This is a genomic window from Bacteroides sp. HMSC067B03 (assembly GCF_001811315.1).
Taxonomy (GTDB): Bacteria; Bacteroidota; Bacteroidia; order Bacteroidales; family Bacteroidaceae; genus Bacteroides; species Bacteroides faecis.
Window position 1 is genome coordinate 181,435 of record NZ_KV804450.1, and the last position, 53,849, is coordinate 235,283.

42 protein-coding genes (1 of these 42 running past the window's edge) are annotated in these 53,849 nt (G+C 42.5%); 20 read left to right on the forward strand and 22 right to left on the reverse strand.

Going from position 1 to position 53,849, the window contains the following annotated elements; all coding sequences use genetic code 11:
• The 4 genes in view from HMPREF2794_RS22460 to HMPREF2794_RS22475 are tightly spaced (at most 16 nt apart) and all read right to left on the reverse strand, a layout consistent with a single transcriptional unit that may run on beyond the window.
• Nucleotides 1–337, reverse strand: the 5' portion of a protein-coding gene (locus HMPREF2794_RS22460) for a sensor histidine kinase (protein ID WP_055269638.1). It extends 719 nt beyond the left edge of the window; the window shows 337 of its 1,056 coding nt (coding positions 1–337); it begins with the start codon at nucleotides 335–337; the stop codon falls past the left edge of the window.
• 16 nt (nucleotides 338–353) lie between these two features.
• Nucleotides 354–1,658, reverse strand: a complete 1,305-nt coding sequence (locus HMPREF2794_RS22465) for a TolC family protein (protein ID WP_055269636.1) — start codon at nucleotides 1,656–1,658, stop codon at nucleotides 354–356.
• Nucleotides 1,659–1,660: 2 nt separating this feature from the next.
• Nucleotides 1,661–4,693 (reverse strand): efflux RND transporter permease subunit, encoded by a 3,033-nt coding sequence (locus HMPREF2794_RS22470; protein WP_070752745.1) that lies wholly within the window; start codon nucleotides 4,691–4,693, stop codon nucleotides 1,661–1,663.
• 7 nt (nucleotides 4,694–4,700) lie between these two features.
• Nucleotides 4,701–5,771: an efflux RND transporter periplasmic adaptor subunit gene (locus HMPREF2794_RS22475; protein ID WP_070752747.1), complete on the reverse strand. Its 1,071-nt coding sequence runs from the start codon at nucleotides 5,769–5,771 to the stop codon at nucleotides 4,701–4,703.
• Between the two features lie 195 nt (nucleotides 5,772–5,966).
• Here HMPREF2794_RS22475 and HMPREF2794_RS22480 point away from each other — a divergent pair, with 195 nt between their 5' ends.
• From HMPREF2794_RS22480 to HMPREF2794_RS22570, 19 genes are all read left to right on the forward strand, one after another.
• Nucleotides 5,967–7,268 (forward strand): Na+/H+ antiporter NhaC family protein, encoded by a 1,302-nt coding sequence (locus HMPREF2794_RS22480; protein WP_070752749.1) that lies wholly within the window; start codon nucleotides 5,967–5,969, stop codon nucleotides 7,266–7,268.
• A gap of 107 nt (nucleotides 7,269–7,375) precedes the next feature.
• Nucleotides 7,376–7,930: a 30S ribosomal protein S16 gene (locus HMPREF2794_RS22485; RefSeq protein ID WP_055269632.1), complete on the forward strand. Its 555-nt coding sequence runs from the start codon at nucleotides 7,376–7,378 to the stop codon at nucleotides 7,928–7,930.
• A 176-nt stretch (nucleotides 7,931–8,106) separates the two neighbouring features.
• On the forward strand, nucleotides 8,107–9,102 hold the full coding sequence (locus HMPREF2794_RS22490; RefSeq protein ID WP_055269630.1) for a GntR family transcriptional regulator: 996 nt from the start codon (nucleotides 8,107–8,109) through the stop codon (nucleotides 9,100–9,102).
• A gap of 69 nt (nucleotides 9,103–9,171) precedes the next feature.
• The gene (fucI, locus tag HMPREF2794_RS22495; RefSeq protein ID WP_055269628.1) at nucleotides 9,172–10,947 is read left to right on the forward strand and encodes an L-fucose isomerase; all 1,776 of its coding nucleotides are present in this window, start codon (nucleotides 9,172–9,174) and stop codon (nucleotides 10,945–10,947) included.
• Nucleotides 10,948–11,054: 107 nt separating this feature from the next.
• Nucleotides 11,055–11,693 carry a class II aldolase/adducin family protein gene (locus tag HMPREF2794_RS22500; protein WP_055269625.1) on the forward strand — a complete coding sequence of 213 codons (639 nt, stop codon included), beginning with the start codon at nucleotides 11,055–11,057 and terminating at the stop codon, nucleotides 11,691–11,693.
• 15 nt (nucleotides 11,694–11,708) lie between these two features.
• Complete coding sequence (locus HMPREF2794_RS22505; protein ID WP_070752751.1) at nucleotides 11,709–13,139, forward strand: rhamnulokinase; 1,431 nt, start codon at nucleotides 11,709–11,711, stop codon at nucleotides 13,137–13,139.
• 7 nt (nucleotides 13,140–13,146) lie between these two features.
• A complete protein-coding gene (locus tag HMPREF2794_RS22510; protein WP_010538505.1) occupies nucleotides 13,147–13,539 on the forward strand; it encodes an L-rhamnose mutarotase in 393 nt (130 codons plus the stop codon).
• Between the two features lie 16 nt (nucleotides 13,540–13,555).
• Nucleotides 13,556–14,872 (forward strand): L-fucose:H+ symporter permease, encoded by a 1,317-nt coding sequence (fucP, locus tag HMPREF2794_RS22515; RefSeq protein ID WP_010538506.1) that lies wholly within the window; start codon nucleotides 13,556–13,558, stop codon nucleotides 14,870–14,872.
• A 188-nt stretch (nucleotides 14,873–15,060) separates the two neighbouring features.
• Nucleotides 15,061–15,612 (forward strand): RNA polymerase sigma-70 factor, encoded by a 552-nt coding sequence (locus tag HMPREF2794_RS22520; RefSeq protein ID WP_055269621.1) that lies wholly within the window; start codon nucleotides 15,061–15,063, stop codon nucleotides 15,610–15,612.
• A 59-nt stretch (nucleotides 15,613–15,671) separates the two neighbouring features.
• A complete protein-coding gene (locus HMPREF2794_RS22525; protein ID WP_010538508.1) occupies nucleotides 15,672–16,658 on the forward strand; it encodes a FecR family protein in 987 nt (328 codons plus the stop codon).
• 196 nt (nucleotides 16,659–16,854) lie between these two features.
• Nucleotides 16,855–20,196, forward strand: coding sequence for a TonB-dependent receptor (locus HMPREF2794_RS22530; RefSeq protein ID WP_070752753.1), 3,342 nt, complete (start codon nucleotides 16,855–16,857; stop codon nucleotides 20,194–20,196).
• 18 nt (nucleotides 20,197–20,214) lie between these two features.
• Nucleotides 20,215–21,810: a RagB/SusD family nutrient uptake outer membrane protein gene (locus HMPREF2794_RS22535; protein WP_070752755.1), complete on the forward strand. Its 1,596-nt coding sequence runs from the start codon at nucleotides 20,215–20,217 to the stop codon at nucleotides 21,808–21,810.
• A 74-nt stretch (nucleotides 21,811–21,884) separates the two neighbouring features.
• Nucleotides 21,885–22,841: a glycoside hydrolase family 18 gene (locus HMPREF2794_RS22540; protein WP_022301170.1), complete on the forward strand. Its 957-nt coding sequence runs from the start codon at nucleotides 21,885–21,887 to the stop codon at nucleotides 22,839–22,841.
• Between the two features lie 13 nt (nucleotides 22,842–22,854).
• Nucleotides 22,855–24,486: a BT_3987 domain-containing protein gene (locus tag HMPREF2794_RS22545; RefSeq protein ID WP_070752757.1), complete on the forward strand. Its 1,632-nt coding sequence runs from the start codon at nucleotides 22,855–22,857 to the stop codon at nucleotides 24,484–24,486.
• A gap of 195 nt (nucleotides 24,487–24,681) precedes the next feature.
• The gene (locus HMPREF2794_RS22550) at nucleotides 24,682–25,647 is read left to right on the forward strand and encodes a glycosyl hydrolase family 18 protein (protein WP_070752760.1); all 966 of its coding nucleotides are present in this window, start codon (nucleotides 24,682–24,684) and stop codon (nucleotides 25,645–25,647) included.
• A 367-nt stretch (nucleotides 25,648–26,014) separates the two neighbouring features.
• Nucleotides 26,015–27,268 (forward strand): DUF1735 and LamG domain-containing protein, encoded by a 1,254-nt coding sequence (locus HMPREF2794_RS22555; protein WP_070752762.1) that lies wholly within the window; start codon nucleotides 26,015–26,017, stop codon nucleotides 27,266–27,268.
• 1,314 nt (nucleotides 27,269–28,582) lie between these two features.
• A complete protein-coding gene (locus tag HMPREF2794_RS22560) occupies nucleotides 28,583–30,292 on the forward strand; it encodes a hybrid sensor histidine kinase/response regulator transcription factor (protein ID WP_055269609.1) in 1,710 nt (569 codons plus the stop codon).
• 174 nt (nucleotides 30,293–30,466) lie between these two features.
• Nucleotides 30,467–31,120: a DUF4840 domain-containing protein gene (locus tag HMPREF2794_RS22565; RefSeq protein WP_070752763.1), complete on the forward strand. Its 654-nt coding sequence runs from the start codon at nucleotides 30,467–30,469 to the stop codon at nucleotides 31,118–31,120.
• A gap of 104 nt (nucleotides 31,121–31,224) precedes the next feature.
• Nucleotides 31,225–31,920, forward strand: coding sequence for a DNA alkylation repair protein (locus HMPREF2794_RS22570; RefSeq protein WP_010538517.1), 696 nt, complete (start codon nucleotides 31,225–31,227; stop codon nucleotides 31,918–31,920).
• Nucleotides 31,921–32,002: 82 nt separating this feature from the next.
• Here the strand turns inward: HMPREF2794_RS22570 and HMPREF2794_RS22575 are convergent, their stop codons facing one another.
• From HMPREF2794_RS22575 to potA, 4 genes are read right to left on the reverse strand one after another with little or no spacing between them, the layout of a single operon-like run.
• The gene (locus tag HMPREF2794_RS22575) at nucleotides 32,003–33,352 is read right to left on the reverse strand and encodes an ABC transporter substrate-binding protein (RefSeq protein WP_070752779.1); all 1,350 of its coding nucleotides are present in this window, start codon (nucleotides 33,350–33,352) and stop codon (nucleotides 32,003–32,005) included.
• Nucleotides 33,353–33,378: 26 nt separating this feature from the next.
• Nucleotides 33,379–34,173, reverse strand: a complete 795-nt coding sequence (locus tag HMPREF2794_RS22580; protein ID WP_022301177.1) for an ABC transporter permease — start codon at nucleotides 34,171–34,173, stop codon at nucleotides 33,379–33,381.
• The gene (locus HMPREF2794_RS22585; protein WP_070752765.1) at nucleotides 34,167–34,967 is read right to left on the reverse strand and encodes an ABC transporter permease; all 801 of its coding nucleotides are present in this window, start codon (nucleotides 34,965–34,967) and stop codon (nucleotides 34,167–34,169) included. The genes HMPREF2794_RS22580 and HMPREF2794_RS22585 overlap by 7 nt, the downstream gene beginning before the upstream one ends.
• Before the next feature lie 11 nt (nucleotides 34,968–34,978).
• Complete coding sequence (gene potA / locus HMPREF2794_RS22590) at nucleotides 34,979–36,370, reverse strand: polyamine ABC transporter ATP-binding protein (protein WP_083312167.1); 1,392 nt, start codon at nucleotides 36,368–36,370, stop codon at nucleotides 34,979–34,981.
• A gap of 138 nt (nucleotides 36,371–36,508) precedes the next feature.
• Here potA and HMPREF2794_RS22595 point away from each other — a divergent pair, with 138 nt between their 5' ends.
• Complete coding sequence (locus HMPREF2794_RS22595) at nucleotides 36,509–37,609, forward strand: redoxin domain-containing protein (RefSeq protein WP_070752767.1); 1,101 nt, start codon at nucleotides 36,509–36,511, stop codon at nucleotides 37,607–37,609.
• Between the two features lie 335 nt (nucleotides 37,610–37,944).
• Here the strand turns inward: HMPREF2794_RS22595 and HMPREF2794_RS22600 are convergent, their stop codons facing one another.
• From HMPREF2794_RS22600 to HMPREF2794_RS22665, 14 genes are all read right to left on the reverse strand, one after another.
• Nucleotides 37,945–40,509 carry a glycosyltransferase family 1 protein gene (locus tag HMPREF2794_RS22600; RefSeq protein WP_010538523.1) on the reverse strand — a complete coding sequence of 855 codons (2,565 nt, stop codon included), beginning with the start codon at nucleotides 40,507–40,509 and terminating at the stop codon, nucleotides 37,945–37,947.
• Nucleotides 40,510–40,547: 38 nt separating this feature from the next.
• Nucleotides 40,548–42,209: a glycogen/starch synthase gene (locus HMPREF2794_RS22605; RefSeq protein WP_022301180.1), complete on the reverse strand. Its 1,662-nt coding sequence runs from the start codon at nucleotides 42,207–42,209 to the stop codon at nucleotides 40,548–40,550.
• A 205-nt stretch (nucleotides 42,210–42,414) separates the two neighbouring features.
• Nucleotides 42,415–42,876, reverse strand: a complete 462-nt coding sequence (locus HMPREF2794_RS22610) for a V-type ATP synthase subunit K (RefSeq protein WP_005675599.1) — start codon at nucleotides 42,874–42,876, stop codon at nucleotides 42,415–42,417.
• Nucleotides 42,877–42,928: 52 nt separating this feature from the next.
• On the reverse strand, nucleotides 42,929–44,752 hold the full coding sequence (locus HMPREF2794_RS22615) for a V-type ATP synthase subunit I (protein ID WP_010538525.1): 1,824 nt from the start codon (nucleotides 44,750–44,752) through the stop codon (nucleotides 42,929–42,931).
• Nucleotides 44,749–45,354, reverse strand: a complete 606-nt coding sequence (locus tag HMPREF2794_RS22620; protein ID WP_005681263.1) for a V-type ATP synthase subunit D — start codon at nucleotides 45,352–45,354, stop codon at nucleotides 44,749–44,751. Before HMPREF2794_RS22620 ends, HMPREF2794_RS22615 begins: the two co-directional genes overlap by 4 nt.
• A 42-nt stretch (nucleotides 45,355–45,396) precedes the next feature.
• Complete coding sequence (locus HMPREF2794_RS22625) at nucleotides 45,397–46,722, reverse strand: V-type ATP synthase subunit B (RefSeq protein WP_008762991.1); 1,326 nt, start codon at nucleotides 46,720–46,722, stop codon at nucleotides 45,397–45,399.
• A gap of 33 nt (nucleotides 46,723–46,755) precedes the next feature.
• Nucleotides 46,756–48,513: a V-type ATP synthase subunit A gene (locus tag HMPREF2794_RS22630; RefSeq protein WP_010538526.1), complete on the reverse strand. Its 1,758-nt coding sequence runs from the start codon at nucleotides 48,511–48,513 to the stop codon at nucleotides 46,756–46,758.
• 17 nt (nucleotides 48,514–48,530) lie between these two features.
• Entirely contained in the window at nucleotides 48,531–49,373 is an 843-nt protein-coding gene (locus HMPREF2794_RS22635; RefSeq protein WP_010538527.1) for a DUF2764 domain-containing protein, read from the reverse strand.
• An 11-nt stretch (nucleotides 49,374–49,384) separates the two neighbouring features.
• On the reverse strand, nucleotides 49,385–49,975 hold the full coding sequence (locus HMPREF2794_RS22640; RefSeq protein ID WP_010538528.1) for a hypothetical protein: 591 nt from the start codon (nucleotides 49,973–49,975) through the stop codon (nucleotides 49,385–49,387).
• Nucleotides 49,976–50,199: 224 nt separating this feature from the next.
• Complete coding sequence (locus HMPREF2794_RS22645; protein ID WP_070752782.1) at nucleotides 50,200–50,646, reverse strand: hypothetical protein; 447 nt, start codon at nucleotides 50,644–50,646, stop codon at nucleotides 50,200–50,202.
• A gap of 17 nt (nucleotides 50,647–50,663) precedes the next feature.
• Nucleotides 50,664–51,464, reverse strand: coding sequence for a hypothetical protein (locus HMPREF2794_RS22650; RefSeq protein WP_070752769.1), 801 nt, complete (start codon nucleotides 51,462–51,464; stop codon nucleotides 50,664–50,666).
• A gap of 14 nt (nucleotides 51,465–51,478) precedes the next feature.
• Complete coding sequence (locus HMPREF2794_RS22655) at nucleotides 51,479–51,850, reverse strand: GntR family transcriptional regulator (protein WP_010538531.1); 372 nt, start codon at nucleotides 51,848–51,850, stop codon at nucleotides 51,479–51,481.
• A 15-nt stretch (nucleotides 51,851–51,865) separates the two neighbouring features.
• Nucleotides 51,866–52,681: a hypothetical protein gene (locus HMPREF2794_RS22660; RefSeq protein WP_010538532.1), complete on the reverse strand. Its 816-nt coding sequence runs from the start codon at nucleotides 52,679–52,681 to the stop codon at nucleotides 51,866–51,868.
• A 3-nt stretch (nucleotides 52,682–52,684) separates the two neighbouring features.
• Complete coding sequence (locus HMPREF2794_RS22665) at nucleotides 52,685–53,533, reverse strand: ABC transporter ATP-binding protein (protein WP_010538533.1); 849 nt, start codon at nucleotides 53,531–53,533, stop codon at nucleotides 52,685–52,687.
• Between the last annotated feature and the right edge of the window lie 316 nt (nucleotides 53,534–53,849).

The following is a 53,849-nucleotide window of genomic DNA, read 5'->3' on the forward strand; positions in this document are numbered from 1 at the left end:
CTGCCAATAATTTGGCAGTTACCATCAAACCGTAGTTCAGCAAAAAAAACATCCCCATTACGACCATATAGACCGAGACCAGCTTCCAACACCGATGCAGATTCAGCGCATACTGATTGTCGATCCATGAACTTAATCTGATAGTGGTATATCCCAGCACATTAAAAGCCAATATAAAAAATCCCAGTGTACTGACTGAATGTAATATATCAGCAACCCGATCAGAGAAGGTTGCATAATTGATCAGTAACAGGAAAGAGAATATACCCAACCCTGAAAACAGCACTACATATAATAAGGTGTTCAACTTTACATTCATATAGTCGGCTCTTTTCATACAAAGTTAGCGCTTTTTATCGACAATCATATCCGTGAAGAGCTTTTATTAACTCCGAATAGTGTCCTTGTGCCGCAGCTTTGGCCTGCACATAATTCACCTGCGATGTCTGCCGATAGGTTTGCGCATCAATCACCTCCACCACTGAAACCTTTCCTTCATTATAACGTTCTATGGCTTTCGCTTCATTTTCTTCTGCTTTGGCCAATGAACTTTCACTTAAACGGACCCGCTCAATGGCTTGTGACAATGCTTTACGTGCCACGCCTATTTCCAGTTCCACCTGATCCATCACTTTATTCAAATTATCTTCTGCCATACCTATCCGAAAAGAAGAAGCACGTTTCTCACTTTTACGCTTTCCCCACTCGAAAATGGGTACGGAGACTTTAGCATAAACAGCATAATTGGGGTCCAGATCTTTCTTGAAATTATATCCGGGAGAAGAGTAACTTCCGTCTATACCCACATAAAACTGAGGTTTGAACTGCGAATCATTCAACTTCTTTGTACTCTCGGCCATACGAATCCGGTCATAAGCTATTTGGATCTCAGGACGTGTCATGCCGGCAGACAGCCACGTAGAATCTTCGACCACCACCATCGGTATCTGCGAATCCAGCTCCGTATGATGTTCCAGCTGAACGCCAATCATAGAATTCAATGCCATGCGCCCTGTTTCAAAATTACTTTGTGCCTGAAGCAACTGATATTCCGCCTCATTCAACTTTACTTCCGCCATCAGTAAATCTTGCGGATCAACAAGCCCTACCTCCACCCTTTCTTTGATTGTCTGAACCAAAGCTGCTATAGAGTTACGAAAATCTTCGGCAACAGACACAATCTCCTGCCGGGCTACGGCACTCCAATATTGAATATCAGTCTGATAACAAACGGCGTCATTCAAAGCCCTTGCCTGATTGGCAGCCAATGATTGCTGATGCTGTGCCATGCGAATGGATTCCAGCACGCGTCCGCCCGTATAGATCGGTTGCACGATAGACAGAGAGCCACCATAGTTTAGCTGCCTCCCTTCTACAGTTCTCGATAATCCCAAAGAAGGGACGTCCAAAGTCAGTTCCAGCGGATTCTCTGTATACTGAAAATTAGCTGCTCCGGAAAGTTTCGGTTTCAAATCTGCCCGGGCTGATTTTTCCACTTCCACACTGGCGGCTATGTTCTTTTCTGCCGCCTTCAAGTCGTGATTGTAATCCAGTGCCATCGTCCGGTATTTCTCAAGCAAAGGACTCTGTTGGGCAAAAGCAGATAAAGGTCCCAGAGCAAAGCCGCAAAACAACAAGCTATATATTCTTATTTTCATCTTTATTTTCCTTTTACTTTATAAAACATTGAATATAATGCAGGGGTGACAAACAAGGTCAGTCCCGTAGCAAACGTCAGTCCGAAAATAATAGTAGCAGCCATTCCGCCGAAAGCAACATCGAACAATAACGGAACCATACCGAGGATGGTAGTAGTAGCTGCCATCAATACCGGACGAGTTCGGGAAACCGTAGCCTCAACAATAGATGTATACAGATCAATTCCGGTCCGGTGCTGCACATTTATTTCATCAATCAGTACAATCACATTTTTAATTATCATCCCAAGCAACCCCAACCAGCCGGCTATCGGGAAGAACCCAAAATCGAAACCAGTCAAAAGCATCCCCACCGCAATGCCTATCAAAGACAAAGGCAGGACACAAAGAATAATAACCGGGTCACGGAAATTACCGAACAGACAAACTAAAATAACAACCAATGCAAGAAATGCCAGCGGGAAATATTTGGCAATAGCCTGCATCGCCTCCCCCTGATCCTTATACTGGGCATCCCAAAAGAAAGTATATCCTTCGGGAAGTCGGATATTCTCTATTTCTTTCCGGATTTCTCCGTGTACTTCCGCCATCGTATGCCCCGGTTTCACGCCGCACATTGCAGCCATTGACAACTGACGGTTATAGGTTCTCACCTGTGGAAATTCCCATGTCGTCTCTACCCGCTCCGTTACCTGCGAAAGCGGAGCCGACCTTTCTCCATTCCATATGGAGAAGTCTCCTAAAGAATTAGCGTCCATTATATCCACATTACCCGATTTCAAAAGAACGGGAACTTTCTTTTCATTATCCCGATAGACACCGACAGGCAAACCATCATTAATTGACTTCACCGACTCCATCATCGAAGCTTTTGTAATCCCCAATGCTCCGGCTTTCATCGGATCATACACCGGACGAATTATCATCGACATATTTCCCCATTCATTCCGGGCATCCGCAACCTTGGGATTTCGCCTCATCACCTCAACAGCCTGTCCCACCAGCGAATCGAGTACGGCAGGGTCCGGTCCGAGAAAACGGGCTTCAATCACCGCCTCCGTCAATGGACTCAACTCGAATTTATTTACTTTAATCAACGGCTCCGGATACTTCAACGAAATAGAATCCTGCAAACGGGCATGCAACTGACGGGAAAGTTTCGAAGTCTTGCATTTCACCAGAATCTGTGCATAGTTGGATTGAGGCCCAAAGGAGACGTTTGACAGATAATAACGCGGCGGAGTGCGCCCTACATAAGTCGAGACCATTTCCGTTTCTTCCTGTCCACGGATATACGCCGCCATATCCATCACCATCTTATCTGTTTCTTCAATCCGTGTCCCTTCGGGCAGCCACATATCCAATGTAAAATACTGCTTATCCAAAGCAGGGACAAAGACCTTCGGAATAAACTTGAAACTCCATGCCGACAACACCAGCATAACGACCATACATCCAATCGTCGCATACCGGTGACGAATCACCCATCTTAATGCAGAACGGAATTTATCATAATACTTGCCTGCAAAAAGAGCCGCCTTAAGTTCGTCGGGTCTCGGCCGACGGACAAACTCCTGTATAAAGAACGGAGTCTGTGTCAGCGCAAAGACCCAACTGAACATCAGCGAAACGCCGATAACTACAACTAAGGATGACAATAACTCGCCGGTAATATGCGGCGAATAATAAATAGGCAAGAAGGTCAGAATCGCAATCACTGTTGCCGCCAACAGGGGCAATGAGGTCGAAGAACAAGCGCGTAATATAGCTACCCGTTTACGCATCCCCCGCTGCATATTGACCAAGGCCGAATCAGAAACCACAATAGCGTTATCTACCAGCATTCCCATGGCAATGATAATGGCGGCAAGTGACATACGCTGCAATGCAATTCCTTGCGAAAACATCACAATCAACGTAGCAAAAATAGAAAACACCAATCCGCTGCCAATCAGAATGCCATTCTTGAACCCTATGAAGAACAACAGAATAGCTACTACTGTCACAACAGATATGATCAGATTCAGGATAAATCCTTGATTGGCTACCGCCGATTCATAACCCTGGTCATAAATCGTCTGCAACTCAAACCCTTCGGACATTGTTTCTGTAAAACGGTCAATCACCAGTTTCACCGCCTCTGCCATATCGACCACGTTCCCTGTAGGAATGGTAGAAATAGCAATCCCCACAGCAGGCTGACCGTTAATCCGCATTTTATTGCTTGGAGGTGTCTGATAGCTATCCTGAACCTCCGCAATATCAGCCAACCGGAAATGTTCACCTGTACGTGATACGATAGTCATATTCCGAATATCATCCAGAGAATAAAAATTTCCGGTAGACTCAATCCGTATCCTGTTTACACCGGCATCAATTCCCCCGGCATCCACCACTCTATTCTGCGCATCGAAAGCACGCGAAATATCCGCAGTCGTAATTCCGCTCCGTGCCATAACAGAGGGATTAAGAATAACATCAATCGTTGGAGACTGTACACCGTAAATCTCGACTTTTGCCACATCTTTCACTCTGAGCAGCTCATTCTTGATAAGCTTCGCCTGATTTTCCAGTTCCCGGTAAGAATATCCTTCCCCCGTCAGACCATAGAAAACACCCAGCACATCCCCAAAATCATCATTTACCACGGAAGGACCTGCTCCTGCAGGAAGTTTCGACTGCACATCATTGACTTTCCGACGAAGTTTATCCCACAATTGCTGCATCTCGTCTGCCCGGATTTCCTTCTTCACATAAACAGTTATTTTAGATAATCCTGCCCGATTCTCAGTTTTCAGATAGTACAACTCTCCTAATGACTGTATCGATTCCTCCAATACATCTGTCACCTGAGACTGCACTTCGGAAGGAGAAGCCCCCGGATAAGGAGTCATCACCAATGCTTGCTTGATAGTAAACGGGGCATCTTCCAGTTTTCCCATTTTGACATAAGAAAACAATCCTCCTCCCAACACTAATACCAGCAGCAGAATAGTCACCGACTTCTTCTGCAAGAAATATTTCACCAATTTCATCTTCTATTTACTTTTGAGCAGTAACCGGTTTGTTTTCTTTCTGAGAAATGATATCCACAGGCATCCCGTCCGAAAGAAAACGCAATTTACTCACAGCTACCTGATCTCCTGCCTGCAGTCCACCCTTCACTTCCACTCTTCCATTCGGAAGTAATTCACCTAAAACGACTTTTTTCTTCCACACTTTCCCTGTCGCATGATCCACCATCCAGACATAATCTCCTTCAGTAGGACGATGATTAAGAGCCGTTTGCGGAACAGTCACTATGGGGACAGATGACAAAGAAGGAAGATCCAGCAACATTTTCCCTGAGATACCGGCAGGCCATTCCCCTTGTTTATTGGGCAACAGTGCCGTCATAAGGAAAGAAAGGTTATTGCGCGTCGTACTCTTTGAAATCTCTATCACTTTTGCCGGATATACGACTTCGGGACAAACATCAAAACGAATTCCTACTTCCTTGATCTCCTTCGCCTGAAATGCGATTTCCTGAGTCACATACGCTTCTATCTTCAACTGGGTGATATCGATAAAAGAGACGACAGACTGAGTTGCTTTCACATCCTGATATTTTTCAATATATACTTCCCCTATATATCCGTCAAAAGGGGCGATCAGCCGTGTATCTTCGAGTTCATTGACGGCTGTTTCATAAGCCGTTCTGGCAGAAGTATAGTCTGCATGCGCTTTTTCATAGGCACTGGCAGATAAGTTGTCTTTCTCATACAACACTTTGATTCGCTCGAATTCCGCCTTTGCCTGATGATAAATAGCTTCGGCACGTTCCTTACGAATACGAAAATCACGAGAATCAATTTCAGCTATAATATCTCCCCGGTGATAGAAGTTACCTGCATACACTTCAAAACGGTCAATCGGTCCACCCACCCGAAAAGAGAGTTCAGTCTCCTTGAACGGCTTGGAAATGAATGAAAATTCACGCTCTGCAGAAGGAACATGAATTGCCGCTTCCGCCACTTTTACCCGTACAGGCTCGTTCGTTTTCTTCTCTCCTTTACCACACGACGTGAGCAGGCAGAGACAAAAAACACATAATGAAAATTTAGTCGTTGTCATTCTATTCTACATTAGTTACGTTGTCAACGGCACGAAAGTAACGGAAAGAGGAAAAAAGAGAAGGAATTTAATTTCTGAAGCGGAAAAAGAAAGAGCCCAAACGGAAAAAGAAAAGATGAAAAATTGAGCCTTTTATCCTACTTATGTGTTTCCTTACTATCTTTGCAGTTCGAATGTATACCATAATATCAATTTATGACAGAAGAAAAAATACATAAAGAACGTCATGGTAACTGGTGGGCACTGAGTCCGTTACTCGTATTTCTTTGCCTCTACCTGGTTACTTCCATTCTTGTTAATGACTTTTATAAAGTACCTATCACCGTTGCTTTCCTCGTCTCTTCCTGCTACGCAATTGCCATCACACGGGGATTGAAGCTCGAACAGCGAATTTACCAGTTCTCAGTAGGAGCCGCCAACAAGAATATCCTCCTGATGATATGGATTTTCATTCTTGCCGGAGCTTTTGCACAAAGCGCCAAGCAGATGGGAGCCATTGATGCAACCGTCAATCTGACACTGCACATCCTCCCTGACAATTTACTATTGGCGGGTATATTCATAGCCGCCTGTTTCATCTCATTATCCATCGGCACGAGTGTAGGCACGATTGTAGCCCTTACCCCTGTTGCTGTAGGTCTGGCCGAAAAGACTGAAATAGCCCTTCCATTCATGGTAGCAGTCGTTGTCGGAGGTTCTTTCTTCGGAGATAACCTGTCATTTATATCCGACACGACCATCGCCTCTACCAAAACACAGGAATGTGTGATGCGCGATAAGTTTCGGGTCAATTCCATGATTGTGGTTCCGGCAGCAATTATCGTGCTGGGAATCTATATTTTCCAAGGGTTATCCATCACTGCACCCACACAAGTACAAACGATCGAATGGGTCAAAGTGATACCTTATATTATAGTACTGGGAACAGCCATTGCCGGAATGAACGTGATGCTGGTATTAATCATAGGTATCCTGACAAGCGGTATCATCGGTATAGTTACCGGAAATTTTGATGTATTCGATTGGTTTGGAGCAATGGGAACGGGTATCACAGGTATGGGAGAATTGATTATTATCACCTTGCTGGCAGGTGGTATGCTCGAAACGATCCGTTATAATGGCGGTATCGATTTTATCATCAAAAAGCTGACCCGCCACGTCAACGGAAAACGTGGTGCGGAACTGAGCATTGCCGCTCTGGTCAGCATCGCTAATCTATGTACCGCCAACAATACAATTGCCATCATCACAACAGGACCTATTGCCAAGGATATCGCACAGAAATTCCACCTCGACCGTAGAAAGACCGCCAGCATCCTTGATACTTTCTCCTGTCTGATACAAGGTATTATACCCTACGGAGCACAAATGCTGATTGCCGCAGGATTAGCCAACATCTCTCCTATCAGTATCATCGGTAATCTCTATTACCCGTTCACCATGGGAGCCTGTGCCTTGCTCGCCATCCTGTTCCGATATCCGAGGAGGTATTCGTAAGAAAAAAAAGGAAATATTTGTCAATCAAAAGAAAAGCTGTATCTTTGCACCCGCTATTACGAGTTAGTAGCATAATTCAAATCATTAATTAAAAACAATTATTAAAAATGGCAACTAGAATCAGATTGCAGAGACACGGACGTAAAAGTTACGCGTTTTATTCAATTGTAATTGCAGACAGCAGAGCACCACGTGATGGTAAATTTATTGAGAAGATTGGTACTTACAACCCGAACACCAATCCTGCTACAGTAGATTTGAATTTCGACGCTGCATTGGCATGGGTACTGAAAGGTGCACAGCCAAGTGACACTGTACGTAATATCCTTTCTCGTGAAGGTGTTTACATGAAGAAACATCTTTTGGGCGGTGTTGCAAAAGGCGCATTCGGAGAAGCAGAAGCAGAAGCTAAATTCGAAGCTTGGAAGAATAACAAACAGTCAGGTCTGGCTGCTTTGAAAGCTAAACAAGACGAAGAAAAGAAAGCGGAAGCTAAAGCACGTCTGGAAGCAGAAAAGAAGATCAACGAAGTGAAAGCAAAAGCACTCGCTGAAAAGAAAGCTGCTGAAGCTGCTGAAAAAGCTGCTGCTGAAGCACCTGCAGAAGAAGCAACTGAGGCTCCGGCTGAAGAAGCTCCTGCAACAGAAGCTGCTGCTGAATAAATTTCGGCAGGTTCCTAATAAGAAATTTGGAAAAAGCTATAAATCCTCTTCGGTTCGCCGAAGGGGATTTTTTTTATTTCCTGCTATAGAACATATAAAATTAGTTCTCGACTTATGAATTAATTTCCTTTCTTTGCAGCAGCATAGCTCAGCACAGTCATTTATCTTATAACAGTATGAGACGAACTGGTAAAAAGAAAACATTTGGTCAACAGTCCAGTAAGGTTACGCAATTGGCGGACACACTTAGTCAGGCTATTTCCATGAAAGAATTTCGTGAAGGAGATTCTTTGCCTTCCATCAATCAGTTAAGTGCACAATACGGAGTATCCCGTGATACGGTCTTCAAAGCCTTTCTCGATCTTCGCGAACGCGGATTGATCGACTCTACTCCGGGAAAAGGATATTATGTAACCAGTCAGGTAACCAACATCCTGCTCCTGCTTGACCAATATACTCCTTTCAAAGAAGCCCTATACAATAGTTTCGTTAAACATCTGCCTATTAATTACAAGGTAGACTTGCTGTTTCATCAATACAATGAACGGCTTTTCAATACCATTATCCGCGAATCTATAGGAAAATACAATAAATACATAGTGATGAATTTCGATAACGAGAAATTCAGTACAGTTCTCAATAAAATCCATCCTACAAGATTACTGCTCCTTGACTTCGGCAAATTCGAGAAAGAAAAGTACTCTTATATTTGCCAGGACTTTGATGAAGCTTTCTATCAGGCATTACTTATGCTGAAGGAAAGATTGCGGCATTATCCTCAACTTGTTCTGTTATTCTCTAAAAACCTGAAACATCCTCAGAGCAGTAAAGAGTATTTTACCCGTTTCTGCGAGGAACAAGGATTTTTATGTGAAATACAGGAAGATATTGATAACCTGACCGTACGTAAAGGAGTGGCCTATATAGCCATTAAACAACAAGATGTAGTGAAGGTTGTAAAACAAGGAAGACTGGAAGGACTGAAATGCGGAAAAGATTTCGGTCTGCTGGCATACAATGATATTCCTTCTTACGAAGTGATTGACGAAGGAATCACTTCATTGAGCATTGATTGGGAAATGATGGGAAATGAGGCGGCAAATTTTGTTCTGAACAATGTACCGATACAAAAATACCTGCCTACAGAAGTAAGACTCCGAAACTCCCTATGATTTTTTTTGCCACATAACCAGCACAGCTCAGCACAGATATTAACCACTAAATAAAAAAATTAAGAAACCATGAAAAAGTATCCGAAAATCGGGATTCGTCCCACTATCGACGGTCGCCAGGGCGGCGTTCGCGAAAGTCTTGAAGAAAAGACAATGAACCTTGCCAAAGCAGTAGCTGAGTTAATCGGCAATAACCTGAAAAACGGTGACGGCACTCCTGTGGAATGTGTAATTGCCGACAGCACCATCGGTCGTGTAGCCGAAAGCGCTGCTTGTGCGGAAAAGTTTGAAAGAGAAGGTGTAGGGTCTACTATTACTGTCACTTCCTGCTGGTGCTATGGTGCGGAAACAATGGATATGAATCCACATTACCCGAAAGCAGTATGGGGCTTCAACGGAACCGAACGTCCGGGAGCTGTATACCTTGCAGCCGTATTGGCGGGACACGCGCAAAAAGGACTTCCTGCATTCGGTATCTACGGACGTGATGTACAAGACCTCGACGATAACACAATTCCGGAAGACGTAGCAGAAAAAATTCTTCGTTTTGCACGTGCAGCACAGGCAGTAGCCACTATGAGAGGTAAGTCTTACCTTTCAATGGGCAGCGTCTCTATGGGCATCGCCGGCTCTATCGTTAATCCTGATTTCTTCCAGGAATATCTGGGAATGCGCAATGAGTCAATAGACCTGACAGAAATCATCCGCCGCATGGAAGAAGGTATTTATGACCACGAAGAATACGCCAAAGCAATGGCATGGACTGAAAAGTACTGTAAAGTAAACGAAGGTGAGGACTTCAAGAACCGTCCGGAAAAACGTAAAAACCGTGAACAAAAGGATGCAGACTGGGAATTTGTTGTGAAGATGATGATTATCATGCGCGACCTGATGACCGGAAACCCGAAACTGAAAGAAATGGGATTCAAGGAAGAAGCTCTGGGACACAATGCCATCGCTGCCGGCTTCCAGGGACAACGCCAATGGACAGACTTCTATCCTAACGGTGACTATCCGGAAGCATTGCTCAACACCTCTTTCGACTGGAACGGCATCCGCGAAGCATTTGTAGTAGCTACCGAAAACGATGCCTGCAACGGTGTGGCCATGCTATTCGGACATTTACTGACCAACCGTGCACAAATATTCTCCGATGTACGTACTTATTGGAGTCCTGAAGCCGTAAAACGTGTAACCGGTAAAGAGTTGACCGGCTTAGCTGCAAACGGTATCATCCACTTGATCAACTCGGGAGCAACAACCCTCGACGGTTCCGGCCAGTCATTAGACGCAGAAGGAAATCCTGTCATGAAAGAACCATGGAACCTGACAGATGCAGATGTAGAAAACTGCCTCAAAGCAACGACATGGTATCCGGCGGACCGCGACTACTTCCGTGGCGGCGGCTTCTCATCCAACTTCCTTTCAAAAGGTGGAATGCCTGTCACTATGATGCGCCTGAACCTGATTAAAGGCTTAGGTCCTGTCCTGCAAATCGCAGAAGGATGGACCGTTGAAATCGATCCGGAAATCCACCAGAAGCTGAATATGCGTACTGACCCGACATGGCCTACTACCTGGTTCGTTCCCCGTCTGTGCGACAAAGCTGCTTTCAAAGATGTATATTCTGTAATGAACAACTGGGGAGCTAATCATGGCGCTATCAGCTACGGTCACATCGGACAAGACCTGATTACCCTTGCCTCTATGCTTCGCATCCCTGTTTGCATGCACAATGTAGATGAGAACGAAATTTTCCGCCCGGCTGCATGGAACGCATTCGGCATGGATAAAGAAGGAGCAGACTACAGAGCCTGCACAACTTACGGACCTATCTACAAATAAACAAGAAACCTTCGTCCTATATAAATTAAAAATTTAACTTTGCCGCATAGAAGTGGAAGCTGCCTGAAAAACAAGCTTCCACCCTATACGGCTTAAATAAAAACACTATGATAACTAACGAACACATCGAACAGTTTCTTGCACAGGCACACCGCTACGGAGATGCAAAATTAATGCTCTGCAGCAGCGGAAATCTTTCCTGGAGAATCGGAGAAGAAGCACTGATTTCGGGTACAGGTTCATGGGTCCCTACCCTTGCCAAAGAAAAAGTATCTATCTGCAATATTGCCAGCGGTATGCCTGCTAATGGTGTAAAGCCGTCTATGGAAAGTACTTTTCACCTCGGCGTCCTTCGCGAACGACCGGATGTAAATGTAGTACTCCATTTTCAGTCGGAATATGCTACTGCCATTTCCTGCATGAAAAACAAACCGACGAATTTTAATGTAACAGCAGAGATCCCCTGTCATGTAGGCTCTGAAATCCCTGTAATTCCTTACTATCGACCAGGGTCTCCTGAATTGGCGAAAGCGGTAGTAGAGGCTATGCTGAATCATAATTCCGTCCTGCTGACCAATCATGGACAAGTAGTATGCGGAAAAGACTTTGACCAAGTGTACGAACGGGCTACTTTCTTTGAAATGGCCTGTCGCATCATAGTTCAGTCCGGCGGCGATTACTCCGTACTGACACCGGAAGAAATAGAAGACCTGGAAATATACGTATTAGGAAAGAAAACCAAATAAGTATCCGGGAATACCATGGAAGATACCACAAGAAACACATATTTAGCAGTAGACTTTGGAGGAGGCAGCGGACGTGTTATCGCCGGCTCCCTTCTTCAGGGAAAACTGGAATTAGAAGAAGTCCACCGCTTTACCAACCGGCAAGTCAAACTCGGAAATCATGTTTACTGGGATTTTCCGGCCTTGTTCGAGGATATGAAAACCGGATTGAAACTCGCTGCACAGAAAGGATACCGTGTCAAAGGAATCGGTATCGATACTTGGGGAGTAGACTTCGGCCTGATTGACAAAAAAGGAAATTTGCTGGGCAACCCTGTCTGCTATCGGGATGCCCGGACAGACGGAATGCCCGCTAAAGCATTCCAAATACTGGATATACAAAAGCACTACGCCTGCACAGGAATACAAGTAATGCCCATCAATACGCTATTCCAACTCTACAGCATGCAACAGAGTCAAGATGTACAATTGGAAGTTGCCCACCAACTGCTGTTCATGCCTGATCTTTTCAGTTATTACCTGACAGGAGTGGCTAATAATGAATATTGCATAGCCTCCACCTCCGAATTGCTCGACGCACGCCAACGAAACTGGTCGATGGACACTATTCGTGCTTTGGGACTCCCCGAACATTTATTCGGAGAAATTATTCTACCGGGAACCATCAGAGGAACACTAAAAGAAGATATAGCCCGTGAAACCGGATTAGGCTCCGCCGATATTATTGCAGTTGGCTCACATGACACTGCCAGTGCCGTTGCTGCCGTCCCTGCAATGGAAGGACAAGTAGCCTTTCTTAGCTCCGGCACATGGTCATTGCTGGGAGTCGAAGTGGATGAACCCATATTAACGGAAGAAGCAAGACTCGCTCAGTTTACCAATGAAGGAGGGGTAGGCGGACACATCCGATTCCTGCAAAACATTACCGGGCTATGGATTCTGCAACGTCTGATGAGCGAATGGAAAATGTGTGGAGAAGAACAAAATTATGATACGATTCTTCCGCAAGCCGCCGAAGCAGAAATCGACACCATTATTCCTGTAGACGATGCAGCCTTCATGAACCCTGAAAATATGGAAACAGCTCTTTTGAATTACTGTCGGGCTCATTCCCTGGAAGTTCCCCAAAACAAGGCAGAAACGGTAAAATGTGTACTCCAGTCACTAGCCTTCAAATATCGGGAAGCAGTAGAACAACTTAACCGTTGTCTCCCCTCCCCGATTCACCGGCTAAACATCATCGGAGGAGGATCACAAAATAAACTGCTCAACCAACTCACAGCCAACGCACTCGGTATCCCTGTTTATGCAGGACCTATAGAAGCTACTGCTATGGGCAACATTCTGACTCAGGCAATGGCCAAAGGAGAAATATCCAGTCTCCGGGAAATCAGAGAAATTGTAAGCCGCAGCGTTACACCGCAAGTATATTACCCTGAAAAATAAGAAATATATGGAAACACCTCAAACTGGTTATCAAGTAAAAACCTACAACGTCCCTGTCAAGCGATATTGCCAGACTCTTGATTTACGGGATTCTCCGGAACTAATTGCCGAGTACCGGAAAAGACATAGTCAGGCAGAAGCATGGCCCGAAATCCTTGCGGGAATCCGCGAAGTAGGTATCCTTGAGATGGAAATCTACATTCTGGGCACCCGTCTGTTTATGATCGTCGAAACTCCTGCAGACTTTGATTGGGACACAGCTATGACACGCCTGAACACCCTCCCCCGACAACAGGAATGGGAAGAATACATGTCTATCTTCCAGCAGGCTGCTCCGGGAATGAGTTCGGCTGAGAAATGGAAACCAATGGAGAGAATGTTCCATCTATATAATACCTAAAATAACAAAAATAACCATGAAACACACCAAGCAGTCTATCATCTCAAAAGACGGCGTCAGCTATCTTATTCCATTTATACTTATTACATCCTGCTTTGCACTATGGGGATTTGCGAATGACATTACCAATCCGATGGTAAAAGCATTCTCCAAAATTTTCAGGATGAGTGCAACCGATGGAGCACTGGTTCAGGTAGCTTTCTACGGCGGATACTTTGCCATGGCTTTTCCTGCTGCCATGTTCATCCGTAAATATTCTTATAAAGCCGGCGTATTACTGGGACTTGGGCTATATGCTTTCGGAGCCTTCTTGTTCTTTCCCGCCAAAATGACGGGAGAATATTATCCGTTTCTGATCGCTTACTTTATTCTGACCTGTGGACTTTCCTTTCTGGAAACCAGTTGCAATCCATACATTCTTTCTATGGGAACGGAAGAAACTGCCACAAGGCGTCTGAATCTGGCCCAGTCTTTCAACCCAATGGGATCATTACTCGGTATGTTTGTAGCCATGCAATTTATTCAGGCAAAACTCCACCCGATGGGAACCGACGAACGTGCCTTACTCAATGAAAGCGAATTTCAGGCTATCAAAGAAAGTGACCTTGCCGTCTTGATTGCTCCCTATCTCACTATCGGAATAGTTATTCTGGCCATGTTGCTACTGATACGATTCGTCAAAATGCCAAAGAACGGAGATCAGAATCACAAAATAGACTTTTTCCCGACACTAAAACGTATCTTTACCCTGACACGTTATCGCGAAGGAGTGATTGCTCAGTTCTTCTATGTAGGTGTACAGATTATGTGCTGGACATTCATCATTCAATACGGAACCCGCCTGTTTATGTCACCGGAATATGGTATGGACGAAAAAAGTGCAGAAGTACTGTCACAGCAGTACAACATCATAGCAATGGTTATCTTCTGTATCAGCCGATTTATCTGTACCTTTATCCTGCGTTATCTTAATGCCGGAAAATTACTGATGATCCTTGCCATCTTCGGAGGTATCTTTACATTGGGAACTATCTTCCTGCAGAATATCTTCGGACTGTACTGTCTGGTAGCCGTTTCCGCATGCATGTCACTGATGTTCCCCACTATATACGGAATTGCCCTGAAAGGTATGGGAGACGATGCCAAATTTGGAGCGGCAGGTCTTATTATGGCAATCCTGGGAGGCTCGGTACTACCTCCGTTACAGGCAAGTATCATTGATATGAAAGAAATTGGCTCTATGCCGGCTGTCAATGTTTCATTCATTTTGCCGTTCATTTGTTTCCTTGTAATCATCGGTTATGGCTATCGAACCGTGAAAAGAAACTGGTAGAAAAAGGACTTTAAGATGGTGACACTATCCTGCTACGATGGTGTCACCATCCCACTCATATAGTGACACCATCCCGACCGGATAGTGTCACTATCTTTTTTCTTTTTTTATAAACTATTCCTTTTTTCTTCGTATCTTAATTTAATTTGTTTACATTTGTCTTTCGATTTTAATAATCTGTTAACCCGATGACCCCAGACCAAGACGAAAGACTTTTAGCGCAACAATTCGAAACAATATTCACGAAGTATTATTCAGTAGTGAAATATTTCGCCCTAATGCTGCTTAAATCCGAAGAAGACGCGAAGGATATTACCCAAGATGTTTTCACCAAACTATGGACTAAGCCTGAATTATGGGCAGAAGTTCCTAATCCGACTCCTTATATCTATACTCTTACTAAAAGTACAACTCTCAATTTTATCAAACACAAAAAAGTAGAATTGGCTTATCAGGAGAAAATTATAGAAAAAACTCTCATCGACGAACTTTTCCAATCAGAAGATACACTCAACCCCATCTATTATAAAGAGGCTCAACTAATCATCAAATTAGTTCTCGAACGTCTCCCGGAACAACGCAGAATGATTTTCGAAATGAGTCGTTTCAAGCATATGAGCAATCTTGAAATAGCCGAGAAACTAAATATTTCGAAACGAACAGTGGAACATCACATCTATTTAACCCTGCTTGAAATAAAAAAAATCATCTTTTTTGCATTTTTTCTGCTACTCCCTTAAGTAAGCTGCCTTAGTTAATTGAAGTATTAATATAACAGTTACAACATTAATACCTCAATATGAAGAATTACTTTCAGAAAATAATAACATTATTCACCGGAAACGACTATCCGGAATCTACTCAGCAAGATTTCTACAAGTGGCTGGTAGACGAAGAGCATACCGTTGAAAAAGATGAAGCACTGCAAAAATTGTGGGATGATGCTCATAAGCGAGGAACCGCAGCCGATATGCAAGAGTCCTATGAACTTTTGAAAAAGAACGCTGGAATTCCTTCCGTACCACGAAAAAGAACAATCCGACCGATTCATATATGGCAGGCTGTTGCGGCAGTTTTATTTATAGTAGCGGCTTCTTCCGTTTACCTTTCTACCATCGGTAAAGATACAGAAGCGAACCTTATTCAACAATATATTCCTACTGCTGAAATAAGGACTCTCACTCTACCCGATGGAACTCAGGTACAGCTGAACTCACAAAGTACACTTTTATATCCGCAAAACTTTACCGGGAAAGACCGTAGTGTATTTTTAATCGGTGAAGCTAACTTTAAAGTCAAACCGGATAAAAGACATCCGTTCATCGTCAAATCCAATGATTTTCAGGTGACAGCATTGGGTACGGAGTTCAATGTTTCAGCCTATCCGGAAAATCCGGTGTTGGCAGCCACATTGATTTCAGGAAGTGTATTGGTAGAGTACAATGATTTAAAATCGCAGGTGATTCTAAAACCGAATGAGCAGCTGGCTTACAATAAAGACACCCGTCGCCATTGCCTGGACAATCCCGACATGAAGGAGGTTACAGCCTGGCAACGCGGAGAACTTGTATTCAGAGAAATGTCCGTCAAAGATATAATTACAGTACTCGAACGTAAATATCCTTATACATTCGAATATCAGCTCAAGAATCTGAAAGAAGACAAGTATAGTTTCCGATTCAAAGACCGGGCACCACTCTCTGAGGTAATGGATATAATAGTGAGTGTAGTAGGTCAAATGGACTATAAGATAAAAGGAGATCACTGTTACTTAATCTCTAAGTAATAAGTATCCCCGGAAAAACGAAATAGTAAAAAACAATATTCAATAACCTTTTTAACCTTTTAAAAGCCCATGTAAAAAAGTATCCGGAACGGAGCCCTAACTCTATCCCGGATATGAAATCAAAATTCTCAATACTAGAGTCTTACTCTACTCAATTACCGTGAAATAATTTAGTTAATAACCTAATACTAAGAAAATGCTACAAATTTATGAATTTATAGTAGATCAAACCGCAAAGGGAAGAAGTTTTTTACTTTTTTTCTGTTTGTTGATGATGCAAGCACCCTCCTTTGCACAAAATAGTGCCAAGATCACGATTCAGAAGAAAAATATATCTATCATCGAGGCACTTAAGGAAGTAGAAAAACAATCCGATTATTCTGTCGGATACAATGATTCGCAACTAAGAAACAAGCCTGTTTTAAATCTTGACCTGAAAGCTGTGGCATTGGAGAATGCCCTTGCACAAATTCTCCGGGGAAGTGGATTTACTTATCAGTTCAAAGATAAGTATATCATGATTATTCCTGACAACAAGCCTAAAGGAATTCCTGCAAAGAAAGTTAGTGGAATAGTAATCGACGAAAATAATGAGCCACTGATCGGAGTGAACATTAAAGTAGAAGGAAGCTCCATAGGCGCAATCACCGATATCGATGGTAATTTCAATATAATGGCTCCTCAAGGCAGCACATTAAGCTTCACTTACGTGGGATATACACCTCAAAGTGTGAAAATAACAGATAAAAATATCTACGAAATAAGATTAGTAAGTGACACTAAACAACTGAGCGAAGTAGTAGTCACCGCTCTCGGTATCAAACGCGAACAAAAGGCACTGAGCTACAATGTGCAGCAGGTGAAGGCTGATGCAATTTCTGGTATCAAGGATGCTAATTTCATCAACAGTCTGAACGGAAAAGTAGCCGGTGTCAATATCAATAGTAGTTCCTCCGGTGTGGGTGGAGCAAGTAAAGTCGTGATGCGCGGTACAAAGTCTATCGAACAGAGCAGCAATGCACTATACGTTATCGATGGTATTCCTATGTTCAATTTTGGCGGTGGAGGTGGAACGGAATTTGATTCTCGTGGTAAGTCCGAAAGCATTGCAGACCTGAACCCGGATGATATAGAAAGCATATCCGTACTGACAGGTGCCGCTGCAGCCGCTCTCTATGGTAGCAATGCAGCCAATGGCGCCATCGTTATCACTACAAAACGAGGACAAGTGGGAAAACTACAAGTATCTGTCAACAGTAATACTGAGTTCTCCAAACCATTCGTACTTCCTCAGTTCCAGAATCGCTATGGGACAGGCAGCCGAGGCAAGACAGGTGGTACCACCACTTTAAGCTGGGGACCATTGTTGAACGAGGCTTCACGTACCGGATTCGAGCCTAAGGATTTCTTCGACACCGGATTGATATTCACTAACTCTGTTACTCTTTCTACCGGAACGGAGAAAAATCAGACTTTCTTTTCGGCTGCATCCGTAAATTCTCAAGGTATAGTCCCCAATAACCGTTACAATCGTTTTAACTTTACATTCCGCAATACGACAAGTTTCCTGAATGACCGGATGAAACTTGATGTAGGCGCCAGCTATATTATTCAAAACGATCGTAACATGACCAACCAGGGCGTATATTCCAACCCAATTGTACCCGTCTACCTGTTTCCACGTAGTGACGATTTCAGTCTTATCAAAGTATTTGAACGTTGGGATCCGGCACGTAAAATCAATACGATGTTTTGGCCGCAAGGTGAAGGGGATCTTCGTATGCAAAACCCATACTGGATTGCATATCGCAATTTACGCCTCAACCAAAAAAAACGTTATATGCTCTCCGCACAGTTAAGTTATGATATCACCGACTGGTTAAACATTGCAGGTCGTGTGCGTATAGACAATTCTCACACTAAGTATGAACAGAAACTGTATGCCAGTTCAAATGCGACCATAACCGAAGAGAGCACACAGGGACATTATACCATTGCCAAACCTGATGAAACTCAAACATACGCCGATGTACTTGCCAATATCAACAAGCGTTTCGGTGACTACTCATTAGTAGCAAACGTGGGAGCCAGTATTGTAAACAATAAATTTGAAGAATTAAGTTATCGTGGTCCGATACGTGAAAAGGGAATCCCTAACGTATTCAACGTCTTCGACCTTGACAATGCCAAGAAGAAAGCACGTCAGGACGAATGGCAGGAACAAACGCAATCCATCTTTGCCAGTGTAGAAGTCGGTTGGAAAAGCATGCTCTATCTGACTCTGACCGGACGTAACGACTGGGCATCGCAACTCGCCAATTCATCCACTTCTTCGTTCTTCTACCCCTCGGTAGGACTTTCGGGCGTTATCTCCGAAATGATACAGATGCCAAGTTTCATTGACTACATGAAAGTACGTGGTTCGTTCAGTTCCGTCGGTATGCCTTATCCGCGCAACCTAACTTCTCCAACTTATGAATATAATGAAGCCACCCAAAGTTGGAAGCCCAAGACTCACTATCCTATCGGTGATCTGAAACCGGAACGTACCGATTCATGGGAAGTCGGTTTGGACATGAAACTTTTCAAGGACTTTAATCTCGGCCTGTCATGGTACCTGGCCAATACATTCAACCAAACGTTCGACCCTCAAATTTCCGTATCATCCGGTTACACTACCATTTATCTTCAGACAGGTTATGTACGTAACACAGGACTGGAACTTTCATTGGGTTACGGACATACCTGGAATAACAACTTCCGTTGGGACAGTAACTTCACCCTTAGCCATAACAAAAATAAAATTAAAGAACTAGTAAGAGATTACGTACATCCCGAGACAGGTGAACTTATAAACAAAGACCGACTGGATGTAGGCGGACTTGGAAAGGCACGCTTTATTCTGAAGGAAGGCGGCACATTGGGCGACCTCTATACTCAGTCCGATCTGAAACGTGATGATAATGGTATGGTGGATATCGACCCCACCGGCATAGTAGCTATAGAAAATAATCTGCCGGACATCAAGTTGGGTAGTGTATTTCCAAAAGCCAATTTGGCATGGAGCAATCACTTCTCATGGAAAGGTATAAGCTTAAGCGCTCTCTTTACGGCACGTATCGGTGGCATTGTCTACTCTGCCACAGAAGCAGCCATGGACCAGTACGGTGTATCTGAACGTTCGGCTTTGGCACGCGATAATGGCGGTGTACTGGTAAATAACCGCACACTTGTCGATGCGCAAAACTATTATACAACGATTGGCAGTGAAAGCGGACTGCCTCAATACTACACCTACAACGCCACCAACGTGCGTCTGCAAGAAGCAAGCATCGGATACCTTATCCCGCGCAAGTGGCTGGGAAACGTGTGTGATATCCAAGTATCTGTAATAGGTCGTAATTTATGGATGATTTACAATAAAGCTCCTTTCGATCCCGAATCAGTAGCCACAACGGACAACTATTATCAGGGAATCGACTACTTCATGTTGCCAAGTACCCGTAACATTGGTTTCAATGTAAAAATTAACTTTTAACGAACTAAATCAACTATTATGAAACAAGTGACATCTATCCTGAAGATGTTCTTCTTTGCTCTACTACTTATTGGCGGAACGGCCTGTACAAATAACTTTGCCGACATCAACCGCAAAGATTACGAAGTGGACAAGAATGAACTGGGACGTGAAAACTATAATTTAGGGGCTACGCTAAGAGGTCTACAGGGGCTTGTTGTTCCCGTCAAAGAGCATCTTTATCAATTTATTGAAGCGCTGGCTGCCGGTCCGTATGCCGGATACTTCGGAGCCACTAACCCGTGGACAACCAAATTTGAAACATATAATCCGTCTGTGGATTGGCAGGACAAAACATTTTCCGACGTTTTCACCGAAACTTATCCGCTCTACCGTGACCTGCGCGACCAAAGCGATGATCCTGTCGCATTGGCATTATCCAAATTACTGCGCGTAGCTATTATGCACCGTATGACAGATATGTATGGACCTATCCCCTATAGCAAGATAGTAGACGAACAAGGCGGAATATCACTCTCTGTGCCATATGACTCCCAAGCAGACGTTTATAAACAAATGTTGAAAGAACTGGACGAAGTGGATGTTGTATTGAAAGAGAATCTAAACCTGGGGACTGAAGCTTTCCGTAAATTCGATGATGTTTATTACGGTGATATGAATAAATGGCACAAATATACCAACTCCCTGAAACTGCGCATGGCTATCCGCATGTCTTACGTTGATCCTGCCACTGCCCAACAAGTTGCCGAAGCTGCTGTATCCGCAGGTGTCATTACCTCGAACGCAGATAACGCCTGGCTGACAGTAGAAGAGAATCGTGCTTCTATGATTTTCAATGGTTGGAATGACCACCGTGTGGGTGCCGATATTATTTCTTATATGAATGGTTACAACGACCCTCGCCGGCCAAAGATGTTCACCACCGTAAAATTGGACGAAAGGGTAGGCGGCCAAAATGTAAAAGTTGACGGTTATGCAGGTATCCGCATCGGTATCGACGTAGCCAATAAGGACGAAGTGAAAGACCGTTATAGCAAACCCGTCATCGCTACCGAAAGTCCCTATTTATGGATGAACGCCGCCGAAATCACTTTCCTGCGTGCAGAAGGTGCCTTACGGGGATGGAATATGGGTGGAGATGCCAAGTCTTTGTACGAACAGGCCATTACACTTTCCTTCGACCAATACGGACTAACCGGCGCCGATGCTTATGTTGCCGACTCTCAAAACAAACCGCAAGCGTATACCGATCCTATGCGTACCTATTCTGTCGCAGCTCCAGCCAGCACCATTACTATTGCCTGGCAAGATGGCGACGATAAGTTTGAAGCCAATTTGGAACGTATAATCACTCAAAAGTGGATTGCAATGTTCCCCTGCACAGTAGAAGCATGGAGCGAATACCGCCGTACGGGTTACCCCAAACTGCTACCGGTAGTTGTAAATAACAGTGGCGGTGTCATCAACGACAAAGTTATTAAGATTCGCCGTTTGTGGTATCCACCGCGTGAGTATTCCAACAACCAGTATATCACAGAAGCTGTAAAGATGTTGGGTGGAGACGATAACGGAGCTACTCCCTTATGGTGGGATAAAAAACCGCGTACTCCGTAACCGTCCACATTCAGAAGGACAATTGCCCGACTATAATAATGAAGAAAGAACTAAAAATATATACATCAAACGATATGAAAATAAAAATATCAATCACCAGGTTATACACCGGATTATTCCTGTTGCTGGCTCTCCTGTCAATTGCCTCATGTAACGACTGGAAAGATATAGAATCCGTAGATATTGCCCCTCAAAACGCCAAAGATCAGAATCCCGAACTTTGGGCGCGTTATATGGAATCGCTGCGTGTCTACAAGCAAGAACGTCCGCATTACATCACATACAGCAGTTTCGATAATGGTGCCGAAGAGTCTAAGAATGAAGGTGCGTATCTTCGTTCATTGCCTGATTCACTGGATATAGTCACGTTAGCTAATTCAGAAAACATCAGCACTTATGACCGCGAAGACATCCCCTTATTACAGGAGAAAAGTACAAAAGTACTTTACCGTGTAGACTACGCTTCACAAGCGGCTATTCTTTCCGATGCAGCTAAACTGGGGGCTTTTCTCGACAAAGCTATCGCTACAGCGACCGAACTGAATCTGAATGGTTTTGCCTTTACGGGCATGCCACTCTATAGTGGTACGGAAGCGGAACTGGCCGCACGCAAAGAAGCTGCAAAGTTGATTGTTTCCAGACTCTCTGCAGCAGCTAGTGGTGACAAATTACTGGTATTGGATGGCGACCCCGCATTTGTGGAAACTTCCGATATCGAAAAACTAGACTATATAGTACTGAACACTGTTGATATAACTAATGTCACCACCTTGAAACTACTGGTCACAGGACTGCTTGACAACCAATCATTACCTAAAGAGAAGCTGCTATTGGCTGCAAAAATCAATAACCAAATAATCGACGAAACCAATGTGAAACAAGATGCCGTAACCGTTATGACTGAACGCGTAGTTTCACTAGGCCCTCTTGGAGGACTAGCCATTTTTGCCACAGGTGACGATTATTATCAAACAAAAATGCATTATGCAATCACCAGGACAGCTATACAATTGATGAATCCGTCAAACTAAAAAATATACTGTTATGAAAAAATATACAATCAAACATCTCCTGTTCCTGTTGCTACTAGTAGCAATGGCGGGATGTACCGAAGATCCTATTTCAATGGCAGCAGGCAAGTTGCCCGATGAAGTGGCGATGAGTAAGATAGGGGGAATATTGTACAGTGAAAAATCATTGACCAATAAACTGGCTATCAGACTATCCAAAGACGAAACTTCCGCTACCGACGCCATTTACTACACCCTGACACAACCGGCTGCAAGCGCAGTCACAGTAACCGCGATAGCCGATGAAAAGCTTGTGGACATTTATAATGAAACGAATCTGACCAGTCTGAAAGCATTACCTGCAGCCAATGTACAATTCGAAAAGGGAGGTACACTTACTATTGCTGCCGGAAAACAAGTATCAGAAAAAATAAAGGTTACAATCTTGACACAGGGATTAGAAGCCGAAACAACATATCTACTTCCACTCACCATAGTGCAAGCACCAACAGATGTACAGGCTCAAAACGAAAAACAGGTGCTCTATTATGGAGTAAGTATCAGAGAGAAGCTTACGACTATTTATCCGTACAATCCCCAAATGCCAATAGCAATGCCGCCGATGCTACCCGATTTATTTGCTGTATTTTATGTTAATACGGAAAACTACCAACCATTGATAGCCGATGTATATGGAATCAATAAAACAAATACAGAAGATTGGTCTGAAACATTATATACGATTGGCGACATCGTCAATCTAAGAATTGTAACTGTAGATTACGATTCTGCAACCAAACGTGCGCTACTCAACCTAAGCAGCGATATACGCTACGTACTTGAAAATGCAGACAAATATATCCGCCGACTCCAAGAACACGGTCGCAAAGTCTGCATCTGTATCGAAGGAGGTGGAAAAGGATTGGGATTCTGTAATATGAGTGACGCACAGATAGCTGATTTCAGTAACCAAGTAAAAGATGTGATAGAGCTTTATCAACTAGACGGAGTGAATCTTTGGGATAGAGACAGCGGTTATGGCAAAGAAGGCATGCCTGCAATAAATACTACTTCCTACCCCAAGTTGATTAAAGCACTACATGAAGTCCTGCCTGATGACAAGTTACTCACTTTGGTAGACAAAGACAAACCTACCGAATACTTCTACGATGTCAATGCATGTGGCGGAATCAAAGTAGGCGAATACATTGATTACGCATGGCACGGATATGTGAGCGAAGAAGAAGAAGTACAAATCATCGAACCATGGGAATCCGAACAGTCTTACAGCAAATATACCCGTAGACCTATTGCAGGATTAGCACCCGAATATTATGGAAAGGTAAATATTCCCCGTTATTATACCGGAACAGCCCAACTTGGAAATGACTCTTCCAAGAAACTTGTGATGTGGAAAAAAGAAAAAGAGAGAGACAATAACATACTTGTATTTGGAAATGACCTCATCGCCAATGAACAAAACCAATATGAAGGTGCTATGCTTGGCACAATTTTCCAAATAGGTTTTTTTATGAATGACGGTAAAATATGGGGAACATTGCCATGGGGACCTGAGGGATTTGTAAATGGAGATTATATGTATGATAGTCAGTATTTATACTATATGCTCAATCAAACATATAATGTATACGCCAAAGACTGGTAAAAACAAAAAATAAAAATGTCAAGAGAACATCGGAAAATAAATGAGAACCAAGAGTATGTGTTGATGTCTGAGTGTTAAAAAAGACAGTAAGAAAGGAGGTAAAATAGTACATCTCCGAAATCTACAGTTATTTTCTATATCAATGTTATTTGACTGTTTCCTGAATTTAATATGAACATCTAAAATTTTAAAAAGATGAAAACATTAAATCGTATTTTCTTAATGATTGTAGCTATGGCTGCAAGCTTCGTTGTTGCAAGTTGCAGCAATGATAACACCGTAAATGAAGCACAGGATGCTTCTCAAGGTATTACCACACGCGCTGTAGGCACAAAGACACCTAAATTCACCGCTTATATCGAAACAAACGATATAAACCCGTTGAATGCAGGTGAGTACTACTTCACCGGCACGAATCCTCACGAAGAGGTGATTGATCATGTGATTCTGTTCGCTTCCAATATACGTGGAACCGCATCATCAGTGCAACTGTATCACAACCCTAACCAAACTTATATTCTGAACAATATCAACACATTAGTGAAGCCGTTACAGAATAAAGGAATTAAGGTGTTACTCGGATTGCTCGGCGACCACACGGGAGTCGGATTTGCTAATCTTACTAATAAAAATATAGCTGCGGGAGATTCACTACTCAATGATTTCGCATATCAAGTAGCCAACTGTGTCACAACCTATGGTTTGGACGGTGTGGATTTCGATGATGAATATGCCGAATATGGAAAGATATCCGGTACTCCCACACCAAGTACCAACAACTTTGGTCTGCTCATTCAGAAAGTGCGTGAGTTGTTACCGGACAAATTAATTACAGCATTTGATTACGGTGGTTATACAGGTTTTAACCAGACTACCATGAATGCTATCAGTTACATGTGGCCGAACTTCGGTTGCAGTTCTAATCCGCCTTCAGGACTTCCAAAGAGCAAATGGGCAAAACTGTCATTGCACTATACCAGTGGTTGGCCAACTTGTGATCAAATCCAGAATTGTGCAAGCAGCTATAACGGATATGGTGCCGTTATGTCGTTCAATCTCCGCAATTATGATTGTTCAGGAACTATGAATTGTTTCGCTCCGTATGTATGGGGAGGAAGGACAGTAAGCTATACCGGTACTTCATATTCGAAGAACTACTAATTAAGGTGTAATACAATCTGGCGCAATGCCTCTTTAAAAGTATGCTAAAGCAGGCATTGCGTCGGATAAAGAAAAAGAACTGGGAGTGTTGCATAAGAAACAACACTCTTACAGGAACACTCCCAGTCTTTTCTTCATATTATATAAGCAATCAAAAGAATATTTTGCCATAAAGATAAAAAGCGTAACACCTGTTTTTATATCAAAAAGCATAAACTTAGATAATAAATATACCGGCCAATGACCCAAACTATAAAATCTAAAGTCTCATAAAAGTCCAAGGACTATAAAAAAAGAATCAATAAAGAACGAAATTAATATCACCATATATAAAGAATTAATCTAATTACTAAAAAACAAGAATCGCATGAAAACAAAAAGAATCTTTCGAAACGCTTTGTCGACTGCCTCTTTTGCAGGCATCACCTTAGCCACGTTGCTATCGGCAGTGAGTTGCGACAACAAAGACTACAACAATGCCTCTCCCTTCGACAATGTTGTCTACATTGACGCTGCCGAATTGCAAGATGTCAGCAACTTCACTTTCAACCGGACAATTGCGGACGGAAAGAAAGAAATCTCGGCTGTACTCGCATTTCCCACAGATGCAGATATCAATGTTAGTTTCAAAGCAGAGCCGTCACTTGCTGACACTTACAATGCCCGTCTCGGAACCAAGTTCACTGTACTGGACTCCAAACATTACAAATTCTCGGCACAACAAGCCGTTATCCCCAAAGGTGAAATCACCTCAAAGCCCGTCACAATTGATTTCTCTTCCCTCACCGACCTGGAAATTGACGCAGGTTATTTATTACCTGTCACCATCGACCAAGCTTCAAATGGAATGAGTATTCTAGGAGGCTCCAGAACAATCTGTTACGTGATACGCCGTTCCAGTGCCATAACTACCGCTGCCAGCTTAAAAGATAACTACTTCGAAGTGCCCGGTTTTGATTTCGGAAGCCCTACTGCTTCAGTTGTGAACAATATGGCACAATTGACATTTGAAGCCATCATCCGTGTGAACAAGTTTGAAAGAGATATTTCCACTATCATGGGTATAGAACAATACTGTTTGTTCCGCATCGGAGATGCCGGTTTCCCACGTCAACAATTACAATTCTCAAGTCCCGGTGATGTAAAATTCCCCAATCCAAGTAACAACAAACTGCTGCAGGCAAATGAGTGGTATCATGTAGCTGTGACCTACGATACAGAACATAAAACTGCTATTATGTATGTAGATGGCAAGGAACAGAGTCGCATCGAAGATTATGGTAACGGTACACCGATCAATCTGGGTAAACAAGAACGTGAGAAACAGGCCTACATGTTCAAGATAGGTCACTCTTATGATGAACCTGATGTATTTCTCCGCCAACTTGATGGTGAAATTTGCGAGGCACGTATTTGGAACGTAGCCCGTACACAAGAAGAAATCTATCAGAATATGTACAGTGTAGAGCCTACCACACCCGGTCTGTGTGCTTATTGGAAATTTAATGAAGGAGAAGGCGATAAAGCGATAGATCAGACAGGCAATGGTAATGATGCAATAGCCCATTCTAAAGTTATGTGGCCGGACGGTATCGAAGTAACACAGAAAAACAAAGAATAAACAATTCTGAGAAATTCGTGTACCATTCTCTAATAAAATAATATACGGACTTTATTTAATTGATCATCCTCCGGAAGCTATTTACTCTTCCAACGCTCATATAATTAACTGGTGGGAAAGTAATGGGCTAAAAAAAGAGAAGTAGCAACCGAGGATTATCAGATGAATGCTGTGACATTTTTGTATCTAATCTAATTATTATAAGGGGAGAAACAAAAATGTCACAGCACTACTAATCAATACCTTAACCCTCAAAAAGCATTCTTTTTTCTATAAGTTTACAAAAAACGTCTATATACTTTTCACCTTTTATCCAACCCAAACTGCACTTTTTCTTCGCATCCCCTATCCAATCATAAAGAGACTATGAAGTTACAGTTGAGCAACCGGGCAGACAGACTTGTGCTACAACCCGGTTACTGTTGTGCATCCCAATAGATATACAACTGTAACAGGACAAAACATAAACACTAGACCATTAATAGATAACCAAAACTCTTTAATTCATACAGTAGAATACTTCAAATGAACCTGATAAATATAGGAAAACATGCACAGCATTATACCTATTTATCAAGTATACTTTTTAGAACGACCTCACTAAAATCTACTTTATCGGCACTCATCGCCAATTTGCAAACAAAGGGTTCAATAGTAGCTTCGGTCCTACTGCCTTCTATTTTAACACTATTTTAATTACAGGTATACCATTCATTACGATTACCCATATTTTTCATAGAACAATAAATATAACATTGTATTAAAAATATACAAGTTTTTCATCCCTTTTATCGCAGATATAACACCAAAAGTGATAAGTATTCATTTTTAATCAAATATTATATCAATTTTTTATAACTAAGCCGTATCTTTACCTCCTTAGAGCAAGCAATACCTTATTATAAAAAAATACGTATATATTATCCTAACCTACAAATGAGAAAATCTAAATTGGTACTTAATGGAAAATATTCCAAAAGTACCCAACACAAGACAAGACCACCTCCTATCCTGCCATATTTTGAATAAACTATTTAACATATATAATCAATAAAAAACAATCAAATAATTATTGTTACTTGGAGGAAAATCAGCATTCCTTTAGAAAGAGTTCAAACATTAGAATTAAAACTCTACATATATACTACACATTCCCATTATCAACCTTCAAAGAACAACTAATTCTGAGATCATGTTATTTGAACTTATTGATATACAATCATAAGACTATAATACTGTGCATTTTTCGTTTTAAACTCAGACAGGAGGAATAGACCGGTTTCACCAAGTGACGTTACTATAAAACAAATAAATATGAAATATTTAATTATAACGTCATTATCCGCTTCCATATTCACAACTATAACTACTCAAAATGAATTATTCTCAATTTTATTTTCGGTAGCAGGAGTGTTTTTATTGTATTGGTTCGTATTCCACACGTCTACCATGAAGAAAGAAATCGCTTTCTTAAAAGAAGAAAATCAATACTTTATAGATTCTTTCCAGAATATCCGTACTCCGGTCACGTCACTTCATACTCCGCTGAAGTCAGCCTGCAACAATGATTGTCCTGACAGTATCAAAAAGGATCTGTCATTGGCCATCCGCAACATAGATTGCCTCAACGAACATTTAGCCAGGCTAATGGATATGAAACAACTATTCATCTATTCCAAAAGAATGAATTTTGCAGAATATGAACTAGGAAATTTCCTTAATAGCAGAATTTCTTCTCTGCAAGATCATGCGACAAGTAAACAAGTAAAATTAGAGATTCGGACGGAGTTTAAATATGCCAGCGTATGGATAGATAAAAGTAAAATTTCTCCCGTTATTGAGAAGTTTATCAAGAATGTAATAGATCATTCTGAGCCATCAAAAAACATTACTTTAAGTGCATCTTTATGCAACAAATATTGGGAAATCAGCACTACTCATACCGAAAGCAGCAATCTGATGAAGTGTTACAAATGTTCTACAAAGCATCTTCTTAAACAGAAAACGGAATCCAGATATCATTTCGCCAAAAGCACTCTATGTAAAAGGCTGATTGAGCTATGTAACGGAGAAATACTGGTTAACCATTCATGCCAGACTATCGCATTACGCTTTCCTGTGAAATGTTTATGTGAGAACGCATCCGGGCACACTTTTGTTCACATCGAAAAGAATGTGGAAGAGGAAAAGACCGATGCTTTATTCCACAAAGGTACGCAGAAAAGAAGTTCGTCCCGACCGGTCGTAGTTTTGGCGGATAGTAATGACGATTTCAGGTTCTATCTGGAAACATGTCTGTCGGAGAAATATATAGTAAGAAGCTTTAATAATGGACAGGAAGCATTGGCGTGTATAAAAAAAGAACATCCGGACCTGCTGATATGTGACACAGTGCTGCATGGAATGGGTGGTGATGAACTTTCTTCAAGATTGAAGACTTCTAAAGAGACATCGATCATACCGGTTATTCTTTACGGATCGCATATCGATGTGGATCAACGCAACAAAAGGGAAGCTTCATTAGCAGATACATTTATGCACACCCCCTTTCACGTGGAAGATTTAAAGATAGAGATTTCCGTTCTTATCAGAAACAGCCGCCTTTTGAGAAAAGCATTCCTCCACAAAGTGTTCGGAGAACAATTCTTGAAGGTACAGTCTGCCGAGACCGGCATGGAGACTCTTGAAGATGTCAGGAAGTCACTGATTGATGAAGCAAAAGATTATGTTCTGGAGCGCATAGAGAAGGAAGACCTGACAATAGATGAAATAGCTTCACACCTGGGAATGAGCAGAACCAAATTCTATAACAAATGGAAGTCACTGACCGGTGAAGCTCCCAACGTCTTCATCGAAGCCATTCGCATGGAGAAAGCACACGAGTTATTGGAAAGCGGAAAGTATCCGGTCAGCATAATACCGGAAATGATTGGGCTGAAAGATCTGAAAAACTTCCGCAACAGGTATAAAGAATACTTCGGAATTACTCCAAGAGAGTCAATCAGAAAAAAATATTCTGAATAAAACAGACATTTAAAAACAGGTCTGAAGGTACTCCGGCACGATTTAGACGGAGAAACCGGCGGGAGTACCTTTTTCTTTTTTATTTTCATGATGCAGTATTCCGTGATTCCCGGTATTTACTCTATGTACGTACACCTTAATTTTGAGAATTAATAATCTAATTTGTTTAACAGTATGAAAACTTTAACTGAAATGAAAAAAGTATGTTGTCTTGGTCGTTTTGTTTTATTGGTAATGGCGTTGGGGCTGGCAAGCACCTTTAGTTCCTGTAGCAGTGATGATGACGAAAGTATTCCGGTATATTCCATCAAAGATGTAGAAGGAACCTACTCCGGTAAAATGCAGACAACATCTGTTGCTCCCCTGGAAAGTACAGGAAATGAAACGGAGGAAGGAGTCGCCGTAAATGCCGAATTGAAAGATAACCATATTTTAATCAGCAAATTTCCGGTAGATGGTCTGATCAAAAGCATTATCACAGATCCGGAGGCTGCCGAAGCCATCATTAAAGCTGTGGGAGATATAGAATACAAAATCCCTTATCAGGCAGCTTTCAACGACAACAAAGATAACATCTTGCTTCAACTTTCACCTGAACCTTTAGTATTGGAAATCGCAATGGAGCAGCCGTCAGTAAAAGCAGAAGGAGAAGAAGAGACTCCCAAACTCACCGTGAAAGTAACAATCAAAGCAGACGAGAAAGGCAAATACGCTTACGAAGGACAGAAACTAACGTTTGCTATTCAGGCAACGGAAGTTACGGTAAACGAAGGAGCATTTGATACATTTCCGGCTACCACATTTTCTTTTGATATGACTAAGAAATAGGGTGACTGCTTCATTATTTATAGAATAAAAGACAAAAGAGAGTGTGGCTGCATAAAGAAACCACACTCTTTTTTTATATTTGCATAAATAATAAATCTACTCTAATGACAACAACAGAAAACGTCCGAAACGAGCTGAAAACGCTGGAAGACCCTACATACAGGGAATTTCATTCTTCTTTAATTCCCGGTGCCGATAATATTCTCGGCGTACGTATCCCGCAACTCAGAACAATGGCTAAAGAAATAGCCAAGAAAGAAGACTGGCGCACGTTCGTCGAAGCAACCGATACACTGTATTACGAAGAGACAATGCTACAGGGAATGGTGATCGGACGTGCCAAGATGGAACCGGAAGAACGAATCAAATACATTCGCCTCTTCGTCCCGCGAATCAATAACTGGGCTGTATGCGACATTTTCTCCGGCGAACTGAAGACAGCGGCACGGAAAGGAAAAGAAACGATATGGCAGTTTGTCCAGCCTTATCTGGAATCAAAAGAAGAGTATCAGCTCCGGTTCGGAATCGTGATGCTGTTTCATTATGTAGATGAGGAGCATATCGATTCATTGCTGGCATATGCCGACCGATTTACACACGGGGCCTACTATGCACGTATGGCAATGGCATGGATGATATCCATCTGCTTCATTAAATTTCCGGATAAAACAATGAAGTATCTCCAACAGAGCAGGCTGGATAACTGGACCTACAATAAATCATTGCAGAAAATCATTGAATCTCTGCGTGTAGACAAAGAGACGAAAGACATCATCCGTTCCATGAAAAGAGCAGGATAAAAAAACGGTGGATGACAAACGATGCCCGGTTCCAACCGTATCATCCGTTTATCATCCACCGCTTACTACCGGGTGTTTTAGCTTACCGCTTCACATTCTTTTTTCTCTTTCTTCTGCTTCTGCGGTTCTGTTGTTTCCGACGATTGTAACGCTGCCATCTCTTATAAATCATCCACCCGCTCATCAAGGCTACCACTACAAAAATCAGAATAGTAATACCTACCCCCAGATTGTCGCCTTTTATGCGCGACCAGATATCCAGCACTTCTTTGGTTTTATCTCCGAAGTCACGAATCATAGCGCAACGTTCCACTACTTTACGGTCGGGATATTGAATCTTGTCAATCTGTATGCTGTCGGCATCCGGGCCAAAGAAATAACTCAAATCGGCGTAATAATCCAAAGTCGTATCTACTTTCTCCTCCAGAATCTCCGGAGTAGCGATAGAACTCACATATCCGCAGAAGTCCATATTCCGTAACGCAATGTCCGGACGGCACATAAAGTTGATAAAGTAGCTGGCAGCCACCGGATTCTTCGCATATTTAGGAATCACCCAGCCATCATACCAGATATTACTTCCTTCTTTCGGAACTACATAATCAAGATCTACTCCCACTGCATTCGCCTCTTCAATTGCCCAGATCGCATCACCGCTCCAAGTCATGTTCAGCCATGCTTTGTTCTTCGTCATCATCTCTTTGCCGAAGTCCGCTTCCCATCCGGCAATATTCGGCTTCATCGCTTTCAGATACTTCTCGGCCACCTCCATAGCACGCGGCGAATAGTCGTTCATCAAGTCCTCCACCGTCATGGCTCCCTCTTCCAGCTCTTTGGCATGGGCATAGATAACGGCTGTTCCGTAGGCATCCCGGTAACTGTCTTTCATCAGAATCTTGCCTGCATATTTCTTGTCCCAGAGGCATTCCCAAGAGGAAGCATCGGAATCGGGAACAAACGCCCGATTATACAGGATTCCCGCCGTTCCCCACATATAGCAGACCGCATAGCGGCTCGCTTCTTCACCCGGCTGACTCAGCTTATTAATCTGTTCACGGATAAACGGCGCCACATTGTTCATGTAGTTGGGAGAATGGGCAAAAGTGGTGTCAATGGGCAGCAGCAGATGCTTTTTCAGCATTCGCTCAATGATATATTCCGACGGACAAACCACATCAAAATCCTCATGCCCCTTTTCGATCTTCGTCAACATGATCTCGTTGATATCAAATGTCTGATAAACGATGCGGATATTTTCGCCTGTCTGTTCTTTATAGTATGCCTGAAAGTCTTCGAGTACCCCCTCGCCTATATAATCTGCCCAGTTATAGATTTTAAGGACTTTCTCGCGTGGCTCACCGGAATTGTAACAACTGCTCAGAGAACCAGCCAGGACCAGTAAAAACAGGATAACAGAAACTATTCTTTTCATTTTATTTACGTAGCAGCACATGTTCATTAATCTTTCTTCTTCGTTTTTCCGGCACGGTAATTAATCACTATGAGCAATGCCAGCACCACCACAAAAATAATAGCGGACAGCGGACGGAGCTCCGGAGTCAGACCTCCTTTGCGGGCATCGGCATAAATATAGGTGGAAAGTGTTTCCAGCCCTTGATTGCCGATCGTAAATACAGTGACGGCAAAATCATCGATTGACAGCGTCAGAGCAAGCATAAAACCGCTGATCATTCCCGGACGAATCTCCGGAATGATCACTTTCCGCAATGCCTGCATAGGAGTGGCTCCCAAGTCGAGGGCAGCTTCATAAATGTTCGGATTCATCTGTTTCAGACGTGGCAGCACGCTTAATACGACGTAGGGAGTACAAAAGGTGATGTGCGCCAGTACTACCGTCGTATATCCTTGCGTGATTCCCAAAGATACGAATAAAAGGAAAAGCGATATACCGGTTATAATATCACCGTTCAGAATAGGAATACTGTTCACAAAGCCAATCGCCTTGCGCGAACGTGCCTTTAAATTAAAGATGCCGATAGCGGCAATGCTACCCAGCAAGGTAGATACAGTGGCAGCCAGCAACGCGATGGTAATGGTATTGATCAGGGCGTTCATCAGAGAGTGATGGGCACCTGTATTAAAAAGCGATGAATAAAGTCTGGTGGAAAATCCGGTCCAGTTGCCTAATACTTTGGCTTCGGTAAAGGAATAGATCACAATAATCACAATAGGGGAATACAGCAACAACAGCAATATCCACAAGTAAGTCTGCGCGAATATCTTCTTTACCATAAGCCTCCTCCTTCGTTAGTATTGTCCTTATCATCGGTGCTGAACAGCGAAGTAGCAGCTATCAGCAACAACATGATCAGCGAAAGCGCCGCTCCATAGTTCCACATACTGTTATTGATATTTTCCTGAATAGTAGTACCAAACAACTTGATGTTGTTCATCGTCAACAGCTCGGCAATGGCGAATGTCGAAATGGTCGGCATAAACACCATCATGATACCGCTCATCACTCCCGGCATGGAAAGCGGAAGAACTGCCTTGAAAAAGACTTGTACCGGATTGGCTCCCAAATCCTGTGCCGCCTCAATATAGCTATGATCCATCTTCTGCAAAGTATTATAAATGGGATAGATCATAAAAGGAATAAAGTTGTAGACCATACCGAATATCAACGCCCCTTCTCCCAGCGGAACGCTGAAGAAATCGAACAAGGCGACAGTGGCAAGGGTACGCACCAGTATATTCACCCACATAGACAGAATAAACAGTACAACCATCGTTTTGGAACGGTTCAACTTGCTGTTGCTTAATATCCAGGCTGCGGGATATCCCAGCAGGATACAGATAAGAGTAGTAATAATGGCAATACCTATGGAATAGACGAAGGTATTGATGGCTTCGGGATGTTCGAAGAACTTTTGAAAATTGGCGAGTGTCAGATGGCCGTTATCATCGGTAAACGCATACACGACAATCAGAAGCAACGGTATGACCACAAAGATCGCCGAGAAAATAATGTAAGGAAGAGTCCAGCTCTTACGTGATGACAAAAATACTATAAACTTCTTATTCACTTCCTTTCCTGTTAATCGGTTATTTTAATTACACGAATCGCATCCGGAGGGATAGTAATACCCACACGGTCTCCGTCATCCCAGACATCATTCGTGTCTACAAACACATTCTCGTCCCAGTCAGACCATACGGTCAGATGGTAGTGGTCTCCTTTATAAAGGATGAACTTCACTTCTCCCGTCAACGTACCGTCTTCTTCGTTATCCTGAAGGATCACTTTATCAAAGTCCACTTCTACCTTGACATCTGCTCCGGATTCCGGACCTTCCACAGAAGCACATTCGAACGTACAGCCCAGAAACTCTACATGAGTAGCATCCTGCAACTTACCTTCAAACGTATTGCATACACGTTCTTTCTTCATGATATGAATATCGAACGGTTTCACCAGCAGACCGACCTCTGCACCGACTTCGAAATGATGATAATCCTGAACCAGAAATTCATATCCACCGCAAAGCACGGTCATTTCGTAGTGCACTCCTTTGAAGATCGAAGTCTGTACCACACCGGTCAGCTGTGCCATATCCGAAACCGGAAAGATATAAAGGTCTTCCGGTCGGATCACTACGTCCACCGGAGTATTTTCGCCAAAGCCTTCGTCCACACATTCAAATTCCGTACCGCAGAAGCGTACCAGTTTATCATGAATCATCGTTCCGTTGAGAATATTACTCTCTCCGATAAAATCAGCCACAAATGAATTGATCGGCTCATTGTAGATATCAATCGGCGTACCGATCTGCTGAATCTTTCCTTCACTCATCACAACGATTGTATCACTCAACGTCAGTGCCTCCTCCTGATCATGAGTCACGTACACGAATGTAATGCCCAGAGATTTATGCATTTCTTTCAGTTCCATCTGCATATCCTTGCGCATTTTGAGGTCGAGCGCAGCCAATGGTTCGTCGAGCAGTAACACTTCCGGCTCATTGACAATCGCCCGGGCAATAGCTACACGCTGCTGCTGGCCACCGGAAAGAGAATCGACATCCCGATACTCGTAATCTGTCATACCAACCATCTTCAAAGCGGCTTTCACCTTCTTGCCGATCGTCTGTTTCGGCGTCTTTTTCAGCTTCAGCCCAAAAGCAATATTGTCGTATACATTCAAATGCGGGAACAGAGCATATTTCTGGAATACCGTGTTCACCGGACGTTTGTGGGGAGGAGTCTGTGTGATTTCCTTACCCGAAATTCGGATTTCGCCTTCCGAAGCTGTCTGAAAACCGGCTATGAGACGCAACAATGTCGTTTTTCCGCAACCGGAAGGACCGAGAATCGTTACAAACTCGCCCTTTTTCACGTTCAGAGTTACATCATCCAATGCTGTCTTGTCGCCAAAAAACTTCGAGACATGGCTAACCTCAATGATGGATTTGTCTTCTTGCATATTCATACTAAAGTTTGGGCTGCAAAGGTACACATTTCTACGATTTCCACCTACGTGTTAATCTAATATAACAGTGTTTTTCGATGGCAGACAGAAAAAAAATCTATCTTTGCATAAATATTTATTCACTAATTTTACAAAAGCATGAAAAAGTTAACTTATTTAGTTATTGCGGCGGCAGCGTTGGGCATGGTAGCTTGTACCGGAAACAAAGCCGGATACGTTATCACAGGTACAGTAGAAGGCGCTACCGACGGCGACACTGTTTACCTTCAGGAAGCAACAGGCAGAAATCTTACTAAACTAGATACCGCAGTCATCTCTAAAGGTACTTTTACCTTTGAAGGCACGCAGGATTCTGTAGTAAACCGTTATGTCACTTGCGAAGTAAACGGAGAACCGCTTATGATTGATTTCTTCCTCGAAAACGGTAAAATAAACATTGCTCTGACAAAGGATAATGATTCTGCAACCGGTACTTCAAACAATGATGCTTACCAGGCTATCAGAACTCAAATCAATGATATCAGCAAAAAAATGAACGCCATCTACGAAGCGATGGGCGACTCTTCTTTAAGTGACGAGCAGAAAGAAGCCAAACAAAAAGAAGGTGCACAGCTGGAAGAAGAATACGATAAAGTAATCAAAGAAGGAGTACAGAAAAACATCACCAACCCGGTAGGTGTATTCTTGTTCAAACAGACTTTCTACAATAACTCTACTGAAGAGAATGCTGCTTTGTTGGAACAAATCCCGGCTAATTTCCAAAATGACGAAACAATCGTAAAAGTAAAAGAGCAGACTGAAAAACAAAAGAAGACTGCCGTAGGTACTAAGTTCATTGACTTCGAAATGCAGACTCCGGAAGGTAAAACTGTGAAACTGTCTGATTACGCAGGCAAAGGCAAAGTGGTACTGGTTGACTTCTGGGCTAGCTGGTGTGGTCCTTGCCGTCGTGAAATGCCTAATCTTGTAGAAGCTTACGCTCAATACAAAGGCAAAAACTTCGAAATCGTTGGCGTATCGCTCGACCAGGACGGTGCCGCATGGAAAGAATCGATCAAAAAACTGAATATGACTTGGCCGCAAATGTCCGACCTGAAATTCTGGCAAAGCGAAGGTGCACAGCTTTATGCAGTAAACAGTATTCCTCACACTGTGCTGATTGACGGCGACGGCACTATCATTGCCCGTGGTCTTCACGGAGAAGGTCTGCAAGCTAAGTTAGCGGAAGTAATCAAATAAATGAAGCTGATAAGAGACTTCACCTGATGAAGTAACAATTGTGCCATACCGTTGTCACACTTGTGCCACCGTGTTGGCACAGTTATGCCACGCCGTTGGCACAGTTGTGCCAATAGGATGGCACAACATCCGACAAGGTATCTTATTCTTGTTAACGCAGTAGGTTAATCTGATTCAAGTACAGGCACTTTTGCCGAAGATACTGATCTTATCCACGCCGTTACATTGAGATATAAAAAGATAGCCCCTGCAATTTCGACCGCTCGAATTGCAGGGGCTTCTTTTATATAGGGACGCCAAGCAGGGAAGCATCACTTCCCTGCTCCGTCAAGCTATCAGATAAACCAGCGCACGTAACAGAAGTCTTGACGGTGCGGAAGTTCCGGATTCTTCGGGAACATACGGTAAGACACCTTGAAGCTACCGGCATTTGACAGGCTATGTTTAACCTGGAATGTGTACAGGTTGCCTTCTTTCTTGATCACACTAAACGGTTCTACAGAGTAAACGTGCTGTTTGCCATCCGCAGTGGTATAAGTAGTTACCAATTCAAGTCCTATAGCATCATTCAAGCCTTTCTCGTCGATCACGTAAGTAATAGTATATTCTTTTCCGCTTTCGATATCACCAGCTTTCAATTCTTCTACCTTGTCGCAAGATACGATTTCGATAGAATCCCATTTAGAGACTACTTCTTCTTTCCATGCAGCAATTTCTTTTGCCTTTGCATTGTCATCGGCAGACAACATCTGGAAGCGTTTTGACAACTTGTTGTAGAATTTATTATAGTAGTCATCCAACTGACGTTTCATTGTATAGTGAGGAGCAATCTGAGCGATGGAATTCTTCACTACCTTGATCCATCCTTCCGAGTAGCCCTTCTTGTTACGAGCATAGTACAACGGCAGGATTTCTGTTTCAAGAATACTGTAGATAGTAGCAGCATCCAACTGATCCTGATGTTCCTGATTCTGATAAGTACGTTTTTCAGTCAACGCCCATCCTGCACCTTCACGGTAGCCTTCCAGCCACCATCCGTCTAATACAGAGAAGTTGACAACACCGTTCATCAAAGCCTTTTCACCTGATGTACCGGATGCTTCCAACGGACGTGTCGGAGTGTTCAACCAGATATCAACGCCTGAAACCAGACGACGCGCCAACTGCATATCGTAGTTTTCGAGGAAGATAATCTTACCCAGGAATTCCGGACGACGGGAGATTTCGATAATACGTTTGATCAGACCCTGTCCTGCTCCATCATGCGGATGAGCCTTACCTGTAAACAGGAACTGTACCGGATAGTCGGGGTTGTTCACAATCTTAGAAAGACGTTCCAAGTCAGTAAACAACAGGTGCGCACGTTTGTAAGTAGCGAAACGACGACCGAAACCAATCAGCAACGCATTCGGGTTAATCTTGTCCATCAATGAAACGATGCGCGAAGGATCTCCCTGGTTTTTCAACCATGTATCACGGAATGATTTGCGGATATAATCCACCAACTTATTCTTCATCGTCATACGAGTCTTCCAGATCTCTTCATCGGGTACATTATAGATGGCTTCCCAAATCTTAGGATTCGACTGGTCGAACCAGAAGTTTTCGTTGAAATATTTAAAGTACAGTTCTTTCCATTCGGTAGCACTCCATGTGGGGAAGTGAACACCATTAGTCACATAACCTACATGTATTTCTTCGGGGAAGTAACCTTTCCAGATAGTAGAGAACATCTCCTGAGAAACTTTTCCGTGCAGCCAGCTTACACCGTTTACTTCCTGAGAAGTGTTGCAGGCAAATACCGACATACAGAAACGTTCGCCCTTGTCACCCGGATTGTTACGTCCAAGATCCATCAGGTCGTCCCAGCTGATACCCATTCTAGCAGGATAACCACCCATGTACTTACCGAACAAACCTTCGTCGAAGTAGTCGTGACCGGCAGGAACCGGAGTATGAACTGTATAAAGAGAAGAAGCGCGAACCAGCTCGATAGACTGATCGAATGTCAGTCCGGTAGCTACATAGTCGCAGATACGCTGCACATTGATCAATGCAGCATGTCCTTCGTTACAATGATAAACATCTTTTTTGATACCCAATGCTTTCAGTGTCAGGATACCACCGATACCCAACAGGATTTCCTGTTTCAGACGGTTTTCCCAGTCGCCACCATAAAGCTGATGAGTAATAGGACGGTCGAACTCGCTGTTCATTTCATTATCTGTATCCAGCAGATACAAAGAAATACGTCCTACATTTACACGCCATACGTTAGCATGTACATAATAATCCAGATAAGGAACATCCACCACCAACGGCTGACCATTCGCATCCATCACACGGTCGATAGGAAGCTGGCCGAAGTTCTGCGCTTCGTAGTTGGCAATCTGCTGTCCATCCATAGACAACGTCTGAGTAAAGTAACCGTAACGATACAGGAAACCTACCGCACAAAGATCTACATTGCTGTCAGAAGCTTCTTTCAAGTAGTCACCGGCCAATACACCCAGACCACCGGAATATATTTTCAGGACGCTGCTCAAACCATATTCCATGCTGAAATAAGCTACAGACGGACGGTTTTCATCCGGCTTCACATCCATGTAATCTCTGAATTTTGTATAAACATCATTCATTCTCCTCAGAATCACCTTGTCTTTTGCCAACGCTTCCAGCTTCTCATAGCTCATACGTTCCAGCAACAACACAGGGTTCTGGCCACATTCTTTCCAAAGTTCCGGATCTAGATCTCTAAATAGTTCTGTCGCTTCAAAATTCCATGCCCACCAGATGTTGCGTGAAATCTCGGACAATTTCTCCAACTCAGCCGGGATACGTGACTTCACTGTAACCTCTTTCCAGTTCGGAGTATTCACATTACTAACTTTAATTTTCATAATGTTTTTTGTTTACTTATTGATAATAAAATATTTCTTTAGCCTAACTGACGCTTCATGGCATTGCGCAAGGCAATATCATAAGCCTCGTAATAATATTGAATGAAGTGTTTCCACAATGCCTGCTCTGCAACATCTGCCGCATGCTTACGGATCTCCTTCACTTCTTTTTCCGACTTATCTGCAAACAGCGTAATCGTATCTTTGATGCCATCCGCCACTTCCGAATCATTATAGTCCGAACGATGCAGCACTTCCACTCCATCATTGATACCATGCTGATTCTTCAGGCTGTTCACCCAAAGACCAAAACCTGCCAGATCAGTAGTAATGGTAGGCACACGGAACGCTACACTTTCCAGCGGAGTATATCCCCACGGTTCGTAATAGGAAGCATATACGCTCAAATCCTGTCCCAGCAATATATCATAATACTCTTTATTCAGAATACCATCACGCCCGTCCAGATAGCAAGGCACAAAAATCACCTTTACTTTATCTTCGGGACGATTGCCCATTCCCAGATATTTCAGCATATCCAGCACCTGGTCATGCGTCATATTGTGCAACCAATGAGTGATGAAAGGAACTTCAAGCGGTGTATCAAATTTTTCTTTGCTTTTCAGACGTTCCTGCAAGTCTTCACGGGGATCTCCTACCCAACCGGGGACATTGATAAACGCCAATACGTTCTTATGGAGCTTTTTATCCCTGTTCAGACGGTTCAATGACTCCAGGAATACGTCAATACCCTTGTTCTTGAATTCATATCGACCACTGGTACCGATAATTAACGTATCGTCATCCAGATTTGTTCCCAACAATTTATTGGCTACGTTCAACATCAATGAGCGGGCACGTTTACGTTTTCCGGTAAATGTACTGCCTTTAGGTACGAAATCGTCCTCAAAACCATTCATCAGTACTACATCTGCCGGTTTATCGAGCAATTCCTTGCACTCATTATTCGTAATTTCACTTACTGTCGTAAAACAGTCTACATAATGCGCCGTCTGCTTCTCAATAGAGTGCTTTGACTGCATATTCAGTTCCTGCGCCATTTGGTCGCCGTTATAAGCAAACAGATAGTCATACAGCGGCTTATGATTGCCGGCTATCGAACGTCCGATGGAAGTAGCGTGGGTTGTAAAAATAGTAGCCACTTCGGGGACAGCTTCCTGTACATAAAGTGCTCCCATTCCGGTCATCCATTCATGTGCCTGATATACCACCTTATCCGTTTCTGTCAGGTTGTAGCGGTAGAAACTCTCTACTACTTTTCCGGCAGCGTACGAAAACATAGAAGCCTCGTCGTAATCGCCATAAGCGTGCAACGAGTCTACTTGAAAACGATTCCACATTTCTGTGTATATATCGTTCTTCTTTTCAAAAAAAGGTTGGAAATCAACAAGAATGACAATAGGTTCACCGGGTATATTCCATCGTCCTACACGGACGGAAAGATGATCGTTTTTGAATGCGTGCTTTTTCCAGTCAGCGCACAGATTATCCGACTCGATGAATAGAGGGTTCTCTTTTCCTTGCCACACATCAGGACCTATGAAAAAAATTCTGTCGCGGAATTTTTCCTGCAATGTATTCGCCCGTGTCGACAATACGGTGTATATCCCTCCCACTTTATTACATACTTCCCAGCTGGACTCGAAGATATAATCGGGGGTTAATAAATCTTTTACCATATAATATATTAAAACTCTTTTTAGTATGCGAGTGCAAAAGTACGCATTATTCTTTGAAAAATAATACTTTATGCGAAAAATATGAGTTAATAAGAGGAAAGAAAGGTTAGCCCGCCATGAAAAAAGAATATCCCCTTGCAAACGCAAAGCTGCATTCACAAGGGGATTGAAAGATCTTTATTAAAAAATATCGTTGCGGAAAAATTTACGCGAGTGCACTACCGATCAAGAAGGTAGCAGCCAAAGCAACGATAGCGTAAAGTTCCGGGAATACGGCAAGAATCAATGTATTACTAAACACGTTGTGTCCCTGGCCGATAGCTGCGATACCGTTTGCACAAACTTGTCCCTGACGGATAGCCGAGAACAATGCAACCAATCCCAAAGCAATACCTGCACCCAAAACTGCTGATGCCTGGATCGCAGTGATTTCCGGAGTCAGAATACCGAAGATAGTCTGAAACATAAAGTAACCGGCAAAACCGTACAGACCCTGTGTACCCGGAAGTGCTGTCAATACAAGGAAGTTACCGAATGCACTATCATTCTTTTTCAATGCGCCGATAGCAGCGTTACCTGCAATAGTTACTCCGTAAGCACTACCAATGCCTGACAAACCAACCATAACCGCGATGCCAATGTAGGCAATAAACAAATTCATTTCCATAATCTTATTCTATTTTTATTGTTTAATTCTTAACTTGTTATTTCTCAATATTCTATTCTAAATTTCTAAAAGGCTTGTATTCCTTGCCGCCTCCTTCATAACCGGAGTTCTTGAAGAACTCCACGAATGTCAGACGCATCGGGTGAACCATTGCACCGAGCACATTCATGAAGATATTGATGGCATGACCGATCACAAAGATCAGCACCATTACAATAGGACCTGCTATCACGTTATCCGGACTCATACCTACTGCCAGGCTGTTGAATACTCCCGCCAGAATGCCTCCGGAAAGTCCGAGGGCAAACAGACGAACGTAGGACAAGACATCCCCCAGCAGACCGGTAGCCATGTTATATGAATCCCATAACCCAAGTCCGATATTCATAAAGATGTTCTTTCCCGGACTATTATAGAGGAATATCATCGCACCGGAGATACCCAGAATAACCAGATGCACTGTACCTCCCATCGGCAGCACGTTCGGCAACAAAGCCGAAACAGCCATTGAAACCAACAGGATAATCCATCCGATTGTCGCTACTGCATACTTGAAACCAAACTGAATTGTCTGATTCACCGCTTTGAGTACCATACCGAACAGAATCTGAATAGCACCCAAAATCAGTGACAACTGGAACATATCGTTGTTGTCCATCAGAACCGCATGTTTCAGACGTTGCACGATAGGCCAGTCCAGATCATAAATGTTCGCTCCGAAGAATGTACCTGTCAGCAAACCGCAGAAGAAGGTTGAAACAGCCAGCACCTGTATCAGCGACAGGATGGACTTCATGGATGGAGTCACTTTCTTTGCCATCAACCGGTATGCCGTAGCTCCGAGAAACAGGAAAAGTCCATATCCGGAATCTCCCAGACAGAGCCCGAAGAAAACCATAAAGAACGGGGCAAAGAACGGTGTCAAGTCCAGTTCGTTATACTTCGGAAGCATATACAGTTTACAGATCGGTTCAAACCAGGCAAAGAATCCCTTGTTATTCAGCCGAATAGGAACATTATCACCCGGCATCGGATCGGTAATCTCATAATATACATGTACATCGTTCAGATAAGCCTCTATCTCTACTTTACTGTAGGCAGGAGCCCATCCTTCAACCAGCATCAGTTTATCACCGGCTGCCTGTTCTGAACTCAATACTACTTTAGAGAATTCAATCTGCCCCTGCAATTCCTTCAGAGCTGCCTTCAGGGAAGGTACATCTGTTTCAGAAAGTGCGACCAGCTTCTTTTCGTTCTCTTCAATAGCTTGTTCCGTTGTATCATACAACGTTTCAAGATGTGCCAGCGAATAAGCGGGAAGTTTGGCCTGTTCTACATCCAGATCTACTTCCTGACCGGTTTTAGTGACGGTCACAAAGAACACTTTTGAAGAAATACGGTTAATGATCATCGCATTGTATTCCGTCTCCCATTCTTCTTTATAGTTTCCTTCCGAACAGCTATAGAAACCGATCACATAGCCGGCATCTTTCAACTTCCGGACACCTGCCGGATCGAAGTTGCCCCATGCCTGCAATGCTTCCTTTTCTTTAGCGTAGCCCTGCAATTGCTGAGACAATTTGCCATGCTCAATCTGCAAAGCATCCACTTCGTCCAATACCTGCAAACCACGAGCGGCAGTTCCTCCTTCCGTTGCGATCACAGCATCTTTCTCATGCTTCTGATTCTGAAGCAGTTTCAGAGTAGCTGTCAGACGGTTGGAAAGACGGATATTCTCTTGCAGTTCAGTATTGTCGGCAGCACCTTGCTGTTTCTCCACGATGTGGACTACACCAAGTTCGCGCAGGCTGTTCAGGAATTCTTCGTATTCCTTATGATAAACCAGGAATGTAAGTTTCTTCATTTTTGTAATCATGCCTCTACCTCCTTCCTTTTTTCCTGATGGGACTTCATGATCTTTTGCGATGATTTCGACAGGTTCTCTTCATCTTCCATAAACCGCTTGATCTTTCGCAATGCATCCTGATAGCCCGGTATCTGTACCTTCTCAAAAAGGTTCACCTTCTGAGTGGTCTTTTTCCTCGCATGTTCTAGCAGGTTCAGCTTGGCGAGCATAAACTCACGTTCAATTGCCGTATGAGCAAGTTCCTCCAGCAAATGGATACCGTCGGCATACCATTTGGGAGCATTAAACATACTGTACGGACGTATCTCGAAATCGATATTTTCGAGTAGCGGTACACGTACACCCGCAATCTTTTTCACGCCAAGATGAACATCATTCACCTTTATCAATGAAGCGTCAAACTCATTCCAAAGGGCGAACATGGCTTCATAGGCTTGAATTTGTTGTTCGAGCCTATCCTCCAGATCGGCAGCTTCCGTTTTACAGCGTTTCACTTCCATGCGGAGGGCGCTTTCCTTATTCTTAATGATAGGAAGCGTACGCACCCGCACTTTCAGTTGCTTTTCGAGCTGCTGAAGAGAGGTCTTGTTATATTGAAACTTTATAGCCACGTTGTTTTTGCTAATTATTAGTTATAAATTACTAGTTGCTAATTATTCACCTTTCGGCCAGTATTGGTCAACAAGTTCCTTCTTGATATTCACTTCTTCCGGACGGAAATATTCACCGAACAAGCCCCAAGCCACATCCAGCATTTCAGTAGTATCAAGGTTGACATCAATGGCCAGCAACTGGTTAGAATAGTCCTTCGCAAAAGCCAACGTACGTTCGTCGTAATTGGTCAGGTCAAAACCGTTTTCCATCTTAGTCTTTGCATTTGCAGCATCGGCATACAGACGTACAGCGGCATTCATCACCTGTGGATGGTCTTTACGTGTCTTTTTACCGGTTACCAGCTGTTTCAGACGAGACAATGAACGGAACGGGTCAACAATGACCTTACCGATATCACTGTCACGACGCAAGAACAACTGTCCTTCCGTAATATAACCCGTATTATCAGGCACAGCGTGCGTGATATCGCCACCGGACAATGTCGTCACCGCAATAATCGTAATAGAACCACCGGAAGGGAACTGTACCGCCTTTTCGTAAATCTTCGCCAAGTCCGAATAGAGCGAACCCGGCATAGAGTCTTTAGACGGAATCTGGTCCATACGGTTAGATACGATTGCCAACGCATCAGCGTAGCTGGTCATATCAGTTAGCAGTACCAGTACTTTCTCATTGTTGTTTACAGCGAAATATTCAGCCGCGGTCAATGCCATATCCGGAATCAACAAACGTTCTACCGGAGGATTTTCCGTTGTATTCATGAAACTCACAATACGGTCGAGAGCACCGGCATTAGAGAATACGTTCTTAAAGTACAGGTAGTCATCGTTGGTCATACCCATACCGCCCAGAATAATCTTATCTGTTTCAGCACGCAATGCCACGTTTGCCATCACCTGATTAAAAGGCTGGTCAGGGTCGGCAAAGAACGGAATCTTCTGGCCGGATACCAGTGTATTATTCAAGTCGATGCCGGCAATACCCGTTGCAATCAACTCCGACGGTTGTTTACGACGCACCGGATTCACTGACGGACCACCGATTTCCACTTCCTGTCCTTCAATTTCCGGACCTCCGTCAATCGGATCACCGAAAGCATTGAAGAAACGTCCTGCCAACTGCTCACTCACCTTCAACGTAGGCGATTTGCCGAGGAACACTACTTCAGCGTTGGTAGGAATACCTTCCGTACCTTCAAATACCTGCAGAGTGACATCGTCACCGGCAATCTTAACCACCTGTGCCAGTTTACCGTTCACAGTGGCAAGCTCGTCATACCCTACTCCTGTCGCTTTCAGCGAACAAGTAGCCTTGGTAATCTGAGTAATCTTGGTATATATCTTTTGAAAAGCTTTTGTTGCCATCTATATATTTACAATTTAGCTATTTACAATTTACTATTTAACGCTTCTTTCGGCAATCAGTTCTTTTAATTGCTGCTGGAACCCTTCGTACTGCTCTGATTTGAACTTCGAGTAGTTCATCTGCTTACAGACATTGATCATTTTCTTGAAGTAATCCATTACCTCATTGAAGTTTTCAAATTCAAATTCTGTATGACAGATATCTATGATCATATTCAGAATAGCTTCCTGACGTTCCATCGGAGTTACCGAGTCCACCTCATCAAAGGCATCCTGCTGCAGGATTACGAAGTCGATCAGTTCAGATTTCCAGAAGATAACATGGTATTCTACAGGTACACCGTCATCACCCAGAATGTTGATTTGTTCGGCAATTTCTTTACCACGCTGCAAACGGGTTTTAAGCTCATTCACTTTACCGATCCATTCATCATTGATATGATCTTTGATATATTCTTCAAATTCCGGATATTCGATATATTTGGAATATGAGTCAATCGGATTCACAGCCGGATAACGTTTCTTGTCGGCACGGTCCTGTTCCAGTGCGTAGAAACAACGGGCTACCTTCTTTGTGTTTTCTGTTACAGGCTCCTTCAAGTTACCTCCGGCAGGTGACACCGTACCGATAAAAGTAATTGAGCCGGTCTCGTCGTTATTCAGTTTTACATAACCTGCACGGCCATAGAAGTTAGAAATAATAGCAGAAATATCCATTGGGAACGCATCCGGTCCGGGCAATTCTTCCATACGGTTGGACATTTCACGCAATGCCTGTGCCCAACGGGAAGTAGAGTCAGCCATCAGCAATACTTTCAATCCCATCGAACGATAATATTCAGCCAATGACATAGCTGTATATACAGACGCTTCACGGGCTGCTACCGGCATGTTAGAAGTATTCGCGATAATGATTGTACGTTCCATCAGCTTACGCCCCGTATGCGGGTCAACCAGTTCCGGGAATTCCGTAAAGATTTCCACAACCTCGTTTGCACGTTCACCACAAGCCGCGATAATTACGATATCCGCTTCTGCCTGTTTGGAAATAGCATGCTGAAGCACTGTCTTGCCTGTACCGAACGGACCGGGGATAAATCCCGTACCACCTTCTACAATCGGGTTCAGCGTATCAATAACACGTACACCGGTCTCCAGCAATTTGAAAGGACGCGGTTTTTCTTTATAATTCGTCATAGCCCGTTTCACCGGCCATTTCTGAATCATAGTCACCGGAATGTCATTTCCTTCCTCGTCTGTCAGAATAGCAATTGTATCTTCTATTTTATAATCCCCTTCGGGCATAATCGTTTTGACGGTAGCCGTTCCATTCATAGTAAACGGAGCCATAATTTTCAGCGGCTGGAAGTTTTCATCCACTTGTCCCAGCCATGCGGAAGCCACCACTTTATCACCGGCGCTCACCATCGGAACAAAATGCCATATACGTTCTTTATCCAACGGATATGTATATTGTCCTCTTTTCAGGAAAACACCGTCCATCTTGTCAAGGTCGTTTTGCAGACCGTCATAGTTTTTCGATAACATACCCGGACCCAAGGTCACTTCAAGCATGTGTCCTGTAAATTCGGCTTCGGCGCCCACCTTCAGTCCACGTGTGCTTTCGAACACCTGAACATACACATGCGAACCTACAACCTTAATCACCTCCGCCATCAATCTATCGCCACCGGTAGAGATATAACAAATCTCATTCTGAGCTACCGGGCCGTCAACGACGAGGGTCACCATGTTGGCAATAACGCCACTAACAGTTCCTTTTGTTGCCATATATTTTTTTTAATTTATTATCTGAATTCTGCGGGAATCTGTACCTCATTCTTCAGCGATTCAATAATGCTTCGGAACAATTGATTTCCTCTTTCCTTATCCAATGAAATCCAACGCTCAATCATTTCCAGCTTCAGTAAGAAAGCGAAAATACGTTCTACAGTGAAATAATCGAAGAAGATAGCATCTTCCATCCAGTTCCACCGCAGAGCATCCAATTTCTTTTCACGTTCCACCAGTTCCGTAATCTCACTGATCTTCACCAACGATTCAAAAACATCCACTTCACCGGACAAACCAAAATCGCGGGCACTGGATGTACGCAAAGCTTCGCACACTTCCGTATTTCCTACAATATAGGAAACAATATCCCATTTGAATTTACGGGCTGTAAATGCAACAAGAATATTATTAATGTTCAGATTGAATTCAAACCAGGAAGAGACGAACTTATTTCCGCATTTCATAGCATGTTCATAATACAGAGCAGCCAGATGGTCTTCCTGCAACACCATGCTTTCAGCCGGAGTATTCAGATAGTCGGAAATAAAAGTAGATAAATAGGAAGGGAATTCTTTAGGACTGATCTCACCGCCTTCTTTCAGAATAGAAATATACTCGGTGAGTTCCGCAGCAGAATAGTTTCCCCGTTTGTCTATTTCCGCCTCTTTGTCTTTGAGGAGTTTCAACACGTTGGCATTATCAAACTTCAGATAGAACAGGTCAATCAACTTCTGGTCTGAAGCAGACAATCCACTGTAGATTTCGGTTTTAAAATCGGCTACTGTATAGCTCAGTTTACTGTCCTCCAGAGTGAGCTCCGGCAAACCGGCTACCAAGTAATAGTATTTACTACTCATAGTCGCTTCTTTTAAAATAGCATTTCTACCAATTGAGGACGCAAGAACGCTTTGAAGTAATTCATGAATTCTTCTTCTCCGAAGTTCACCTTATATGAACCGTCCGCCGGAGAAACCGTGAATAAAGTTTTGATACCGTTCACTTGTTCGATAGTCACACCTTTATCCAGCAGAGCTTTTGCATGAGCTGCGAAATACTTTTTCAGTGATTCAGCGTCAGCCGTTGAGATGACAATAGGTTCATCTACACTCCATTTGGATGCCAGCGCAACGATAAACGCATTCAGATAATCCTTATCCTGAGCGAAATCCTTCACAGAAGCGGTTATCAACTTGTCAGTGACCATCGTTGCAATCTCGGATTTGAGTGCATTGACAGCCTGACCGGAAAATAGTTTTAACTCTGATTTTGTATTATCTGCCAGTTCATCAGCAGATTTACGAGAGGCAGCAACAATTGAGTCAGCTTCTTTACGAGCATCTTCAATAATCTTCTTTGCTTCTTCCTGAGCATTCGCGATAAGTCTCTGCGCTTCCTCGTTTCCCTTTTCCACGCCTTCACGATAAATCTTATCGGTCAACTCTTGAATTTTGTTTTCCATATTAACAGGAGTATTTAGTATTATTACTATATTAACTGTGTGTCTCTGTAAGATTCTCGCCAAATTTACAAAAATCAATTTGATAAAAAAGAGAAAGACGCAAAGAAAACGCCTCTCTTCTTATAAAATCACACTTTTACACCAATTTTATTCCGGTTATATCCTAGTAATATTACTAAATGACACCTGCTTTAAAATATTATAATGAATAAAATACTCAAAAACTACTTTTGTCTCGATTTGATATATTTTTCTTCTTCTCCTGTTATCATATCAAGCCCGATACCTTTAATTACTGTTTTTCTTCGTTGATAAATACCCAAATACTTAGATTCAACTTCATAAGTAATCTGGGGATAAAAAACAAAGTCCCACAGTCTCTCCCTATATATCGGCTTTATCGTATCGGGCATACTCAGAGCCTCCTTCCATTCTTTCAACTGAGCCGGAGAGCTTTCTGACGAACTACCCGCTGTACTCAATACCGGACACCCCAATAAATAAGTTTTCTCTATCGTTTCTTTATAATTACTCAATCTGCCTTCCGGCATCGTATCCAGCATATTATTACTAATATCTACCTTCCGAAATCCGTCTAAATCAGGTTTGGAAGTACAAGCAAACAAACAAGCTGACAGACTTAAAACTGCAATAGACTTTATGACTTTCATTTCCTTTTCATTTATGTTCAACGATTCAATATGATCTCACTCTTCTGATTCAAGGTCAGCTCAAGTTCTGCATCTCTGACCTGAGGACTCCAGAAGATACGATTACAATTCATACCTGGCCGATACTTATGCGAATCTTTTCCTGATAAATACAGATTCTCAACCATAAACTGAGTAGTCTCACGACTTCTAAAAGTCCCTAACTCTTCATAATAGTTTGTTGCCTCTACCCGCTCAGCTTTCAATTGCAACTTCTCTCCTTTTATATCCAACGAACGAAAGCGACAAGAAGTCAATGAGATATTCTGCCATTCGTCATTAAAGAGATATAAAGAGTCCAAACACAATTTCCTTACATTAATATCCAGCCTAGCCGCACGATTCTCAATAGATAACAATGTTGAATCCGTTTTCAATTCCAGATTCAAACCATCTAAAACCAATCTGCATCCATTTTCTACCTGTCTAATTACCTGATAGATATCTTCATTATCCAGATTAATTTCAATCAATAAGCAATCCCCTTCTTGTGTCACATGCAAATATTGACTTTTCGGATACACAAATATACTCTTACCTGAAGAGTGAGAGGTCTCCACATCCAACTTACCTAATACGCCTATATGATCTTTATCTATCTTCCCTAACTTTTCAACAACCTTCACATGACGGATTCCCGTCATTTCTATTTCAGTCCGCTCACCTTCCATTGATAAACGATTATCGGTTTTCTCACCGCCAGGTGTCTGCAGAAGGATAGGTATAAAGAATAAGCCCAATACAAAAAGTCCTATTATTATATATGTTGTGCGTTTCATATCTTATCTGTTTATTATTGATTTTGTCTTTGTATAAACTCATAATACATCTTCTCTATTTCTTTGATAGAAATACCAAGTGTATAAAGTTGCCTGAAAAAGCTGCCGACTTCTTCTTTTAAGAATTGCTCTTTTCGCAATGAATGAATCAGCATCTTTGCCCCGGACGCTACAAAAAAGCCAATCCCTCTTTTATTGTAAATCACCTCCTGAGACTGAAGATACTCATACGAACGCATTACTGTATTTGCATTCACTTCTACAATAGACGCATATTCCCTGACAGAAGGGATACGTCCTTCTTCCTCGTATTGTCCCAACAAGATATCATCACAAATACGGTCGGCTATCTGTAAATATATTGCTCTGCTTTCTTTAAAATTCATACATACCCTCCTTTTCTATATTCGATGGATTACTTCCGACTCTTTCAAGCGGAAATAAGTCAATGTCCAATTTATAATAGTCAATATTGGGAATAAAATATATCCCCACTTAAAGAAAAACAAAATCAAGGTTGAAAGAGTACTATTCTCTGAAAAACGAGTGAAAGCTACTACTCCCCAATTATAAAGAAAGGCAACAAGCACAATACTAATAAGTGTTTTTATAAAAGAGTTCTTAGGCCAAACAATACTCCCCAGTAAAAACAATGATTGAATATATACATTAAGTAATATTAGCAAAGAACCATCTTTCCAACTATGGCATAGTGAATACCCTCCATCTCCCTGACCAACAAAGTGTTTGAAGTCAGTAACTTCAATAAAAGGTATTTCTGAATATATTGCAGAATAAAAAAGTACACGTGTATAATCCGCCAGCCAAATAGATAGAAAAATAAGTAAAGGAAGAATAAGCACATATACCAGCCATCGAAAGAAAAACTTCTCAAAGACAGTAGCAGGAATCATCAACATTGTAATACGACCTGTTTTACATTTCATGGTTTTAAATGCAAAAGAAGTTCCCAAGCACATAAATGCCCACCAAGACCACATCCAAAAGACCAACGTAAATATATGAACATTTAAATCATTTGTTTTAGTAAGTATATTAAAACTACTATAATCAGTATAGCTATACCAAATCAATATAATTGCCATTATTAAATACATTACCAACAACTGAAGCACATACAACTTCCAATTCTCTAAAATCTCTTTACGGCATAATTTTCCAAAGCGAGAAAAACTAAAAAATGTATCCTTTATCATAATCTATTCTTCTTGAGCGTGAAACAAATTAGCAATCTTTTGTGGTTGTGCCAGTATTGCATTAAATAGCAGTTCTATGTTGATATCTGAATCTTCGTTGTGTTCATTCAGTAAAAGCAAACTATTCCCATGCAAAGAAGGAACGGCAAAAAGCGCTTTATCAATCAGACTACGGTCATCACTTTCCTTAAAGCACAATTTCTCGCATATATGCACTGTCGATTCATTCAATAATACCCGGCTTTCATCCATGATCATAACAGAATCCAGCATTTTGTCTATATCACGTATCTGATGAGTTGAAATCACAATTGTTTTATTATCTGTCATCCCCGATGCCATAAATTTGCGAAACTGGCTCTTTCCCGGAATATCCAATCCATTTGTCGGTTCATCCATCAATAAAAGAGAAGTATTGGTAGCTAAAGCAAAACTCATAAATACTTTCTTTTTTTGCCCCATAGAAAGTGCTCCTAAATTCACATCCATATCCATTTCAAAACAATGAAGATACTTATACATATCCTCTTTGCTAAAGTTTGGATAAAAAGGAGCATTCAAGTCAATATACTTTTTCAATGATATAGAAGGTAATTCAAATTCTTCCGGAACCAAGAACATATCCTGCAATGTCATTGGCAGACGAGAACGAACATTTATATCATGGTACATTATTTTCCCTTTTTTCGGAGTCAATAATCCAGTCATCAAATAAAGGAGAGTTGATTTCCCTGCCCCATTACGTCCCAACAGTCCATAAACCCGACCTGCCTCTAAAGAAAAAGAAAAGTCGTGTAATACCATGTGCTTTGATTTGGGATAAGTAAAAGATAAATTCTCAACTTTAATCATAATATTATTTTTTTAGCTGTTAGAGCTAATATATGGCTCTAAGTGTATTAGTTCAATAGTACACTACAAAAGTATGCATTTGTTCTGAGAAAACAAAAGAAAAGGAAAATAAATTAGATCAAACTACAGAAAATCAACAGGAGAGAATATGATTTCGATAGAATAAGACGTTTTAAAAGCAGGAATCATTCGAATCCGATTGAACTAAAATGAAGCTAATATATGGCTTTATAAAGATAAAAGATAGAATATAGCAAAGATGATGGATGGGTATAAATACAGAAATCCCCGCCAGTCAATAAAGACCGGCGGGGAC

Bases quoted from the DNA above. Each gene is read 5' to 3' on its own strand.
- HMPREF2794_RS22540 (WP_022301170.1), top strand. From the start codon at position 21,885: ATGAAAATAAAAATATCAATCACCAGGTTATACACCGGATTATTCCTG.
- HMPREF2794_RS22580 (WP_022301177.1), bottom strand. From the start codon at position 34,173: ATGGTAAAGAAGATATTCGCGCAGACTTACTTGTGGATATTGCTGTTG.
- fucP (WP_010538506.1), top strand. From the start codon at position 13,556: ATGAAACACACCAAGCAGTCTATCATCTCAAAAGACGGCGTCAGCTAT.
- HMPREF2794_RS22535 (WP_070752755.1), top strand. From the start codon at position 20,215: ATGAAACAAGTGACATCTATCCTGAAGATGTTCTTCTTTGCTCTACTA.
- HMPREF2794_RS22630 (WP_010538526.1), bottom strand. From the start codon at position 48,513: ATGGCAACAAAAGGAACTGTTAGTGGCGTTATTGCCAACATGGTGACC.
- HMPREF2794_RS22510 (WP_010538505.1), top strand. From the start codon at position 13,147: ATGGAAACACCTCAAACTGGTTATCAAGTAAAAACCTACAACGTCCCT.
- HMPREF2794_RS22635 (WP_010538527.1), bottom strand. From the start codon at position 49,373: ATGAGTAGTAAATACTATTACTTGGTAGCCGGTTTGCCGGAGCTCACT.
- HMPREF2794_RS22560 (WP_055269609.1), top strand. From the start codon at position 28,583: ATGAAATATTTAATTATAACGTCATTATCCGCTTCCATATTCACAACT.
- HMPREF2794_RS22605 (WP_022301180.1), bottom strand. From the start codon at position 42,209: ATGGTAAAAGATTTATTAACCCCCGATTATATCTTCGAGTCCAGCTGG.
- HMPREF2794_RS22570 (WP_010538517.1), top strand. From the start codon at position 31,225: ATGACAACAACAGAAAACGTCCGAAACGAGCTGAAAACGCTGGAAGAC.
- HMPREF2794_RS22665 (WP_010538533.1), bottom strand. From the start codon at position 53,533: ATGATTAAAGTTGAGAATTTATCTTTTACTTATCCCAAATCAAAGCAC.
- HMPREF2794_RS22645 (WP_070752782.1), bottom strand. From the start codon at position 50,646: ATGAAAGTCATAAAGTCTATTGCAGTTTTAAGTCTGTCAGCTTGTTTG.
- HMPREF2794_RS22655 (WP_010538531.1), bottom strand. From the start codon at position 51,850: ATGAATTTTAAAGAAAGCAGAGCAATATATTTACAGATAGCCGACCGT.
- HMPREF2794_RS22595 (WP_070752767.1), top strand. From the start codon at position 36,509: ATGAAAAAGTTAACTTATTTAGTTATTGCGGCGGCAGCGTTGGGCATG.
- HMPREF2794_RS22525 (WP_010538508.1), top strand. From the start codon at position 15,672: ATGAAGAATTACTTTCAGAAAATAATAACATTATTCACCGGAAACGAC.
- HMPREF2794_RS22550 (WP_070752760.1), top strand. From the start codon at position 24,682: ATGAAAACATTAAATCGTATTTTCTTAATGATTGTAGCTATGGCTGCA.
- fucI (WP_055269628.1), top strand. From the start codon at position 9,172: ATGAAAAAGTATCCGAAAATCGGGATTCGTCCCACTATCGACGGTCGC.
- HMPREF2794_RS22615 (WP_010538525.1), bottom strand. From the start codon at position 44,752: ATGATTACAAAAATGAAGAAACTTACATTCCTGGTTTATCATAAGGAA.
- HMPREF2794_RS22625 (WP_008762991.1), bottom strand. From the start codon at position 46,722: ATGGCAACAAAAGCTTTTCAAAAGATATATACCAAGATTACTCAGATT.
- HMPREF2794_RS22505 (WP_070752751.1), top strand. From the start codon at position 11,709: ATGGAAGATACCACAAGAAACACATATTTAGCAGTAGACTTTGGAGGA.
- HMPREF2794_RS22500 (WP_055269625.1), top strand. From the start codon at position 11,055: ATGATAACTAACGAACACATCGAACAGTTTCTTGCACAGGCACACCGC.
- HMPREF2794_RS22565 (WP_070752763.1), top strand. From the start codon at position 30,467: ATGAAAACTTTAACTGAAATGAAAAAAGTATGTTGTCTTGGTCGTTTT.
- HMPREF2794_RS22650 (WP_070752769.1), bottom strand. From the start codon at position 51,464: ATGAAACGCACAACATATATAATAATAGGACTTTTTGTATTGGGCTTA.
- HMPREF2794_RS22465 (WP_055269636.1), bottom strand. From the start codon at position 1,658: ATGAAAATAAGAATATATAGCTTGTTGTTTTGCGGCTTTGCTCTGGGA.
- HMPREF2794_RS22470 (WP_070752745.1), bottom strand. From the start codon at position 4,693: ATGAAATTGGTGAAATATTTCTTGCAGAAGAAGTCGGTGACTATTCTG.
- potA (WP_083312167.1), bottom strand. From the start codon at position 36,370: ATGAATATGCAAGAAGACAAATCCATCATTGAGGTTAGCCATGTCTCG.
- HMPREF2794_RS22485 (WP_055269632.1), top strand. From the start codon at position 7,376: ATGGCAACTAGAATCAGATTGCAGAGACACGGACGTAAAAGTTACGCG.
- HMPREF2794_RS22610 (WP_005675599.1), bottom strand. From the start codon at position 42,876: ATGGAAATGAATTTGTTTATTGCCTACATTGGCATCGCGGTTATGGTT.
- HMPREF2794_RS22575 (WP_070752779.1), bottom strand. From the start codon at position 33,352: ATGAAAAGAATAGTTTCTGTTATCCTGTTTTTACTGGTCCTGGCTGGT.
- HMPREF2794_RS22600 (WP_010538523.1), bottom strand. From the start codon at position 40,509: ATGAAAATTAAAGTTAGTAATGTGAATACTCCGAACTGGAAAGAGGTT.
- HMPREF2794_RS22475 (WP_070752747.1), bottom strand. From the start codon at position 5,771: ATGACAACGACTAAATTTTCATTATGTGTTTTTTGTCTCTGCCTGCTC.
- HMPREF2794_RS22660 (WP_010538532.1), bottom strand. From the start codon at position 52,681: ATGATAAAGGATACATTTTTTAGTTTTTCTCGCTTTGGAAAATTATGC.
- HMPREF2794_RS22640 (WP_010538528.1), bottom strand. From the start codon at position 49,975: ATGGAAAACAAAATTCAAGAGTTGACCGATAAGATTTATCGTGAAGGC.
- HMPREF2794_RS22545 (WP_070752757.1), top strand. From the start codon at position 22,855: ATGAAAAAATATACAATCAAACATCTCCTGTTCCTGTTGCTACTAGTA.
- HMPREF2794_RS22530 (WP_070752753.1), top strand. From the start codon at position 16,855: ATGCTACAAATTTATGAATTTATAGTAGATCAAACCGCAAAGGGAAGA.
- HMPREF2794_RS22555 (WP_070752762.1), top strand. From the start codon at position 26,015: ATGAAAACAAAAAGAATCTTTCGAAACGCTTTGTCGACTGCCTCTTTT.
- HMPREF2794_RS22490 (WP_055269630.1), top strand. From the start codon at position 8,107: ATGAGACGAACTGGTAAAAAGAAAACATTTGGTCAACAGTCCAGTAAG.
- HMPREF2794_RS22520 (WP_055269621.1), top strand. From the start codon at position 15,061: ATGACCCCAGACCAAGACGAAAGACTTTTAGCGCAACAATTCGAAACA.
- HMPREF2794_RS22480 (WP_070752749.1), top strand. From the start codon at position 5,967: ATGACAGAAGAAAAAATACATAAAGAACGTCATGGTAACTGGTGGGCA.